The organism is Porphyromonas macacae DSM 20710 = JCM 13914 (assembly GCF_000379945.1).
In the GTDB taxonomy this organism is placed as follows: Bacteria; Bacteroidota; Bacteroidia; order Bacteroidales; family Porphyromonadaceae; genus Porphyromonas; species Porphyromonas macacae.
Genome location: NZ_KB904151.1, coordinates 1 through 57,671, shown reverse-complemented (window position 1 = coordinate 57,671; position 57,671 = coordinate 1). Strand labels below are relative to the sequence as shown.

The following is a 57,671-nucleotide window of genomic DNA, read 5'->3' as shown; positions in this document are numbered from 1 at the left end:
TGGCTACCCGTATAGCTTCGGAGCTGAATATCCCCACCATCGGCATCGGAGCCGGGGCAGGTACAGACGGTCAGGTGCTGGTATTGCAGGATATGCTGGGGATGAATACACTCTTCAAACCGAAGTTTTTACGGCAATATGCCAATCTGGCCGAAGAGATCGGCAATGCCGTATCGCACTATGTGAGTGATGTTAAGAACGTGTCTTTCCCCTCTGCCGAGGAGTCTTATTGAAAACATACGAATATCATTCTTAGAAACTCTTCGCCTTTTTTAATAGAAGAAACTTACAATAAAAAGGGGCCGGGAAGGCTGCCCGAAAAATTTCTTTACTATTGAACAAAGATAACCGGGAACTATGATCTCCATTCCTAACAATGCCACGGAGTTTGTACTGTGGGCAGATTATTTGGGTACTTTCGCCTTTGCCATCAGCGGCATACGTCTGGCTGCAGCCAAACGTTTCGATTGGTTCGGCGCCTATGTGGTAGGGTTTGTAACGGCTGTGGGAGGGGGGTCTCTACGGGATATGATGCTCAACCTTACACCGTTTTGGATGCTTCAACCCTCATATCTGATCATTACGGGGCTGGCACTGATTTTCACTATTGCTTTCAGCCGTGCACTTGTTCGTCTGGACAACACTTTATTCCTGTTCGACGCCATCGGCCTGGGACTGTTTACCGTAGTGGGAGTAGCAAAAGCTTTCGACAATGGTTTCGGGTGGTGGGTAGCCATTATCATGGGCACCATTACCGGTTCTTTCGGCGGTATGCTCCGGGATACGCTAATCAACGAAGTGCCGCTCATTTTCCGCAAAGATATTTATGCCATTGCCTGTGTGCTGGGGGGAGCCATCTATGTAGCGATGCTTCATTTGGGGCTGGCATCGCCGCACATCATTCAGTTGATTTCAGCGGCTTCCGTGGTCATCATTCGAATCGTATCGGCTCTTTATCATATCAGCATCCCCACATTCAAAGGAGATGTGATGCACAAACATTCTAAAGCTCCGAAATAATGTTGCGCCCGAAAGGATGCAACGCCACACGGGCAAGCTTAAGATGCTGATTGCCGAACGGGATACCGACAACAGTCGCAAAAAACAACAGGGCAAAAGCCAGATGAGTAAGCATAATCCATACTCCGCCTAAAAAGAACCACAATACATTCAACAGCGTATTGACGCATCCCTGCATACCCTCCGTACGGGGACCGATCTTCGTACCGAAAGGCCACAGAGCCACAAGGCCGAGCTTAAAAGATTGCAGACCGAACGGGATGCCTACAATGGTCAGCATCATCACAAATCCGGCAACGAAGTATTCGAATGCGATGAGGAGACCGCCAAAAACGACCCAGATAATATTGCCTAAAAAATTCATAATAAATAATTTTTATCGGATTCATAAAAATAACCATTTGATTGAATTATTTTGACAGAAATCCGGAGGAGATAAACACAATTATTTTATATTTGTAATATTGTTAACGGTTATGCCATACAGTCATAGTTAATGGAAACATCGCAAAAGAAAAAACCATGCTAAACAATGCCAATACTGAGTCTTCGATATTAATCATATACACCGGCGGTACCATAGGTATGGTTGAAAATCCGAAAACAGGCGTTTTGGAGCCTTTCGACTTCGGATACCTGAACCATAATATTCCGGAACTACAGCATATTGGCTGTAACATAACTATCGAGCAGTTCACTCCTCCCATAGACTCATCGGCCATCAAGCCCGACTTATGGGCAAAAGTGGCTCTGATCATACAGGACAACTACGATAGATACGACGGATTCGTGGTACTGCATGGTACAGACACGATGGCATATACGGCTTCGGCTCTGAGTTTCATGCTCAAATACCTGACCAAACCGGTTATCCTTACAGGCTCGCAGCTACCGATCAGCAAACTCCGAACCGACGGAAAAGAGAACCTCATTACGGCCATTGAAATTGCTGCGGCAACAATCAACGGACATCCACGCGTACCGGAAGTGTGCATCTTCTTCGAAAATCATCTGATGCGAGGCAACAGAACGAGTAAAATCAGTGCAGACCAGTTCAACGCCTTTGAAAGTTACAACTACCCCAAGCTGGCTTATGCAGGCATAGACATAAAATACAACGACTCCGTAATACGCTATCCGGCAAACTGGAATAAATCGCTGGAAGTAAAACCGAATATGGATGCAAACGTAGCCATCCTGAAAATATTCCCCGGCATCACACGCGAAGTGGTCGAAGCGATCTTATCCATTCCCACCCTCAAAGGCGTGGTATTGGAAACATTCGGGAGCGGTAATGCCTTCATGGACGAATGGTTCTTAAATGCACTGAGCAATGCCGTGAAAAGGGGCGTGGTAATCATAAACGTTACCCAATGTGTAACGGGCTATGTGGATATGATGCGCTATGAAACGGGGCACCAACTGATGAATACAGGCTTGTTGAGCGGATACGATACGACAACCGAATGCGCCTTGGTTAAACTGATGTATCTGTTGGGGCAGGGATATTCGAACGAAAAAGTGAAACAGCTCATGGAACAGTCTTTACGGGGAGAGATAAGCAGATAAACAACTTCTCCGACACTGACGAACCTCCCTCGCAAAATGAAAATAAAAAAGGAAAAGCCGGTTTATACGAAAAGTATAAGTCGGCTTGCTTATTTTTGCATAATAATTGAGATTGACAGGACGGCAACTTTTCAACCGAAAGAACCGGCCTTTTAAGATATAGGAGATTTCTACTTTGATCAGATTTATGAGTCTTTCCAGTGGTAGCAGCGGCAACTGTTATTATTTGGGAAATGATGAACAGGGGATACTGATAGATGCCGGCATACCGATACGCACCATAACCAAAACATTGAAAAAGGAGGGTATTGCTCCGGACGGCTCTCATATCAAAGGGGTTATTGTGACACACGACCATGCCGACCATATACGTACGGTGGGCGTCTTGGGCTGCGTGCACCACATGCAGATTTACGGAACGAAAAAAGTACTCGACGGAATAGAACGCAGCCGATTTGTAAACGACTCTCTTTTCGGGCATCGCAATGAAATCGTTTGCGGTAAAACGTTCAACTTGGGCGGTTTTGAAATAACACCTTTCCCCGTTCCGCATGATGCCAGTGAAAACGTAGGCTACCATATCACCGCCCCGGGCTTTCGTTTTACTCTGATCACAGACGCAGGACACGTAACCCCTGAAATCAAACACTATGCCTCGCTGGCAGAGCATCTGGTCATCGAGGCCAATCACGATGTGGAGATGCTTCGCGACGGCATATATCCGCAGTTTCTTAAAGACAGAGTAGCAGGACCGAACGGACACCTCAGTAACCAGACTACGGCAGAGCTTCTGGCGGGAATCTACCACCCGGGAATGAAAAATATCTGGCTGTGCCACCTGAGCAAGGACAACAACCATCCGGAGCTGTGCTGGAAAACCATCGAATACCGCCTCTTTTGCGAAGGCATACGCGTGGGAAAAGATATCAGTCTTACCGCTTTGCGACGCACAAGCAGCAGCCCTCTCTATTTACTGGAGCCATAAATTAGCTTTCGATAAAAAATAAAGGCTGAAAATCTAATATGACAAGATTTTCAGCCTTTGTTCCGAAATAACGGTACCTCATGCCCGGGAATCATAAATACCTTTGAGTATTTCCGGTGAATGCAATGAGCCGAAAGGAGGCAGGTGCAAACGGTAGTAAAGAATAAGAATATCCAATATACGCGCCCGTTGTATCCGGTTCAGTCTGAACAGTCTCATATTGTCAAACCGTATACGTGAAAAGAGCTTTACATACTCGGCTTCCTCCGGAGGCAATGCTTCGTTATGAAAAGGACAGCCGGGCAGGAAAACACCTTCCCGTAAATCGAACCAGTAATCAACGCTTTCTTTTTGTAAAAAATTCACTTCGGGCTCTACCCCCAACAGGGGCAGCAAATGGAACATAAAACAAAGATGAAAGTTAGCCACGGCACGGCTGTCGGTTTCACGTTCCAAAACATCGAAGGAGCTGCACAGATATTCATAAACAGCAATGTCTGCCTCTCCTATGGTAAGAATACGGTATAAAAGTTCGCTAAGAAAAATACCGATGGATGTCTTTATGCCGGATACTCCGATCCGAATATGTCCATTGAGTACTCTCAACTCTTTTATATAATGCAGCTCACGGCGGGGTTTCAGTTCGGATGTCAGCTCTACTTCTGACAACGGCTGCATCTGCACCCATTGCGACGGAGCACGTCTGCGCCCGCCTGCAGATACCGGCTTGGGCACCAGAAAATTCATTCTGCCGCTCTCTCTGGTATAACAGTGCACAATGCCATAACGGTCATTATATTGAGTCTGATGCAGTACGACAGCCCGGGTGGTCAGGAACATTTACAACAGTTCTTTTAACTCCTTCAAATGAGAAATGATGTGGGCCGGACGTGCCTGCTCCCCTTGCGGCATCTCTGCCCCCTTGGGATTATACCAGATAGAAGGTATGCCTGCACGATGAGCCCCCTCGATATCGGCCTCCCAGCTATCGCCGATCATCAGCGTTTCTTCGGGCAAAGCACCGGTATGCTCAAAAGCAAAATCAAAAATACCTTTATGAGGTTTATTGACACCGGCATCTTCGGAAAGAACGATATTGGAAATAAAAGGAGATAACCCGGATCTATCCATTTTTCTTTGTTGAACCTCACGAAAGCCGTTACTGAGGATACACAAAGAATAACGTTTATACAGATACTTAAGAACATCCACAGCTCCGGGACAAAGCCCTTTCTTGGATGAGCAGGTATTCAAAAACAGTTCGTTGATCGATAGGATTTCATCATCGGCCAACTTTCGAACTTTCCGAAACGGGTATCGAAACCGTTCCAGAGTCAATTCCTGCTTATCGAGCGTTCCCCTACGATATTCGCTCCATAAGAATTCATTATGGGGCATAAAAACATCAAAAAAGGCATCGAATGAAATAAAATACTGCCCCCAATCGAGGGCAGTATAAATTTCTTTTAAGCTTTCGCGGTTATTCTCAAAAGTAGCCCAGAGCGTATCGTCCAGGTCTATGAAAAGAGTTTTAATCACACTGCGAATGATTTATTATCAGTCAACTTGGATAATCAATATCCTGGAATTACTCCAGAAAGCTTCGGGATCTTTGATATTGAGCGTAACCATCTTGTCGTCACCGCGCACAAACTCATAGGCATCGGCAGGGTGCAATGTCAGAAGTTTGGCACGCTTGGCCATGGTCGGTATGGCATTCAACTCTCTCTTGTCCGTAGTTGTAAAATAGTTCATATTGGCATCCGAGGTAACGACTTTACCGTTTTTCAGCAAATTCATATCCTTCAGATCCTTTGCCGTACCGATACAGAAGCGCACCGTATTGAGTTCTCTGTCCTGTGCGGCAATTGCCTCCGCCTGTTTGGCCGTTGCTTCCTTAAGGGCATTTTTATCTGTATACAAATTGTTGATTACAGCATCCAAAGAGCCGATAGCCACATTCTTACGCTCCAGCTCTTCCGTAAGTTCCACTACAAGCTTCTTCTGTTCGTTGAGTTGTTTACTCAGAGCCACGATCGTCTGACGCAAACGATTGTTTTCCTTTCCTGTGCTCGCCGCTTTTTCTTCCAGTTTTTTCAGAGCATCGCTGCTCGCCTGTAATTTATCGGCAAGCAATTGCATATTGTCTCGAATACGATCCTTGTCGGTTTTCTTGAAATCACCGCTCATGGGGTTTACGTTGATCATACCTTTCACGGCAGAGATTTCCTGGAAATTCGTCAGTACGGTTGCTACCAAAGAGTCTGTTTCTCTCAGGTCTTCCTCATACTGCTCATTCACCAGTGCTATAGAGTCATATTGAACCTTAAGATCCTTATAAGACTTAGAATTCTTGCCACACGATGCCAAAGCCAATACCGAGGCAACGATTAATACTAATTTCTTTTTCATACTCTTCAATGTCTAAGTTTATTTATCAAATATAAGACTTCTTCCGATAATTAACACAAATTCACCTTTAGGAACTGTTTCTTCAAAATGTTTTAAAACTTCTTTCAACGTTCCTCTGACGGCCTCTTCATGCAGTTTACTTATTTCACGACAAGCTGCAATGGGGCAATCATCCCCGAAATGTTCGATAAGTTGAGTGAGCGTTTTAAAAATTCTAAAAGGAGACTCATACAAAATAACCGTACATTGCATACGTGCCAACTCCTCAAGACGTGTACGGCGACCTTTTTTTACGGGCAAAAAACCCTCGAAAAAGAAGCGGTCAGCCGGCAAACCGGACATTACAAGGGCGGGCACAAAAGCAGTGGCACCGGGCAGGCATTCTACTTCTACTCCCTGCTCCAAACAGGCACGAACCAGCATAAAACCGGGATCACTGATTCCCGGGGTACCGGCATCGCTGACCAAAGCAACCCACTCTCCGGCAGCTATCCGCCGTACAATGGCATCTGCCGTACGATGCTCGTTAAACTTATGGTGGCTCAGCATCGGTTTCTTTATCTCGTAATGGTTAAGCAATACGCTGCTGGTGCGCGTATCTTCGGCCAAAATCAAATCGCACTCGCGTAACACTCTGAGAGCACGAAGCGTAATATCCTCCAAATTACCCACCGGTGTGGGTACTACGGTCAATTTAGACATTTATTTGCTTTTCCTTCAACCTTATACCACAAGATCATTTTCTGCCGTAGTGCGTATAGTAGAACTTTTCCACTATACCCATAAACTCCGACATCGTGTCTTCATCTTCATCCCAAACAAAACGTTCGTCCACATACTCCAACACCTGAGGATATTCCGGCGTACCGTTTATAAAAGAGCTCAAATCATCAAGCAAAGCATTATCGTTATGAAACAAGACTTTCAAAAAACGGTAATAGTCCATTATCGAAACCAGCTGCTTCAAATTAAAGACGGGACTTTCTTCCTTCTTTTCGACGGGTGATTGCACACTCTCCATATGAGTGGAAACAGGAGGCTGTTCTCGAATGTCAACAGAAGGCATCGACTTTGTTTTTTCGGCCATACATTTGAGCATATTGCCCTGAAGACGTTGCAATTCGGCCAATGCGACGAGCATTCTTTTATGACTGTCGCCGTCGGCTCCGTCGTACAAAGAGAATAAACCCTCCAAATCCTTTATTTGGTTCTCTATCCGGCTTATGAGTTCTTTATCAATACTCATTCAAATATTGTTTTTGCTTTGATACGGATTGAACAAATATAGAGATTTACATTGACTAATCCGGAAACGGCATGCAGAAATCTCACATTTGAACATCCGGTATCGAACAAAGAAATTGATTTGCAATAAAAACAAAGTAATAAAGTCCTTCTTACTTTTAATTTTTCGATCATTCTCATAAAGCTCTTTGATACAGATACTTATAAAAATCAAAAATTCTTTGCCTGACGGATAAAAATCCGTAGCGCTACGGATTTTCAACGAAGTTAACTTGAATTTTTTTTCTTTGCCTGAAAAATTTTCAACCATCAGGCAGAGATTTTTTCAGTACACGTCACACTTATTATCTTTGTATTCATGTTCCACACTGTTCGGTGCTGTAAATTCTGTTTATGAAACAATTCTTTCAACTGCTTAAACGCTACCTGCCGCCTTATAAATGGTATATGGTATTAAGCATCATCTCCAATATCCTCAGCGCAATCCTCAATTTGCTGGCCTTCTCCCTGATCATGCCTATTCTGCGGATTCTTTTCCGCATTGATAAACGTGTGGTAGAATACATGCCGCTCTCGGGCTATTCGTTTTCCGTAGAAGGCATTAAAGGATGGATAAATGCACTGGTCAACGACTTCTCATGGTATGTAAGCACTCTCATAGACGAACGCGGGGCTTCGTTCACTTTAATTATGTTAGGGCTCTATCTGGTTATCATGACTTTGCTAAAAGTAGGTGCCACCTATCTGGCTCTTTACAGCATGATACCGATTCGCACAGGGGTTGTACGCGATATTCGCAATCAACTGAACCGGAAGATACTCTCTCTGCCTCTCTCCTTTTTCAGCGAAGAACGCAAAGGGGATATTCTGGCACGTATGTCCGGAGATGTGAACGAGGTGGAAAACTCGGTGATGAACTCTTTGGATATTCTGATTAAAGATCCGATACTCATCACCATCTATCTCATTGCCATGATTGCCATCAGTTGGCAGTTGACGGTTTTTGTTTTCATCCTTCTGCCCATTGCCGGTTTTATCATGGGGCGTGTGGGCAAAACACTCAAACGAAGCAGCCTCAATGCCCAAAACCAGTGGGGAGATCTGATGAGTCAGGTGGAAGAGACATTGGGAGGCCTGCGGGTTATCAAGGCTTTCAACGCCGAAGGGAAGATACGTCGCCGGTTTGAAAAAGCCAATGAGAAGTACAGAAAATCGGTCATCAACGTTACAGCCCGCTATGTACTTGCCCACCCGATGAGCGAATTTCTGGGTACGGCCACCATTGCTGTCGTTCTGTGGTACGGCGGTTCTCTGATCCTGAGTAACGAAAGCGGCATCGATGCCTCCACATTCATCTATTATCTCGTTATTTTTTACAGCATCATCAACCCGGCCAAAGATTTCAGCCGTTCGATCTATTCCATAGAAAAAGGCATGGCCTCCATGACGCGCATCGACAAAATTTTGATGGCGGAGCAGAGCATCGAGGAGCCGGCAACCCCCAAACCTGTCCATTTCGAAAATGCGATAGCCTTTCACAATGTATCTTTCAGATATGCCGATGAATGGGTGCTCAGAAATATCAATCTGACTGTCTGTAAAGGACAGACGGTAGCACTGGTAGGCCACTCCGGCAGCGGCAAGAGCACTTTGGTAGACCTCCTGCCCCGTTTTTACGATGTGCAGGAAGGCAAAATAACCATCGACGACATCGACATAAGAGATATAACCACACACGACCTGCGCTCCCTTATGGGAAACGTCAATCAGGAAGCTATTCTCTTTAACGACACCGTGTACAACAACATCGCTTTCGGAGTAAACAACACAACAGAAGAAGAAGTCAAAAATGCAGCCCGTATTGCCTACGCCGACGAATTTATAGATCAGTTGCCCGAAGGCTACGAAACGAACATTGGAGATCGCGGCGGGCGGTTGAGTGGCGGACAGAAACAACGCCTGAGCATAGCCCGTGCCATACTCAAGAATCCGCCCATTCTGATCCTTGACGAGGCTACCTCTGCTCTGGACACCACTTCGGAACGCTATGTACAAAATGCTTTGGACAATTTAATGACGAACCGAACGACCATCGTAGTGGCACACCGCCTCTCCACAATCATCAATGCGGATCTGATCTGCGTTTTGCATGAAGGAGAAATCGTGGAGCAGGGCAAGCATGAAGAGTTGCTTGCTCTCGGCGGACACTATGCCGCTCTTTACAATATGCAGTTCAATAACGCATCATCCTGAAAAAACAGCTCCGCTCCTTTCTCTGAAGGACGGAGTTTTTTATTAGTATGAAAACAAAACGAACCTTTTTACTTGTCCTCTTTTTTTCAAGTGTTGTGCTTCAAACCCTGCAAGCCCAACAAACAAAGATCGATCCGTCTACCTGTTATTACCTGAATACTCCGGCTGCCGTATGGACGGAAGAGTTTCCGCTCGGCAACGGACGCATAGGGCTGACATCGAACGGCGGCATCAGAAACTGGCGTATTACTCTGAATGAAAGCTCGATGTGGAGCGGCAGCACAGATGCCGCGGCTTTGAATCCCGAAGCTGCAAATCACCTGCCTGAAATCAGGCGATTGTTATTCGAAAATAAAAACGACAGTGCACAGCAATTGATGTACGACACTTTTGTCTGCGGCGGCTCCGGCTCGGCTCTCGGCAACGGAGCGAATGCTCCTTACGGTTCCTATCAAGCCGGAGGCACACTGCAAATGGATTGGAATATCCCCGCACAAGCTGAGGCACGGCATTATAGAAGAGAACTGAACTTGCGAACAGGCATCAGCACAGAAACATTCCGCATAGGTACGACAAAAATCACACGCCGTTTATTCTGCTCTTATACGAAAGATGTACACGTCATACACATAAAAGCCGAAGAAGGAATGTTACCGGATGTCTCTTTGACATTGAACAGAGAGGAACGCGCCGTCGTTTCCGCCTCAGGGAACCGGCTCCGGATGCAGGGAACATTGAACGACGGGTACGGCGGACAGGGATTGGCTTACGGCATAACAGCACAAATCGCACTGTCGAAATCGGGACAGCTCAAAACACTAAGAGACAAAATTAAGGTCAGCGGTGCATCCGAAATCGTTCTCTTCATCGCCCATCATACCGATTATTATAAAAAAGGTGCCGACCCTCTTCTCCTGTGCAATTCAACCCTTCATCGCATCTCGGCTCTCTCTTGGGAACATTTGAAACAAGAGCAGAAAAAAACATTTTCTTCCTACATGGACAGGGTCTGCCTAAACCTTGCACCGTATCAGATTGCATCGGAAAAGCCCATCGACATACGCCTGGGGAATTACGAAGAAAATCCTGCAAACGATATTAACCTGCCTGCATTGTATTTGCAAATGGGGCGTTATCTGCTTCTTTCTTCCACGCGCAAAGGGGCTCTCCCTCCGAATCTGCAAGGTTTATGGACAAACCGGATACAAGCACCCTGGAATGGCGACTATCATCTGAACATCAACCTGCAAATGAACTATTGGCCGGCAGAGCAGGGAAATATGTCCGAAACACTGAATCCGCTGACCGACTGGGTAGAAAAAATCGTTCCCTCCGGCAATGAAACGGCCAGAGCTTTTTACCGTTCGAGAGGATGGGTTACCCATATTTTAGGGAACGTATGGCAGTTTACGGCTCCGGGGGAGCATCCTTCATGGGGAGCGACGAATACCGGCGGAGCATGGCTTTGCCAACATTTATACAACCATTATCGCTATACGCAGGATACGGCTTATCTGCACCGCATCTATCCTGTCATGGAAGGCTCTGCTGTTTTCTTTGCCGATATGCTGGTCGAAGATCCGCGCAACGGTTATCTGGTTACTGCTCCGACCACATCTCCGGAAAACTCATTTGTCATGCCTGATGGCAAAACGGTTTCCATTGTGGCCGGCTCGACCATAGACAACCAAATCTTGCGCGAACTTTTCGACAATATCTACGAAGCACGACAGATATTGGGGAAAAAAGACGATCGGGGCAAAATCTTTTTGCAAAAACGGGATTCTCTCAAACCCACAACCATAGGAACAGACGGGCGCATTATGGAATGGATGGAAGAATACAGGGAAGCCGAGCCGCATCACAGACACGTATCTCATCTGTTCGGCCTGTATCCGGGTTCCGAAATATCGGTCGAGCACACACCGGAGCTGGCCAAGGCGGCAGAAAAAACGCTTTTGATGCGCGGCGGCAGCAGTACGAGCTGGTCTATGGCATGGAAAGTCAACTTCTGGGCTCGTTTAGGACGAGGCGATAAAGCGCTCGAATTATTAGGCCTGCTACTCAAACCCGTCACGGAAAACAGGAAGAACAGCGGTGGCGGTACGCTACCCAACCTGTTCTCTTCACACCCGCCCTTCCAAATCGATGGCAATTTCGGCGGTGCAGGGGGAATTATGCAAATGCTTTTGGACAGCGAATCCGGTGTCATCTCGCCTCTGCCTGCCCTGCCGACACTATGGAGCAAAGGATACGTGAAAGGACTTCGCACCGTAGGTAATGCCGAGTGTGATCTGCAATGGGATACGGCATCTCCCTATACGCTTACCTATATGAAGTTGCACGCTTTCAGCAATTATACCCATACGGTCAAGCTGCCGCCGAACAGCAGCAAGAGTTGTATCGTACGTTGCAGCAGCAATGAACCTTATTCCATAGAAAACGGATTATTGACCGTTCGGTGCAAAGCCGGCAGTGTCATAGAGATCGTATTTCGATAAAACAGGCATCGAAAGCGGGCGAACAGTCTAATTTTCACCGGCTTAAAACCTTCACCACAACCTTCTAATCTCCTTATTCGTTATCTTTGTAGGAAATTATGGGTAGAATAATAGCTATAGATTACGGGCGAAAACGCTGCGGCATAGCTGCCACCGACATCCTGCAGCTGGTGCCGGGCGGCTTGTGCACAGTGCCTGCACACCAGTTGGAAGCATGGCTCACAGACTATTTTGCACGGGAAGAAGTCGAGTGCGTTGTCATCGGACACCCCAGACAAACAAACGGCGAAGAGTCTGAATCCATGACCTACATCCGACCGTTTATCAATCGCTTCAAAAAGCGCTTCCCGCAAATACCGATAGAGCTTTACGACGAGCGTTTCACATCGAGCATGGCACAAAAAACGATCCTGGAGAGCGGTATCGGGAAGCAGCAACGCCGCGAAAACAAAGGTCTGGTGGATGAGATCAGTGCCGTAATCATCTTACAAAGCTATATGGATGCCCGTGATATGAACAGGAGATAACCCGAAGAAATTACACTTAGTTTGATCACATTTTCACATCATAAAAAATGCAATTACCCGTTTATTTATATGGACAGCCGGTGCTGAGAAAAGTATCCGAAGACATCGATGCAGCATACGAAGGATTGGAGAAACTCATTTCGGATATGTGGGAAACCATGTACCACTCCGACGGTATCGGTTTGGCTGCACCGCAAATAGGCCGCGCCATACGCCTTTTGGTTATCGATGCGGAGCCGATGGCGGAAAACTTTCCCGAATGCAAAGGATTCAAACGCTGCATGATCAATGCCCGCATCATAAGCAGCAGCGAGGAAACCTGCAGTGAATACGAGGGATGCCTGAGCTTACCGGGAATCGGGGAAAATGTAATCCGCCCACAGGAAGTAACTATCGAATATGTGGATGAGCATTTTACCTCGCATAGAGAGCATCTAACGGGCTTTGCGGCACGGGTGGTACAACATGAATACGATCATCTCGAGGGGTGTTTGTTCATCGACAAAATATCCCCTATAAGAAAACAGTTAATAAAAGGGAAGCTCAATAAAATATTGAAAGGCCAGGCATATACCACTTACCGTATAGCGCCGATGAAGAAATAACCGGAGCAACAGGCTAAAAAGATTACGGATGACAAAACGAACAGGATACCTGCATACGCTACTGCTGACTTTGGCACTTTTACTGCCTCAGCTGCTGCATGCACAGATTGATGTTTCGCGTGTAATGACAATAGGAAGAAATGCGCTGTACTTCAATGACTATGTGGTATCTATCGGTTACTTCAATCAGGTGATCGGTTCGCGCTCATGGATGGCAGAACCTTACTTCTACCGTGCAGTGGCCAAAGTAAGCCTGGAAGACTTCAGCGGAGCGGAGGCCGATGCCTCTTTATGTATCGAACGCAATGCCTTCATCCCGAAAGCATACCTTGTTCGTGGCGTAGCACGTCAAAATCAGAAGAAATACGACTTGGCAGCCGAAGACTATCGAACGGGACTAAGACAAACTCCGGACGATGAGGGTATGCGCTACAATCTGGCCATGACCGAACTGCTGCGGGATAAATTCGACGAAGCCCAAAAAGAATTGGAAACGATGCTCAAATTCTCCCCGGGCAGTCTGGATGCTTACTTGTTGCTAAGCGCCGTTGCCTTGCAACAAAAAGATACGGTACGCTCCGAAAGCTACATAGACACGATTCTGCGCAGAGATTCTTTCTTCGGTCCGGCTTATGCCGTCAGCTCGCAAATAGCATACGAGAAAAAGGAGTACAAGCAGAGCCTTAAGCGGATAAACAAAGCCATTGAACTAATAGACGAAGACCCGGCACTTTATGTAAACCGCGGAATCATACGTTACCAGCTCAATGATCTGCGAGGGGCAATGGATGATTACAGCCATGTGCTGGATATATCGTCCAACAACAAAATTGCTCTTTTCAACCGTGCTCTCTTACGTTCATATCTGGGAGATAAGAACAATGCGATTTCAGACCTCAATCACCTGATAAAATTAGAACCGTCGAATCATATCGCCCGCTTTAACCGTGGCCTCTTGCTGGCCGACATAGGCAAACACGGTGAGGCTATCAATGACTACAATGCCGTAATCAAGCAATATCCGGAGTTCATCAATGGTTGGCTGGCGCGCTCGCAAAGTCGAAAGCTGATGGGCAATGCCGTGGGAGCAGACCGGGACTACTGGCATGCCGTAGACCTGCAGGAAAAAGCAAAGAAGCAGAAAAAAACAGATAAACAGCCTGCAAAGGAAAACTCTGAGAGCAAAGAAACGCGCAAGGAGGACGATGAGACGATCGAGAAATACAATATGCTGGTAGTAGCCGAACCGGAGCAGGAGACCAAGGCCCAGTATAACAGTAAAGTGCGTGGAAAAGTACAGGACAGGAATGTTGAAGTGGAGCCGAGAAATATTTACGTCCTGACCTATTATCACCGTTTCGACTCCGAAGAAATAAATCCGAATGTTCCCTACTCGGCTTTGGTTGACCGTTTGAATAAACAGGGCATCCTGCCCTTCAGGCTGCTCTTAAGCAATCATGAAATCCCTCTGGATGAAGAGATGGTTAAAAGGCATCAGTCCGATATCGAAGAGGCCACAGGCACAGAAAAAATGAGTGCCGATAACCTGTTCAGACGGGGATTGGACTATCTTTTGCTTCAAAACCATGAACAGGCAATCAGCGATTTCACTTCTTCTCTGAACTTGAAACCCGATCAACCTCTGGTACTTTTCGCTCGTGCCACGGCATTATTAAAGAAACAGGAAGCGGAAAGAAACCGTATGGCAGCGGTAACGGGCGAAAACCTGTCCACTCAGGGAAAACTGATTTTGGGAGAAAGCAAAAAGAATGCTTTCGGCTATAACGAAGCAGAACACAAAGCCAACGAAGCCAGACTGAAAAAGCCTTTGACAGATTTGCATACGCCGGTACAGGACCTCGATCGAACAATACAGCTGGATGCCAACTTTTCCTACGCATATTATAACAGGGCATGGATATATGCCCAGCAGGGCGAAACAGCAAAAGCAATCGAAAACTATACGCAGGCTATTGCTTTGAGTCCCGGTTTGGCCGACGCTTATTTTAATCGCGGCTTGCTTTATCTTGCCGGCGGCAAATCCAAAGAAGGCCTGAAAGATCTGAGCAAAGCCGGTGAATTGGGGCTTTATCAGGCATATAACATACTTAAACGGATGAATAAATGATTTCCGTAAACAATGTAACGGTAGATTTCGGCACACGTCTGCTTTTCGATAATGTTTCTTTTGTTATTTCCAATAAAGATAAAATAGCTCTGGTCGGCCGTAACGGTGCCGGTAAGTCTACCCTGCTGAAACTGATAGCGAAGCTGGCCGAACCGACATCGGGCCATATAGCACGCGCCAAAGAATTACGCACAGGTTATCTGCCTCAGCATATGCAACTGGTGGACGAGCACACCGTTTACGCCGAATGCGAAACGGCATTCTCCCACATACGGAACATGCAGGCCGATCTGGATAATATGAGCTGCGAGCTTTCGGAAAGAACAGATTATGACAGTGAAAGTTATCTGGAACTGATCGAACGCTTCACCGCGCTGAACGAACGGATGAACGTACTCAATACGGGCAGCTATCATGCGGAAATCGAAAGAACCCTGATCGGGCTGGGATTCGAACGCAGCGACTTCGAACGGCCGACAGCCGAATTCAGCGGTGGCTGGCGTATGCGTATCGAACTGGCCAAACTACTGCTGCGACAGCCGGATATCCTGCTTCTGGACGAACCAACGAACCACCTCGACATCGAATCCATTCAATGGCTGGAAAGCTTCATTGCCCGCAGCCGGAGTGCAATGTTACTGGTATCCCACGATAAAGCTTTTATCGACAACACCACGAACAGAACCATAGAGATAGAGCTGGGACGGATCTATGATTACAAGACCAACTACAGCCATTACATCCAACTGCGGGAAGAAAGACTGGAACAACAGCGGCGTGCGTACGAAAATCAGCAAAAAGCGATCAAAGACACGGAAGAGTTCATCGAACGGTTTCGCTACAAAGCAACCAAAAGCGTACAGGTGCAAAGCCGCATAAAACAGCTTGAAAAGGTCGAACGAATCGAACTGGACGAGATAGACCGGCGCTCCATGCACTTCCGCTTTATTCCCGCCACACGCTCCGGTTCTTATACTGTAATAATCGAAGATCTGCAGAAAGCTTACGGAGACCACATCGTGTTCGACCACGCCAATATCACCATCAAACGGGGAGAAAAAGTAGCCTTTGCAGGTAAAAACGGTGCCGGTAAATCGACCATGGTCAAATGTATCATGGGAGAAATTACGGACTATACAGGTAAACTTGAGCTCGGACATCTGGTAGAAATCGGTTACTTTGCACAAAACGAAGCACAATTATTAAACCCTAATCTCACCGTTTACGAAACCATAGACCGGGAGGCACAGGGAGATATACGCCTCAAAATAAATGATCTGTTAGGTGCTTTTATGTTCGGCGGAGAGGAGTCGGAAAAGAAAGTCAGTGTGCTCAGCGGCGGAGAAAAAGGACGCCTTGCCATGATCAAACTGCTGCTGAGACCTGCAAACCTGCTCATTCTGGATGAGCCGACCAATCACCTGGACATCCGTTCGAAAGAAGTGCTTAAAGAAGCCATCAACAATTTTGAAGGCACAGTAATCCTCGTATCTCATGACCGGGAGTTTCTACAGGGTTTGGTCAGCAAAGTCTATGAATTTTCTCACGGTAAAGTCATCGAACATTTAGGCGGCATATACGACTGGATTAACAGGAAAAAAGAGGAAGAAACCGCAGACATAAACGAAAGGCTTTCCACCGTCTGTTCACAACCGCTCAGAGATAAAACCAAAGAAATAATCTCCGAGAGCATACCCTCTTACCGGCAGCAAAAAGAAGAAGCCAAAAAAAGCAGGGCGTTAAGAAAAGAATTTTCGGAAATCGAACATCGTATCGAAAAACTCGAAACCGAATTAAAAGAGTTGGAAACAGCGTTAAGCAATCCTGCAAACAGCACAAACAACGAACTCTTTACCCGCTACGACAAACTGAAAAGAGAGCAAAACGAGGCGATGAATCGTTGGGAAGAATTAGCCCTCCTGATCGAAGAATAAAGAAAAAAGCGAAGAACCGTCGGCTCTCCGCTTTCTCTTATTCACTTAAAATATCGCTTAAGAAAGCTGTGATTAATAATTTATTTTAACCTCAAACTTAAAGGGCCTGGTATTATTCTTCTCTTTAGAGGTCACAAAAACAATGTCTATACGTCCCTTACTGTCGAATTTATAGGTGATTTCTTTCGTAAAAATATGGTGCTTATGCCCACCGAATTCCGACGTGATTTCGGTTATCACTTTTTTAGGCAGATTCCGGCTTCGCATTCCCATCAAATACCTCAATTCGGGTACCAAGCCATAATTCTCTATTCTATTATTCTCAAGGTGCATAAAATCGAAGTGCTGGGTAATATCCGGGAAACAGGTATTCAATAAATCGGGGTAATATTCAATGTTTATAGAAACCTGATCTGCCAAATCGCCTCTCTCCTTGGTATATACCTTCACCAGATTATCGCCTTTCCACTCAAACACTTCAACATGATTCAGTTTGGGGCTTTTTGGATTTACGAAACTATGGCTTTTCAACTTTTTGCCTTCATAAGTAAAATTAACAGAAGTCAGAATTTGCTTTCCTTTAATCTGGAGCTTCGTCACCTGATTGTCAGCATTTAAGTCCATTTCGGATTTATAATCGATGTTTCCATCGATATTCACGAGAATACGATTTATATCATAGAGAATATCAAAATCTATTTCTTTATTCTCTTCAGAGTCTTCCCAATCAATTTCGGTCAGCCTGCCTTTTTTATCATATTCATATTCAAAACGGGTAAAATCGCTGTTTATACCACCGATAGATACAGGAGGATAAGAGATATTTATAGAACGCACTACATTAATGGTTTCTCCTCCGGGTTGGTTCCCATCGGAAGGCGTTGGCGTATCACTTTTACATGATGCCAAAAGTAACATCATTATAGTTACTATAGAAAAAACAATCTTCTTCATAAATCAGATTTTAATGTGATTAAAAATAAACTTATAATTGTAAATCTCCTCAAAGATAGCTATATTTTTTAAGAATAGTCAATAAAAAGAAACCCCGATACAGAGATACAGTATCGGGGTAAAGCATAAAACTATTAAATTTTAATAAGAGCTCTTATATAAAGAATTCTCTGCGTATAAGGCTATTGTAAAGGAACATCGACCTTGGCAGCAAAGATTCGTCTCGGGTCTCCAAACTGCGCAATAGCTTCAATCATAGTACCACGATTCATAAAAAGTCTTTTGTCAAAGACTCTCTTTCCATTGAGAGAAACGGTAACAGGTTTTGAAAAATCAACCCGATCGATATACAATGTCAAAACCCCGGCCACTTTACCTTCCTGAGGAGTAGCAGTCACTTCAAAGTGATTGTCCCGATGTTTAACATCGAATAAGATACGGGCATCCGTCTCAGGTTTCAATTGTCTGAAACTCAAATAATAAACGCCATCGGAGTAGCCGTCATCAATGTTATAGTATTCATAGGTAATGCGTGCGGGGTAAGTCCTGCGCCTGTACTTAATAAGCCATGGAGACATCTCATGGTACGGTATACCATGCCCGTAACCCAGATGTACTTTAACCAGATGTTCGAAATCTCCGGGATTTTCATTTCTGAGTTGCTGCATCTTTTCAAGCCATTCATACACATAATAGTTGCGGCCAAACATATAATCCAATTCACCGACATCCATCCGAAATGCCGTATTTCTCATATTGACAGCAGTACCCTCTACTTTTGTCGACGCAGCCATTGGACCTATGGCTGCAAAATAGTCCGGCATAAACAAGCCCAAACGAATACTTCCATAACCGCCCTCGGATATTCCCATCAGGTAAACCCTGTCCGGATCGATCTCTTCGCTCAGCACTGCCAATTGATAGGCACGCTTAAAAGCATTACGCTGCGGAGCAAAATGCCAGCGTCCTTTTCTGTCATCCGACATGCGTGGAACAAAATAGAAAGAAGGAGCATCTTTATATTCCCGGGAAAGGCGAAGAGCAGCAAACCATTCTTCTTCATTGATGGTAGATCCCCATGCGGATGGAGCATCCGGGTAAGAACCTCCACCATGCAGATTGATAAACATCGGATATCCGCCTCGGGGTTTTTCTCCTTTGGCAAATAACTTTATACGCATCTTTTCTTCTTGAGGAATCTGCCAAACAACTTCGTTAGAAGTCGTAGAAACAGTCCACTTTGCTTTAGACATTCTTTCCGCATTGGCTTTTTTCCACAGATTCCACATAGCATCTTCAGTAGATTTACGCTCGGTTGGCTGTATAATCTCCCGATATGTTTGTTCGGGAGCCGAAGCTGTCAAATCCTTATCTAACTGTGACCGAAAGTAGTCGATCAGGATAGCGTCAGACAAATAGTTTTCCTTCGGTACCCGTTGGATCTCCGGTTCCCTATCATCACTGCATGCCTGCCATAAAAAGGCAAGACAAAGAAATGAAACGAAATACAGGGGATAAGCAGCTTTCATATCTTCCTTTCTCTAAGGCTGTATTACATTACAACAGTTTACTTCTTCGGCTCATACTCTTCAAAATATGCAGCATCTTTTTCTTTCCAGCCCCATTTGTTGAGATATGCAGACACAGAGCCTTTCGGCACATAAAAGCAGAAGAAACGTTTTTCACCCTTCTTCCAGGTAAGCCCGTTGAACGGAAAGACCGGCTTCTTCGTTTCAGGGTTGATAGCAAACGCCGGAGGTGTCGAAGATGCAAATACGATCTTTTCCAACTCTGTGCAACTTCCAAAGGCTGCGTCCCCCAGTGAAATGATACTTTTGGGCAAATAAACCTCTTTCAACTGTTTACAGTAAAAGAAACAGCCGCTCGGAATATGTTTCACTTTCTCCGGTACCTTAATCTTCGCGATTGCCGTTGCATAAAAAGCATCCGGCTCTATAATTTCCAATGATTCGGGCAGTTCTATTTTCGACAACTTTCTTGACATCGAGAATGTACCGTTACCGATGCTCTTCAACGCAGTACCCGGAAAAACAATTTCTTCCAATTGAGACATATAACCGAACCAACCCAAACCGGTAGCCTCTAAATTCTGAGGAGCAATCAGTTTTTTTATGACTTTACTGTCTTTAAAGCCTTTATCATAAGTGTCTATGGACAATGTTGCTTTATGCAGATCAAGCTCTTCCAACTTAGGCAGTTTTTTTATCGCATTAATATCTGCCTGATTAAGAGTAGACTTTTTTATGGTCAAGATTTTAATGTTTTCGACTTTTTCATTTTTCAAAGCTTCTTCTACCATCCCGGTTTTCACTTCCGACAAAATGACCTCGCCATCACGCTTCTTCGGAGTTACATTATTCTTTCCGGTTTCACTGATGTAAGCATATCTGAACTTAATGGCAGACAGTTTCTTATTCTCATATTCGACAGCCAGAAATTGAAGTTTTACGTAGTCGCCCTTTGCCGTACGGATGATATACACATCTTTGGTGATAATAAACTTCGGGGGCATACCACCGCTCATATCAAATTCGTACCACCCTTTTATCAGGTGTTTATTGAACGAATCTTTCACTTGTTTGGGCGGCATCTTTCCATAAGAAGTTGTTTCCTGAACTTTATCTAAAACCCATTCACTCTTATCTGCAATAAATGGTTCTGCACTTTTAATACCTTCAAAGTCGTCATACTCCGTGCGATAAACGGCAGCTTTACCGGCACCGCTCTGTCCGCCGTTGGTACGTCCGTTAATATCCAGGAAAGCCAAATCCCAGTCGGTATCCGTTTTTACTTTTTCCGGAGCTATCGCAACCTGTTTCGTTTTCATAAAAGAGAAATAAACAAACTCAGATTTTTCTGCACCATCGGAAATTTTAATTTGTGCATTAACCGTACCCACTGGTTTTGTTTCGGCTTTAGGACCATCTTCCTTTTTTTCGCAGGAAACTAACGCCAACGTTGATAATAAATAAAGACCCAGCGTTAGAAATTTGAAACTCTTTTTCATAAAAATATTTGTATTAGTTTTATAAAGTCAGGGGCAAAATTATTCCAATCACCCACCAAACACAATACTCATTCATAGGGATATTAAGGCTTTTCCATACCCTATAATTATGATTTTCAAATAGCGTATCATCGCAAAATACCTAAATTTGAACTGCAGGAGTAATTTTTTCTTGAAAAGCCGGTATGACGAAGAAAATCCCTAAAACCAATGTGGCGCGCTTGTTGGATGCAGCCGGAATAAACTACGAGCTGGTAACTTATGAAGTGGACGAAAATGACCTCTCGGCCATCCATGTGGCCCAAAGTCTGAATGAAGATGTCAATCAGGTCTTCAAAACACTTGTATTATCGGGTGACAAAATCAAACATCTGGTGTGCGTAATCCCCGGAGCCGAAGAGGTCGATCTGAAAAAAGCAGCCAGGGCATCAGGCAATAAAAAGGTAGAACTGATTGCCCAAAAAGAGTTGCTCCCGCTTACGGGATATATCCGGGGCGGCTGTTGCCCGATAGGAATGAAAAAAAATTTCCCTACTTATTTTCACCAAACAATAAAGAATTTCGAGCACATCTATGTGAGTGCGGGAGTACGCGGCCTGCAACTGCGCATTGCTCCGCAAGATCTCATAGACTACATACCCGGCTCTTCTGTGGCGGATTTGATCTGAGTAGGATTTTCATCTGACAGCATTTCCATTTTGTAAAGGATATAATCACGGATTGCCCGGGCTTCATCAAGAGGTAAGCTGCGCACTGTAAAAAGACCTCCCATGGTATTAAGGCTCAAACGGACTCTTCCGCTACGTTTCTGCATAAAAGTCCGACACAAAAGAACACTCTCTATTTTCCTTATCGGCAAAAAAGTTTGTTTACGGGAATATTGCCCATGGTAAATAAGCACATGAGCCGGGGCTACAGCTATGGCACTCCGTTTGAAACGCAGATAAGCTCCCAATACACTCACTCCCGCCACAAAAGGCAATACCCCCCAGAGCAACAGCGGATAAACAAAAAAGACTAAAGTACCAGATGGGATGATCAGAATGAATATGCGTACCAACAGATGATACCAAAACAGCCCTTGACCGGAAACACTTTTTCCGGCACGGGTCACCCCTTCTGCCCCGAACCACTCGTTTTCTAAAGCAATCCGGTCTTTCCAGCCATAAATAACGATACGCTCTTTTCCCTTCTCTCCCTCCACAGAGTCCGATTGTTCTATCGATACGGTCTCCACACCGGTGATTCTCTCCAAAATATTTTGTTTGAATGTAAGCCCCACGATCTTGTCTTTACTTACAAAAGCAGACCGCCGGGTAAACATCCCGGCCTGATAATGAATCTTGTCCGAAGTTAAAGAAACACTCAATCCATACTTACGAATAACGACAACGGCTATCCAAATCAGAAGAGTAATCAGATACGAAACGACAAAAACAAAAAACAGCATAGACCACGTACTGTGCCCATACCACTTCGATACATTGTCCACAATAACGTCCTGATATCTCATGATTAAATCGGTGGACTCGTTGAACACATACACCAATACGGCAAAAATCACCCCTAAACCTTTCAAAGGATTTTGTGTGACAGCCCCCTGTATAAGTTCCCTTAATCCAAAAGAATAGCTTCGGACATTTGCATGTACATGCTGCTCTTCTGCCGATCCGGCATCCTTCGACCGAAAGTTGGAAGAGACCGGTATTGTAAAGCCGCCCTCTTCATTGATCGTTTTCAGTAACAATTCGAGGTCCGTTTTACTCAAAAGAAGCTCGACTTCGGCCTCCTTTTGGACTACACAGTCGAAACAGACAGCAACCATATCGACAAGACGGTAAAAAAAACCGCTCGTCGTACGAATAGTATGAATATGCTCCAACGGTATGGTTTTAACGGATTTCACCCAAGAAGCCCGTTTGAAAACCACACACTGATTTTCAATCTTAAAATAAGAGGTAAAATAACGGATGACCGAAAATAAAGCACCCAACACCAGAAGAGACAATCCTAAGAGTAAAAGTTGCATCATTTTTCGCCCGACACCGGCATCATTGAAAAAGACGAGAATAATTACAGGCCAGGCTTTCACAAAAACCCGGTTTATATCTTTTATAAGCATCACCCACAAGGCATCGCTTCCCATGCGGCTAAACTCCCGAAAGTTTCTCGGCCTTTTAGACTTCTTCATAATTGAAGATTAATTGATTTTATCCAAAATCATCTGCTTGAGTTGCTGCGCACGCTCTCTTTTCAGCCCTGCAACTTCCATGCCGTCAGAGCTTTGTGCCGCCGTTCTGATATTGAGGCTATAAAGACCGACTGTACGCAATATGAGATTTTGCGACACCACCACCTGCTGAATACGATTATAGGGAATGGTGATATGCCTGGTTCGGATTACACCTCGTTTATAAGTTATATCTTTTTCCCGAACGGCATACCCTCTTTCACGACAGGCTTTTTTCAAGAAAGTAAGGTTCACCAGAAAAGCCAAAGACATCAATATGGTAAGGACTATTACCCAGGGCAGAAATCGTGTTTGCTCCACAACATAATAGAGAAACCAGAAGAAACCGATGAGGGTAAACCACCCCAAAACAGTCTCGATAAGAAGCATATATATAAACTTCGATTCCAAGGGTTGATACTCCAAATCCTGAACTTTTGGTAATGTAACCGGATCTACTTCCAAATTACTGAACAGCTTTATATTTTCCACGGTTTTACTTCAATGTTTTCTACAAAAATAAAACGTTTCGGATGACTGCCAAATCAAAGTATTTTGAACGAAACAAACAGCCTTTCGAAAACTCAGAATTTTCTGCCTGATGGTTGAAAATTCTTCAGGCAAAGAATAAAAATCCAAGTTAACTTCGTTGAAAATCCGTAGCGCTACGGATTTTCAACGGTCAGGCAGAGAATTTCAATACTATATATGACGCACTCTAACAAGGCTCCGAAACCTCTTATATCATCAGGGTACGGGAACAATTAAGACCTCGTTTTCATCCATTGATATTTGCTAAAACATGGGAAGTTGATAAATAAATCCCAAGCTCAGCCTGTTGGTGGTATAATCCGGAGACAACGAACGCTTTTCATCGAATTTATAACTGCGCCCGACATAGGTGAGAAAGAAATGCAAATTGCTGCCGGACATGGGATAATACTCTATACCGGTCAGATAACCCAAAGCGGTGCGATACTTACCGGCATCGATCTTTCTTTTAACGATACTCTCCTTATAAACAGACGCTGTTTCATACATACCCTGCACAAACCAGTTCCAACGGGAAGCAAAACGAACATTGGCTTTGGACAAAAAACTCAAATACTCGGTATTTTTTACCGTATACCGGGTTACAGGCCATGAGGAATCGGCACTGACGGACGAAATCAAATCGGATAGAATGCCTTTACTGTCCAACCCCTCACGGGAATACATCAGATCAAAAAACAGACCGAACCGACTACCGATATTTACACTGTTTCCCAGGGCTATATAATAAATCTTATTTTGAGAAGTCTGAGAAGACAGCGAAGCAGACCAGCGTGTCTGCAACAGCCCTCCGTACATACAGCCATTCCAATTGACCGTATATAACAGCGGAAGCTTCGATGGACGCAAAGAAGGATCGTACTGCACCCGGTACGTTTCTGAAAAACGATCGTTCAGCGCATTGAGTACCTGGAAATGGAATTGATGCGCCGAAACAGGTTGATAAGTAAGGCTGATACCGGTAAGAAAACAACCGATATATTCCGACATATCGCTGAATTCATACACATCTATGGGATTGAGATCGTACTCAAAGCCACCGAAAGAAGCGAACTGACGCCCCACAAACAAAGAAAAACGCTTATCGAGTTTAATGCCTAAACCGGCAACATCGATAGATGCGGGCAGATTATCCACTCCGGGAATCTTTGAACCGTTAAGACGCTGACGCCAACGGAAAGAAAAGCGTTCGTTTATATCGCCTTTTGCCTCGATGCGTAACTGACGCATATTAAAACGGGCATGATTTTTACCTGCGCCGAGAGCCGGGCTATTCCCTTCTACATCAAAACCGCCCTGCATGTTCAAAAGCAGGTTAAACCGCCTGCTCCTGTTTTCAAGATGTGCAATGCTTTCAAAAAGACTTTTCTCAAAACTGCCCTCACTGCCTTTTTGCTGAGCAGAGAGGTTACTGCAAAAGGATAAAAAAAGGAACAGCGGGAACAGCGTTTTTCTCATAAAACGAAGCATTTTCAGGGTATTGAATTTATGGATTCACAAAAATAAGGAGAACTTTCCGATAATAAGAAATACGCATACATCAGAATAACAAGAAACACAACCAAATAAATAATACTAATTTGCATATCTTTGATATAATCAAACCATAAATCAAATATTTTAATATGAAACAGGGTTATACATGGCTGCTGACTGCAGCAATAGTGACAGGTACCGCTTTTTCATGTAATCAAACCAAAAAAGAAAATCGAATTTTGGATCAGACAAATTTTACGGCACCACCGGTAGCACAAACAAAGACCGACACTTTTATCAATTTCGGGAAACAGCGTACCGATGACTATTTCTGGATGAAAGACAAATCGGATGAAAAGGTTTTGAATTACATCAAGGCCGAAAATGCTTATACGGAAACGGTAATGGCAGGGACAAAAGATCTGCAAAAGAAATTGTATGACGAATTTCTGGGGCGGATAAAAGAAGATGACGAATCTTACCCGGTAAAAAGAAAAGGCTATTACTACTACAGCCGCAGAGAAAAAGGCAAACAATACAGAACGTACTGCCGTAGAAAGGAAACCATGGAAGCTCCGGAAGAAGTGATTTTCGATGTGAACAAAATGGCAGAAGGGAAAAATGCCTACATCTTCGGCTCTTACTCCATAAGCCCCGACAATCAAAAGGCAGCTTATCTCTTTAACGAAACGGGCTCTTTTGCCGATTTTGAAATGAAAATCAAAGACCTGCAAACAGGAGAAGATACGGGGTTCAGCGTAAAAGGAGCAGCCTCGATGGCTTGGGCTAACGATAATAAAACGATATTCTACAGCAAAATCGACAACCAAACGTTACGCTCTTATCAGATATACAGGCAAACACCGGGAGCCAACGATGCCAAGTTGATCTACGAAGAAAAAGACCCTAAATTTTCGGCTTATGTGCATGGCGAAATCACAAAGCAGTATGTCATGATTTCGATCAATAGCTCTACAACATCCGAAATACGTTTGCTCTCCGCCGATGATGCAAACGGCGATTTCAAGGTTTTCATGCCACGCGTACAGGATGTGGAATACTCGGTTATACCGCATGAAAATATGTTCTTCCTGACTTATAAGGATAAAGAGAACTTTAACGGTATGATTTACCGGCTTCCGAAAGAAGGCTATGAAAACCGGGATACCTGGAAAGTTTTCACAGCACACAATGAAGAAGTACGTTTGGACGGTATCGATGTATTGAAAAACTATGTCGTACTGAACTTGCGTAAAAACGGGCTGAATGAAACACACATTAAAGATTTGGACGGCAAAGAGGTAAAGAAAATATCTTTCCCCGAACCGGTATACACGGCTTATTCCACGGCAGCCGGAGATTTTGACATCAACCAGGTCCGGTATTCGTACACCTCGCTCAACAGACCGACCACACTATACGAATACGACATTGTAACCGATAAGACCGTCAAACTGAAAGAACAGGAGATTCCGTCAGGTTTCAATCCTGAAAACTACGTTGTGGAAAGACTTTGGGCTACAGCCAAGGACGGTACGAACGTGCCGATGGCTATTATCTATAAAAAAGGGCTCAAAAAAGATGGCTCTGCTCCGGCTCTTCTCTACTCTTACGGAAGTTACGGCTCCACCTCGGATGTATACTTCAACAGTGCCGTATTCAGCCTCGTAGACAGAGGTTTTGTGTTCGGCATTGCACAAATACGGGGAGGCAGCGATATGGGTGAGAAATGGTATGAAGACGGCAAACTGCTCAAGAAAAAGAATACATTTACGGACTTTATCGCCTGCAGTGAAAAACTGATTGCCGATAAATACACATCAGCCGGCAAACTGGCGGCTATGGGCGGTAGTGCAGGAGGCTTGCTGATGGGCGCCGTGGCCAATATGCGTCCGGATCTGTATCAAACGATTGTGGCGCAAGTTCCTTTTGTGGATGTAATCAACACGATGCTCGACGATACACTGCCCCTGACCACGGGTGAATATGAAGAATGGGGCAATCCGAACGAAGAGGAATACTATAACTATATGCTTTCTTATTCTCCATACGACAACATCGAGCGAAAAGAATATCCGAATATGCTGGTTACCGGAGGATTGAACGATTCTCAAGTGCTTTTCCACGAACCGACAAAATATGTGGCTAAACTGAGAGCAAATAAAACGGACAATAACATCCTGCTGCTGCATATGAATATGGAGTCGGGGCACGGCGGAGCTACAGGAAGCTACGACAGGCTTAAAGACACCGCTTTTGAATATGCTTTCATTCTTAACCGTGTGGGTATAAACGAATAAGCACTTTTTCAAATACGTTTGAAACCATCAAAATGGGTCCGGCTTTTACCGGGCTCATTTTTGATTGAATCGATGCTTTCCCGTTCGGTATAAAACTGTTAACGAACTAAAAAGAGACATCCCTGAAAAGTCGACCTTTCAGGGATGTCTCTTTTCGATTAAGGAGCAGTAAGCCCTTTATATCGTTTATTCACTTGCTATCTCAAACGATTCGATGCTCTTACCAATGCTTCATCCGCACCGATATTACGAATGGCCAGATACTGAAAAATCAAACAAATCAAAGGTATTCCCAGCCAAAACTTAAAACCGAATGAAGCCGAATAAGTGGAACAGAATTGCCAGGAAACCAATGCAAGATAGATAATAAATCCGATAGTAACCAGCATATTAAAGACAGTAAGTCTTATCTGAAGTATTCTCTTCTTATACAAGAAAATGGTAATAAAAGAAATCAACACAATGATTGCATCAATAACAAACAGCCCCCAAGCCGGGGTAACCATCTTTTTCGTTCCGATTTCCTGTATGCCGGAGACAAACAAACTGTAAGAAGTACCATCCGGCTGAATGAAGACTGCTAAAGGGTTCAAAAGCAAGAGTGTCATCAGAATACCGGCGAGCAAAAGCCATAAGGTTTGAATTCTCTGCCACATAAAGCTCTATTTATTTCTGTGTTTGCCCGGCATGTTATAGTAAATCATCCCATCTTCATATTCTTTTGTAGCCAGAAGAGTGGGTTTAGGCAATCTTTCGTAAAATCTTGAAATTTCTATCTGCTCACGATTTTCATTCACCTCTTCGGGATTTTCCGAATAAGAAGCAAACTCTTGCAGTTTTGTTTCCAAATCACGCTTAATCTCTTGTCCAATTTGATTAGCCCGCTTGGAAATAATCACAACTGTTTCATAAATATTTCCGGTGTCTGAACCTAACTTCACCATATCACGGGTAATCGTGTTGTGAGGAGCATTAATTTTTTTGTAATCCATTTTTAATATCGTAATTAGAATATTTTCGTTTATCTGTTATTGTCATGCATTCGCATCGGAAACATATTGCCTGGAAATCTCTTCATAAATCTTCTTAGCCTGTTTCAGATACTTTCCTTCGGGAAAGAGGTTTATATAATTATAGTATTGATCGACAACCTCCCGGAAACGAGTCTGCATTTTGGAAAGAATACTGTTCGTCGCCTCCTGGTATTTAGCCTGTAAAATCAAGAACTCCAAATCATCTCTATACTTGGAATAAGGGTATTCCTTAACAGCAGCTTTTGCTGTAACGACAGCGGAGCGGTAATTATTTCCCATATATGGGCCTAAATTATAATATAACTTAGCAGCCAAATATTCTTTATAAGCCAACTTATCCTGCAAATCGAACAACATTTTCTCAACGTCTTTAGCATATTTGCCTTCCGGATAAAACTCCAAATATGTTCTAAGCTCTTTTAATGCGTCTAAAGTAGAAGACTGATCGAGTCTGGCGTCCGGAGAGAGCATGTAATAACTCTTAGCCGCATTATAACGAGATTCCTCAGCCAGCATATCTTTAGGATAACGTTTTGCATATTGAGCAAAAGAAATTGAAGCATCCGTATAACGTTTATCTTTAAAGTAAGAATCGGCAAGCAGATACAAAGCCTGAGCTCCTTCTTCAGAACTGCTTAAGCTAGGAACAATATCTTCCAGCAAAACGATTGCCCTTCCGTACTTTTTCTCATTATAGCACTTCTTTGCATAGGAGTATCTTCTATTCAGGTCGGTAGATTTCTGTACCTCATAATACTCACCGCACGAAGTAAAAAATATTAAAGTCATCAATGATGCTATGACCCACGAATATTTATTATGCCACATATTTCTTTTTCAGCATTCTTATTTGAAAGGTATAATACCCTTTATACTAATAACGTACAAAGTTAGCAAATTATGCGAATGAAAAACCCTGTTATTTATATACTGCCAAAAGCAAAAAAAGATCCTCTCATTTCTGAAAGGATCTCTTCGTAGCCCATAGGAGAGTCGAACTCCTCTTTTGAGAATGAAAATCTCACGTCCTAACCGATAGACGAATGGGCCAACAAGCTGTATCAAACAGCAGAAATTTCAATTTTAATCTTAATGAAAGAGAAGGTTTCCCCCTTCTTTCAGATTGCAGATTTACGCCTGGCCTAAACGATTAAGGCTCTTAGCCAACTTTGATTTCAAGTTAGCAGCCTTATTTTTATGAATAATATTCTTCTTAGCCAAACGATCGAGCATTGAAGCCACCTTCGGTAACATTACCTCAGCTTCGGCACGGTCTGTCAAAGCACGGAAGTTACGAACCGCATTACGGGTTGTGCGAGCGTAATAGCGATTGTGCAGACGGCGTGCATTAATCTGACGAATTCTCTTGATAGATGACTTATGATTTGCCATTTTTATTTACTTATTTTTTTAACTTTCGTAGCCCATAGGAGAGTCGAACTCCTCTTTTGAGAATGAAAATCTCACGTCCTAACCGATAGACGAATGGGCCAATGTAGCTTTAAATTTATCCCTTTCAGAAAAAAGGTTATTTACTTAAGCGATTGCAAAGATAACACTTTTCATTATTCTACCAAATATTCAATAATAATTTTCTAAAAACAGAATAATGATTACCTCGAACGAAAACTTCTCAAAGCCTGGTTTACAGAACAGTAAACAAACTCAAACCCGGTATCGATAATCTTTTCGGCAGAGACTCTTTTTCCTTCCAGTATCAAAGAAGACATTTCTCCCAATACGAAACGCACGGCTTTCTCGGGTATAGCGATACGCACATGATTGCCTCCAAAAACATAAGCCATCGCATAATTAAATTGATCATTCGTTAAAGGAGCCGGAGACACCGCATTATATACACCTTTAATGTCTTCTCTCTCCACGGCCGATAAATAGATGCCGCAAAGATCGTCGATGTGTATCCAGTTAAAATACTGTAATCCGGAACCCACAGGAGTGTTGAATCCGTACTTAAAAGGCTTGCTCATTTTCCGGAGTACACCGCCCCGGTTAGACAACACCAAACCATTACGAAAAATCACTTTTCGCACTCCAAGCCTGCTTTCAAAGCGGTCCGCTTCGCGCTCCCACAACCTGCAGGTTTCAGCCAAAAAACCGGCCCCCAAAGGAGCATCTTCGGTCAATATAGCCGGCCCCTCTTCCATATCATAATAGCCGATGGCGGAAGCAGAAATATATGTTTTCACATAGTGCGACATTTTCTCCAACTGATTACAGAGCAATCTGGCACCAAGTACACGACTTCTCATAATTTCCCGCTTACGTGAAGGCGTCCAAGGTTTATCCCCAATATTAACACCGGCAAGATGAATGATGGCATCTGCCGTCCGCAGCGGTCTTTCATCGAGCAAGCCTTTATTGACATTCCATCGGTATATCCCGCCATTCGGATACACACCCGTTCCTTCAGCATGACTGTGAGAAAGCCACATGACCCGATGACCTCTGGCCTGCAGATGTTCGGTCAACCGTCTGCCGATTAATCCGCTTCCTCCGGTAATTAATATATTATGCATAATTCTCCAAGTTAAATCTGTACTGTCATACGATTGCTTAAGATACTCATATTTTTCCAATCGCTGTTTTCCGGACAGAGGAATAAAAGAAAAGCCCATCTGATAATTATTGAGACGGATTTTTACCGGTTCTTTTTATCAGATGGGCATAAAATTATACTTTCCTAAAACAATATCGACACAAAAACGAATAACCAGTGGGCAAATATACCTGCCACAAGCCCGCCTATGGTATGTGCACCGATTGCCTGAGTAATCAGCTTACGATATCCGAGAGAATCCAACATGGCGGTATGTGTACTCAAAAATCCGCTCCAGCACATTCCCATCGCTGTAAAAACGGCTACGGCATTGCCATCCAAAATTCCCTGAGAAACAAAATTAGGAACCAAACCCAAAGCAGCACCGACGGCACCCAATGTGGTAATAGGAAATGCAATCAAACGAGAATCCTGAAACCCGAACAACCACTGGAAAACGAAATCGATTTTATCTGCCATGGCAGGCAACAGACCTACACCCTCATAGGCTTGCCCGCTGAATACGCCATCATCCCCGGGACCGTTAGTTATCATCATAACAGCCGTGGAAATAATCAGTACCCCCGGAATAATTGCCAAACCCAAATCGACACCGGTCTTACCCCCATCAAGCAAAGAGTTCAACATCCGTAAGAAGACATTTTCCTTATGCTCCGCTTCGTGCTCGACTTCCAAACCATACAAATCAACTTTTTCATCAAGCTCGGGATATTTTTTGCGCGTGAAATACTGCATCAACCGAGTCGATATGATACTGCCTGCAATGGCTCCGACAAATCCGATCAGGGCTCCCATACCAAACCCCTGACCGGCCATAAATATAATAACCACAAGCCCCATACCGAAGGCTGTACCAAAATTTGTTAACGAAACCAACTGGTATTTCTTAAAATAACGGCAGAATTTGCGATCCTTTGCCAGAGAAATAATAGCAGGATTATCAGACAAAAAAGTCAGAATACCGCCCAAAGCTGAAACACCGGGCAGGTTATAGATAGGTTTCATCATAGGCCTCAATACTTTCTCCAGCATATCCACCACGTGAAACTCAACGAGAAGAGCGCCCAAAGCGCCGCTCAACACGGTTATACCCATAATATAAAACACCGTATCCATCAACAAACGATACGATGTCTGCATAATCGTATTCAGCATATTCGGCAATCCCATCTGATTGCCTATATACCCAAACACAGCAAAAAAGATTACAATAAAGGAGACAGCTTCAACGAGCTGACGAAGGAAACTTTTCTGTTTTTTTGTCTTTGAAACCATGGTATAAATTTTATCCCTGCCTTAAAAAGCAGATTTGATATTATTAGCACAAAAACCTCTTTTTCATGAAGAATAAAGAGGCTTAAACAAATCGGTACAAAGTAACAACGAATTTACCAATTTACAACCATCTCAAGAAAAAAATCTTTATTAGAAATAAGGTAAGCATTCATCCCCGAAAAAGGACGTTCCGGGCTGTTTCCAAATAAATTATCCGGCAATAAAAGCCGTTTCTAATAACAATTGAACAGTAAGGTTAAAGAGGGGAAGAGTTGGGTGCCGTAAATACCGGGGCGAGAAATCGGAGGAATCAAGACATCGGGGTCTATACCGTCTTTCCACATTTGAGAAATTTCGGGTATTCTTCCGGCATATAAAAAACGACGTTTGAAATAGGGACTTTTATTCAGATATTCTTTTATAATACCTCGGCTGTTCGTGCTGTGCATCATCAGGATATTCCCATTGTCATTGCTAACCACAAGAGCCACATGCCCCACCGTTTTAGACCGGGCGTTGCGACCTGTAAAAAACAACAAATCGCCGGGCACAGGTGTCGATACTTTCGTGGCAATCTTACTTAAAGCTTTGGAAGAATGAGGAATATCTATGCCGAACTCCCCGAAAAGAAGGCTCACATAACCCGAACAATCCAGCCTGCGTCCGTTAGGCCCTCTTGAACCGTATCTTCGCCCCAAAAAATCTTCTCCATAACTGATAACACCCTGAATAAAATCCATAACCAAAGGTGTAGGATACAACTGATCAGGAGATCGTCGGCTGTCTCTGACCATCTTTTCATATTCGACAGAGCTATTGGCCATAGCCTCTGCACGAGTTCCACAGGAAGACAGACTGATCAGTAAAAACAGAATGAAAGCTATCGGATAACGTTTCGAGTACATTACATTTTATTTGTTCAGAACAAATATAAACATAATTTATATTAATGCCGGGTCTGTCTGTTTCGATCGAACCGTTCCAGACGTTTGCCGATATGGCGGTCGATACGGGGAGAAAGAACGATCAAAACGACAGCAATAATAATAAGAATCATGCCGAGAATATCGCCGGTACTCAATGTTTCACCAAGAAACAGCACCCCGATAAGCACAGCAGTGAGAGGTTCCACTGCTCCCAATACCGCTCCCAATGTGGCGCCGATACTTTTCAAGGCCTCTACCAGGGTAATATTGGACAATAAAGTACAAAACAGAGACAAAACCAATAAATTACCCCATACCTTTACCCCCGAAGGAATTATCATCGTTTGATTGCACAACGAAAATACCAGAAAATAAATACCGCTAAACAGCAACGCATAAAAAGTCAAACGCTGATTGTCCATGTCGCGTAAGCGAGGCCTGTTATTCACCAGTACCATATAAAGGGCATAAGCCAATCCTGATAAAACCACAATAAATATACCGAAAGGCTCGGCCATCATCCCCGAAGCCCCGAACACGCCTGTCGACAACAATACTCCCGTAATGGCCATAACCATGGCTGCCAAAGTAACAGGAGAAATATACTGCCTATAAAACAGGAACATGATCAGAGTCGTAAAAACAGGATATGAAAAGTGCAGCACCGTAGCCAAACCGCTATTCATATAATTATAGCCCATAAACAGCAGCATGGCTGATGAGAAGTAGCATACAGCGAGTACAGCCAGCTCGAAGAGTTCGTACCGGTCGATCCTCAAAGAGCCTCCACGCAACCTTACAATAATTCCCATGGCAACTGCAGCCAATAGCAGGCGATAAGTCAGCAGAGAAGATACGGATATCCCGCTGCTCATCAAAGGCAAAGAAAAAAGAGGCAAAAAACCGAATGAGCCGGATGCCACGATACCCATTAAAAAACCTCGTATCTGTCTCATAAGAATAAATTTTTCTTTTATATTTCAAAAGTGGCAAGCCATTGTTGCGAGCTTGCCACTTCGTCCTCTTTTTTCAAGGATCAGAGTTATAAAATTATATAATCGAATTCTTCTTGGTAAATTCTATAATTTCATCCACATAGCCGAAAGCCAAACCGGTAACCGTATCGGCACAACCGTAGTAAACAGCCAGCCGTTTTGTATCCGGATCTACCAAAGCTGCACACGGGAAGGTTACATTGGGCACATCCCCCATACATTCATAATCTTTTTGAGGGGAAATCAAATACGGACCGCTACGATACTTCACTTTCCATGGCTCATGGATATCTAAAAGAGCCGAACCGAAGCTATAAACAAAACCGTTGCATGAAGCCAAAACTCCGTGATAAATCAACAGCCATCCTTCGCTCGTCTCGATAGGAATAGGTCCGGCACCGATCTTGGTACACTGCCATGCACTGTCTTCAAAAGGAGCCGGACTCATCACATGTCTGTGACGACCCCAAAACTCCATATCGGGCGACTCGCTGTAAAAAATATCGCCGAAGGGCGTGTGTCCGTTATCGCTCGGGCGGCTCAGCATGGCAAAACGACCATTTATCTTGCGAGGGAAAAGAACCCCGTTCCTGTTAAACGGCAAAAAAGCATTTTCCAATTGATGAAAAGTCTTGAAGTCATGCGTATAAGCCACCCCGATCGTAGGACCGTGATATCCGTTGCACCATGTTACATAATAACGGTCTTCAATATAAGTCACACGAGGATCGTAGCCGTAAACCCACTCTCCGATCTCTTTATCTTCACACTCGAAACGCAAGGGGTCGGGATTGATCTTCCAATCAATAGCATCGTCGCTAAACCCGACATGCAGCCTCATCCTGCGATTTGTGTCGTCACAGCGAAAAACTCCTGCATAACCTTTACCGAAAGGCACCACCGCACTGTTAAAAATACTATTGGAGGTCGGTAATAAATTACGTGGGATAATAGGGTTGGCATCATAACGCCACATAATATCTTTTACCCCCGCAGGTTTTTCCTGCCAGGGCATACCGGGCAAGGCTTCACCCATAATTTTCAGTGAACTCATAAATATAAATCAGTTAAATACTTGGTTGTTCTATTTTTATTAAACGTTATCACTTTACCGTTTCTTGTGCTTCTTTATGGGTAAAAGGTACAAAATAAGTCAGAATCAATGCCGGTATCGTGGCTATCATCACAACGATAAAGAAGTCTCTGTACCCAAGCATCAAGCTCAGCTTGCCGCTAATCATACCGGGCAGCATGACACCGAGATTCATGATACTGGTGGCAAAAGCATAATGTGCCATTTGATATTTACCGGGGGCTATCTGTTGCATCATAAATAATGTAAGCCCTACAAACCCGAAACCATAGGTAAAGTATTCGAATACCACACCCGAACCTATCCACCAGAGAGATGTGGGGCGAAACAGAGCCAATAACAAGTAGACAACAAAAGGTACATTGAAAATCAAAGCCAAAGAAAAAAGCACTTTACGAAGCCCGAAACGGGAAATATAATAACCTCCCAAAATAGAGCCGACAATAAAAGCCAAGGCTCCGCCTGTACCGTAAATCAAGCCATACTGCTCGTTCGTAAGACCGATTCCTCCCTGCTCCACCGGCGCCTTCAGGAATAAAGGCGCTACTTTGGTAGCCAGGCCCTCGGCAAAACGGTATAGAATAATAAAAATCAAATAATACCAGATATACTTTTTCTGAAAAAAGGTTTTTATTACCAGCCAAAGTTCGGCCATTCCTGTGGAAAAAGTTTTCTTTTCCTGATGCTCATTACGTTTGCCCGAAGGCATTACGGCCATGTGATACAGGGCTATAACAGCCATGAGAACGGCACAAATCACCATAATGACCATCCAGGACTTTATGATGCCGATCTGCCGGCTCATAATTCCGGCTAAATAAATAAGCCCGCCATTAGCCAAAATTTTCGCAAGATTATAAAATGCACCCTGCCAACCGACAAATTTACTCTGCTGGTCGGTGCTCAACTCTGCCATGTACAATCCGTCGCCGGCAATATCATGCATGGATCCGCTGAACGCCATTACAGCCAAAAGTGCAATAACCAAACTGTAAAAATCCGGCAAAGGCATGGAAAAAGCCACCAAACCGAAAACCACAGAACAAATCAACTCCGTGACCACCACATACATTTTCTTTGAGCCCACCAGTTCCATCACCACACTGAAGAAAGGCTTCAATGACCATGGCAAAACCAACAGAGATGTCCAGAATGTAATCTTATCATTAGGCATTCCGAAGTCATCAAGCATGATCAGAGCCACAATAGAAATGGTCACATAAGGCAACCCCATGGCAAAGTAAGTCGACGGTACCCAACGAATAGGCGAAATCGACTTACCCGCTACTTTACTCTTTACAAAAGACATAATTCGAGCTAATCTCTGCTTTCGGCGGCTACCATTGTATTCATCATCAGAGAAGCTATCGTCATGGGTCCCACACCACCCGGAACGGGAGTGATATAAGAACATTTCGGGGCTACCTCATCGAAAAGGACGTCTCCGGTCAGCTTAAATCCGCTTTTGGTCGATTTATCCTCGACAAGCGTAGTACCCACATCGATAACCACGGCTCCGGGCTTAACCATATCGGCCGTCACAAAATGAGGTTTGCCTAAAGCTGCCACTATAATATCGGCCTCACGACAAATTTCCTTGATATTTGCCGTACGGCTGTGACAAACGGTTACGGTACAATCTCCGGGAGTGCCTTTGTATAAAAGCAATTGCGATATGGGTTTTCCTACGATATTGCTTCGTCCCAGTACAACTGCATGCTTGCCTTTCGTCTGGATGCCGTATCTTCTTAAAAGTTCGATAATACCTTTGGGCGTAGCCGATACAAAACCCGGCAAGCCGATGCTCAGGCGTCCCACATTCACCGGATGAAAACCATCCACATCCTTAGCCGGGTCCACAGCTTCGATAATGGTCTGCTCATTGATATGTTTAGGCAGAGGTAATTGTATAATAAAACCGTCCAGACCCGGGTCTTCATTCATCTTCTTTATACAAGCCAGCAATTCTTCTTCGGTCACATCTTCGTCATAGCGAATCAACGAACTCTTAAAACCGATCTCCTCACAAGCCTTCATCTTAGAGGCTACATAAGCCTCGCTACCGCCATCATGTCCCACCAAAACGGCAGACAAATGCGGTCTTCTTTTTCCTTCGGCCAAACGCTCCTCCACTTTCTTTTTCAATTCTTCGCGGATAGCCTTAGAGGTGGCTTTTCCGTCTAACACTTGAAACTCTCCCTGTACGATATTCATAGATATAAAATTTTAATATGTAAAGATACCTTATTATCTGCAAACCTGCCCTCAGGCTATTAGATATGCTTTGCTATATAAAAAACGCGGATGCCTAATAGTTCGGCTATCCGCGCTTTTAATTATCTCTATTAAAGAATGACGGTAGAAATTAACGTCTGAACTTGGGCATCTTGGGCATTCCTTTCAACTTGCCCATCTTCATTCCCTGCAGCTGCTTCATCATTTTGGCGGTTTGTGAAAACTGCGTTATCAGACGATTGACTTCGGGTACCGATGTTCCGCTACCCTCGGCTATACGCTTACGTCTTTGCCCGTTAATGATAGCAGGATGTTTACGTTCTTCCGGAGTCATCGAGTAGATAATGGCCTCGATGCTCTTAAAGGCATTATCGTCCACATCCAGATCCTTGATTGCTTTACCTACACCGGGAATCATCGAAGCCAGATCTTTGAAGTTACCCATTTTCTTGATCTGATGAATCTGTGCCAAAAAGTCATTGAAATCAAATTGATTTTTAGCAATACGCTGCTCCAAACGGCGGGCTTCCTCCTCATCATACTGCTGTTGGGCACGCTCTACCAATGAAACTATATCACCCATCCCCAGTATACGGTCTGCCATACGGTCCGGGTGGAATACATCCAGCGCATCCATTTTCTCTCCCGTACCGACAAACTTGATCGGTTTATCTACCACCGTACGAATGGAGAGGGCTGCACCACCACGAGTATCGCCGTCCAGTTTGGTAAGCACGACTCCATCGAAATTCAAGCGTTCGTTGAATTCCTTGGCTGTATTCACGGCATCCTGACCCGTCATGGAGTCCACCACAAACAGCGTTTCCTGAGGCTTGACAGCCGATTTGATAGCGGCGATTTCCTGCATCATCTGTTCGTCTATGGCCAAACGACCGGCCGTATCCACAATTACCACATTGCAGTGCAGGCGTTTCGCTTCATCGATAGCATGACGGGCTATCTGTACCGGGTCCTTGCTCTCCGGCTCGCTGTAAACAGGCACTTCCAGTTGTGTGCCCAGCACTTTCAGCTGCTCGATAGCAGCAGGGCGATAAACGTCGCAAGCCACCAACATCGGACTTTTACCTCGTTTCGACTTGAGCATATTAGCCAGTTTACCGGAAAAAGTAGTCTTACCCGACCCCTGCAAACCGGACATCAGAATGACGGCAGGATTACCCTCTACATTGATTTCCACAGCCTTACCGCCCATCAATTCAGCCAGTTCATCATGTACGATCTTCACCATCATTTCCCCGGGACGCACGGCATTCAGCACATTTTGACCCAGAGCTTTGGCTTTCACTTCTTCGGTGAAAGATTTGGCCACATTGTAGTTTACGTCGGCATCCAGCAGGGCGCGACGCACATCTTTAAGAGTTTCGGCTACGTTGATTTCCGAAATCTTGCCTTCACCCTTGAGGAGCTTGAAAGACCGCTCCAGTCTATCGCTTAAATTCTCAAACATCTGTTTATATCTTTAATCGTTCCGCATCATGAAAACGATAAAACCGGTTAAACTAATCTATTGGTTGCAGTATCGGGGAAAACCACTTTCGGCTCAAATGTTTTGGCTTCCTCTTCGGTCATCCAGGCATACGCCATAATAATAATGACGTCACCCGGTTGTACGATCCGTGCTGCAGCACCATTCAAACAAATAACACCAGACCCCCGTTCTCCGGGAATAACGTAGGTTTCCAACCTAGACCCATTATTGTTGTCTACAATCTGCACCCGCTCGCCACGCAAAATACCGGCGGCATCCATCAGCTCTTCGTCTATTGTGATACTGCCGATATAAGAGAGGTTGGCCTCCGTAATGGTAACACGGTGTATCTTCGATTTTAATATCTGTACGTACATCTTCTTTATTAAATCAAGCATCTGCAAAAGGAATGCAAAACACTAAAAACACAACACACTATATTAATATATGGTATTTGTCTAAAGACTTTTGCTTTTCCGACGGCAAAGATAACGAATGCAGGCAATCTGACCAATTACCTCATCCAAATAGCATTCAAACCCACCCAATTCTTTGTATCACAGGAGGATAAGAAAAACATCCTTTTTTACTGCTGCCACTGTAAACACACCCATCAAAGTTATCTGAAGAGAAAGGAAACAATTATGTGCAGAGTTGAAACCGGATCCCTTAAAAAACGTATGCCCGATATCATCCGGCAAACACCGAACGACATTGAGCACACCATATTATTAAAATTCTCTTTTGCCGGTTTTTCTTCCCCAAAGGGTTATGGGATCAAATTGTATTTACGGAAAACCTTGGCAAGCTTATCGATACCATAATCCAGCTGCTTATAAGTATGCGTAGCCATCAAAGAGAAACGTATCAGTGTGCTTCCCGGCGCTACGGCCGGTGCCACCACAGGATTTACGAATAAACCCTCTTCAAAAAGATCGTGCGTAATCTGGAATGTCAGATCGTTATCACGAATAAAAAGAGGTATGATAGGTGTCGAAGTGTTGCCGATCTCGAAACCTAAATTACGCAAAACATTCAAACAGTATTCGGTCTTCTTACCCAAACTTTCAAGTCTTTCAGGCTCGTTCAGCATAATGGTTAGGGCCGCATCGGCTGCTGCGGTGCTGGCAGGGGTACAACTGGCACTGAAAATATAGCTGCGTGCATGGTGGCGGAGGTAGTTTATCGTCTCTTTATCCGCGGCAACAAAGCCTCCCAGTGAAGCCAGCGATTTACTGAACGTACCCATAATCAGATCTACCTGATCGGTAAGTCCGAAGTGATTGCAAACCCCTCGTCCATGGTCTCCCATAATACCGATACCATGCGCTTCATCCACCATGATAGAAGCATTGTAATAATCCGCCAAAGCAACTATTTCGGGTAAGTTGCAAAGATCGCCTTCCATACTGAATACGCCATCCACCACAATCAGTTTGATCTTATTCTGATCGCACTGCTGCAGCCTGCGCTCCAAGGCCTGCATATCGTTATGCTTGAATTTGAGCTTATTACTCACAGACAAGCGCATCCCATCGATGATAGAGGCATGATTGAGTTCATCCCAAATAATATAATCTTCGCGCCCTGTCAGACAGGAAACCACACCTAAGTTGACTTGGAAACCGGTAGAAAAAACAATTGCCTCCTCTTTCCCGACAAATTTTGCCAAACGCTCCTCAAGCTGCATGTGGGTATCCAATGTACCGTTCAAAAAGCGGCTGCCACCGCAACCGGTGCCATATTTTTTGGTAGCTTGAACTGCAGCTTCAATTACTTTTGGGTGATTGGTAAGACCGAGATAGGCATTCGAGCCGAACATCAAAACCTTACGACCACTAATAACCACCTCCGTGTCCTGTTCACTCTCGATGCATCTGAAATAAGGATAAATACCTGCATCTTGAGCTTCTTGTGGCGCAGTATAGCGCGCCAACTTTTTTTGCAATTGCTTCATCAATCAATCGTTATTTGAAACTCATTATTGCACAAACTCGTTGCAATTGAGGGTGTAAATTTACACATTTTGGGCATAAATGAGCAATTTTGTTCTTTCTCAAAGAAAAAAACTCTTCATTCAGTCCGTTTTTTCACACAACGAAAAATACCGCCTAAAAATCCTTCCCGACTAAGATAAAACAATATCGAAAAAGATACGGTATCTGCAATCTCACAGAAATTTCTTCCGTCACTCTCTCAAAAACATTTTCCCGGCACAGCATACATACGGCAGAGAAAACATTCGGTTTAATTCTAAACAAAAAGAACTAAACAGGAATATAAGTTTCCAGCAACTTGCATTTCGGGGCCGGTGTCAAGGCTATATGCTTCGTTGTGGCCGGAAGAAGTACGCTTTGCCCCTGATGAAGTTCCACGGGATCAGCTCCCTCCATGGCAAGTTCGAGGGTTCCTTCCATACAGATATAAATAACAAAACTGTCCAGACCGGAGTGGTCCCGGGCGATGGTCTTATCCAAATCCAACAAATTGGTATGGAAATACGGGCATTCGACCAGTTCTACAGCTGTATTTATTTCCGGTTCGTAATGGGTACGATAGTCCTCATGCACGGTATAATCAATAGCTTCAGCTGCTTCGTCGGTATGTAATTGACGCGTATTTCCTGCGGCATCGCGACGGTTATAATCGTAGATACGATAAGTAATATCGCTCGTCTGCTGAATTTCGGCAATGAAACACCCGGCACCGATGGCATGCACACGCCCTGCCGGCAAGAAAAAAACATCACCGGCCTTGACTTCGTATTTGGCCAGCGTATCCGTAAAAGTGTCGTCGGCTATCCGCTTTTTGTAGTCTTCCGGCGAACTCTGACGGGCAAAACCGCTATAAAGATGTGCATTTCCCTTAGCTTTGATCACATACCACATTTCGGTTTTCCCGAAAGAGTTGTGGCGCTCTTTGGCCAAGGTATCATCTGGATGTACCTGAATACTCAAATCATCCCGTGCATCGATAAACTTAATCAGCAAAGGGAAACGTTCTCCGAACTTCTCTCGAACCGGTTTACCGACCAGCCGGTCGCCATATTCTGCAATAAGTTCATCCAAAGACTTACCGGCCAAAGCTCCGTTTTCCACAATGCTGAAATAACCCGGCACATGGGATACTTCCCAGCTTTCACCGATCTTCTCGGCATTGGGTTCCAACCCCTTAAAAGGTCGAATTTCCGCCCCACCCCAGATTACGCTTTTCAGTAACGGACGGAATGTAAGGGGATACAAAGGTGTATTCATTGTTAATTCTATGTTAATGGTTTCGGTCTCTTTTTCTATTCTCCTCTTCAAATTCGTTTTCTCTCCGGCGACGCAATTTATTTCTCCTGACAATAACCAGAGCCAGCATAACCAGTACAATCAGGGATAACCCCAAAGAGATGGCATAGCTTGTCATCCTGTCGGTGCCGTCTGACGTATAACGTTCACGGGGATAACCCAGCACAGCCATGGTGATGATATAAACAAGAAGAGCAGCAAGAAATATATAGTTCTTTCGTGTCATCGCACTTTTTTGTACATTGAACATTTGATTATCTATATAGTTTCAAAGATAATAAGAATTTGAAGGAATCATTATGGCTAAATATGTAGGCGCACATGTCAGCAGTTCGGGAGGAGTAGAAAATGCTCCGGAAAATGCCCGGGCTATCGGGGCAAAAGCCTTTGCCCTCTTTACACGCAATCAGAGACAGTGGACCCCGCCACCGTTAAAACAGGAAAGCATCGACTTGTTCAAAGCCCGTATAGCGGAATTCGGATATGCTCCTGCGCACATCTTACCGCATGACAGTTATCTGATCAATATGGGAAACCCCGATCCCGATGCACGGGAAAAAAGCTTCATGGCGTTTCTTGACGAAATGCAGCGGTGCGAACAGCTGGGTTTGACTTTGCTCAACTTTCACCCGGGCAGCCATCTGAAACAGATTAGCGATGAAGAATGTCTGAATCTCATAGCAGATGGAATCAATCGTGCACTGAACGAAACCTCAGGGGTAACGGCCGTAATCGAAAACACTGCAGGGCAAGGCAGCAATCTGGGATATAAGTTCGAACATTTGGCTTACCTGATAGATAAGGTAGAGGATAAAAGCCGTATAGGCGTGTGTATCGACACTGCACATACACTGGCAGCAGGATACGACATACGGACGGAGCCTGCATACAGACAGACGTGGGCGGAGTTCGACCGCATCGTGGGCTACAAGTACCTGCGCGGTATCCATCTGAACGACTCGAAGAAAGAGTTGAGTTCGCGCGTAGACCGGCACGACAGCGTGGGTAAAGGCGTAATGGGTATGGAGCTGTTCAGCCTGATCATGAATGACCCGCATCTGGATGATATTCCCATCATTCTGGAAACACCGGACGAGTCGCTCTGGGCTGAAGAAATCGCTTTGCTCTATGCCTTACAGAAGTAAACCGGGATGTAAAACGGCACTGAAAGATACCTGCCATTTCTCAAATACAACCCCATTACAAACGTTTTTATTACCAGGTAGAGATTATACAAAAAGCTTCATCCAAAATCCTGCAATGTTTGCTTAAGATGCAGTATGCTCAAATACTGAAAGAGATACACCGGCAGAAAGAAAATCAACGTTTACAAATAGGGGTGTGTTAAAACATGGAATTGGGAGAAATCTCCTTTCATATCCATAGTTACCGCCCTTTCTAACCCAATAAAACAATCGCTATCATTGAGTTTTTAGCTCTTTGATAGCGATTGTTCTTTACAAATGATAGTTGATTTAGGGAGAATGGAGTTTTGACACAGCTCCTTTGGGTAAGTCAGAATGCGTAAAGTACAAGGCGCTAAGACTGAAGCTCAAGGGACCGTACTGAAAAATACGTAACCGAAACCGAATGTCGCAAGCAACACAGTACTTTAAGCATTCTGACCCACCGTCTTCAAAAAAGCAATACCGTCTAAACCGTTAATGCTTGTTTAAGACAGGAAATACAAATGCTCAAAACTCATCAGGACCGAAGTTGCTAAATCCATAGCCTTCTTGTTGAGGACAAAGGAATTTCAACCATACCTGCCTGTTTCCTTCCGCCTTTTTCAGTATTGCCGGTGGCAATTCGCCATGAAGCTTATTACCTCTTAAGATCAAAAAGACTCCCCTGTCTACTAAAGGTTCTAACTCTTTGGGAATCACCCCTGTAATATTATTGTCATTTAATTGAAGTGAGGTCAGTGAAGTCAGTTTTGCAAGATTTGGAGATAAGTCGCTTCGTATATCATTCTTTGCCAAGTTAATTCTGGAGATAGACTTTAATTCATAAAATGAAGCCGGTATAGTGCCTTTGAGGCCATTGTCCTGCAGATTTATACTGACAATTCATTCCAGTCATCGTAGATAATGCCATACCATTCATCAGGAGATTTATTTGATAGCCAGTTAGTATTGTTTTTCCAGTGTTTGCCATCCATGGCATAATAGAATTCTTCAAGTATTTTCTTGAGATCTTCTTCCCTTGTGTCAGGAGCTTGCTTAACTCTAAGTATCTGATTTTTAGTCTCCCCATATTCATCCACAAAGCCGATCGGGATGTCCCAAATCATCTCTTTCTTCCTGAATGTTCTGGCTGTTTTTACTATTATGGTACTTTCCTTAAAAGAGACGTGGACAGAAATTTCATCATTTTTTCTTATTGTACCTTCCAGCGCTTCCATAGACCTGTTCATCTTAAACCTTATCTTCTTTTCTCCGCCTTCCATCGGGAAAGTGATTTCAGACACAGACAGCTCGATGTACGGAACGCCAAGTTGCGTTATCGATATCTCAAAATCTTTTCCTTCTGCCATTAGCACAATCTTCCCACTACGTTCTTCCTTACTTGGATTATCCGTTGAGGTAATAAAGAGTATATTGTCTTTGCTTAAAGAAGCCTCAACCCAGGATACTTTCTCTTTAATCGTGATTTCTTTTGCATTGGTTTTTATCGGGATCGAGTACTTGCTTCCGGCTCTGTTGCTCAGTTCCAACTCTTTTTCGTCAGTATCGATATGCACATCTCCGGCCTTTTTTTTAATGAGTAAAGGAACTGAAATGCCACCTCTGATGATGAATATCTCTTTTTCCCACTCATAAGGAGTAGGATTGGAAGCAGCGGTAATTGTTAAGTCATTACCATCCTTTACAATTTCAATACCACCGGGCAGTTCACTCCAGGTAATCTCTCCTTCAGCATTGCCAAGTACATTTACGATTTTAGAACCGCCGTCTTTTGCATAAGTGAGTTTTGTCTCAGATAAAGTCATTGAGATCGGATCTTCTTTCACACTCGTACACGAGATCATAGTAAGAAGAATAACAAATAATCCGAACACATTCACTGTTTGGGTATTAGAATTACAACGCATACAAATCATAATATCTGATATTTTTATTTCTATTTGGTTTTTCTAATAAATATGGTTCGAAATCTATTTTATCAAAAAATCTAAATGCTTTTTTGTGTTGCCGATAATTAAACGATTTTAATAAATTAGTAATGTTTTTCGGCAATTCATATATTCTATCATCAAAGTTAAAGAACTTTCTTATACAGACAAAGGTTTTTAATGCCATTTTCCATCCCATAGCATTGTCAAGCGAAGGTTTTCGTAATTTTTCTCCATTTTTTGTCACCCGTTTTCTTGAAAAACGTCTCTTACTAAAATAAAGAAGATATTATTTGTAATGAGCCAGAAAAATCAAGAAAACAAAAAAAAGTATTTCGAGCGTTATCTTGCCGAAAGACAGGAGGAGTTCGAACAGAACTATAACCACGAAAAGGCGTGGGGGAAGTTAGAAAAGAGAATAAAACGGCGACAAACGATGCGTATCGGCCTGTACAGCATCTCCACAGCTGCTGCCGTTATCGTTTTTGCAATCGGACTGAATACCGTTTTTCTATCCAAACCCACGGAAAAGATTTCGAAAATGGCGTCTGCCGTAAAAACGGAACGGCCATTGCAACAGGAAGTAACGCTGACACTCGGTAATGGGCAGCAGGTTAACTTGTCCGCCACAAATGGGAACATAGAAAACGGAGAAGAAATTATCATCAGCAACAAAGCCAATCAATCCTTAACATACAAAAATACAAAGCAGGAAGAGGGAGTTCCTCCCCAAAACAACACTCTGCACGTACCGAGAGGGAGCGAATATCTGCTGGAACTTTCCGACGGCACCAAAATTTGGATGAATTCGGACAGCAAGTTGTGCTACCCTTCTTATTTTGCCAAAGATATACGGGAAGTCTATTTGGAAGGCGAAGCCTTCTTCGATGTAGCCGAAGACAACAAGCGGAAGTTTATCGTACATGCAGGTGTGCATCATGTGGAAGTTTTGGGTACCAGCTTCAATGTTTCCGCATATCCCGGCCAAGCTGAACATACAACCCTTTCCGAAGGCAAATTAAAAGTAGTCACTTCAAAATCATCCGTAATCCTGCATCCCAATCAGCAGGCAACGATAACCAAAGAAACCCAAAGCATAACGAAACGGGAAGTAGAGGCCTCCCGGTTTTCTTCCTGGATCAAAGGTACTTATGAGTTTAAGAACACATCACTTGAGGAGATTACGGCGCAAATGTCCCGCTGGTATGATGTGGAATTTATTTTCAACAAAGAATCATTGAAGAAAAAGCGATTTACCGGCGTTATTTTCAAACAGGAAGATTTAGATCTTTCGATCGAAGTGTTCCGGAAAGTTTCCAATATCCGGTTTATCAGATCCGGAAATACCATTTATATAGGTTAACCCAATTCGATACGGCAAAAACTATTCACTTATAAATAAACAGCAATGACGAAATTTACCCATGTATCAACCGGTCATAGAGGAGCCATCGTTCGTTCCTTTATGACATTGATTGTAGCTTTCTGTTCGATTGGATTGCTTATGGCACAATCGGACAGGAAAGTTTCAATAGACGTGAACGACGTTCCTATCCGCACAGCGTTGGAACAATTGCAAAAAGAAGCAAAAACACACTTTGTCTACGATGAAGAAATCATCGATGCTCAAAAAAGAGTAACGCTCTCTTATGTACAAACACCTTTGAGTGTCGTATTGGATGATTTTTGCAGACAAACTTCGTTGAAATACGAAATAAAAAGGGATTTGATCCTCCTCTTTACAGGCAAGACCGGCACCCCGAAAAGTACTTTTACCATGACCGGAACAGTCAGAGACGAAACAGGAGAAACCATTATCGGTGCAACCGTATCCATTGCAGGCACACAGAAAGGTGTTTGGACAAACGAAAACGGCCAGTACAGCCTGGAGGTATCGCCCGGAGACATGATCTCATTTACCTATGTCGGCATGGCCGATCAGGTAATCAAAGCCGACAGGAACAAGAAAACGGTCGATGTGCAGATGCAATCCAGCGCAACGTTGCTGAAAGAAGTGGTGGTAACGGGATACCAGACTCTGTCCAAAGAACGCGCCACCGGTTCCTATGCCGTAATTTCCGACAAACACACCAAAGGTAAACTGGAAACGAACGTGCTCTCCCGCATAGAAGGGTTGGTGGCAGGTATCAATAAAAGCGCCGGCAAAGACAAGGACATCGTTATTCGCGGTATCACCACGATACACGGAGAGCAAAACCCGCTGTATATCGTGGACGGTATGCCATATCAGGGGAATTTGGATGCAATCAACCCTACGGATGTTCAGAACATAACCGTACTGAAAGATGCTTCTGCCAGTTCTATTTATGGTGCCAGAGCTGCCAATGGCGTTATCGTCATCACAACAAAACGCGGCCAGGAAGGTAAAACCCGTGTCAGCTATAACGGTTCTGCAAAATTTATCCCCAAACCCGACTTGAGCTATTTGAATTTGATGAATAACTCGGAGCTGGTGGACATGCAGATAGAAGGGTTTAATTTTTACCATGCCAAGTTCGATGACTTAAATGAACGCTATTCATTAAATCCGGTGATCGCTCTTCTTTATAAACACGAGAAAAAGGAGCTTTCCGATGACGAACTCAAAAAAGCCCTTGCTGTATATCGCGGATTGGATAACCGCAGTCAAATAGAAAAAGAGTTTGCACGCACCGGTTTTGTGCACCAGCATAATCTTTCCGTCTCCGGAGGTACGCAGGCAAACCGTTATATAGCCACTCTGAACTATCTGGGTGATTATGGTAATGAAAAATTCCGGGAGAGAAGCCGTATCGGTTTCAGTCTGAAAGATGATATCAAATTCTTCGAATGGCTATCCGCCGACTTCGGTGTTGCCGGAAGTTTCTACCGAAACTCGGGAGACAACGGCGTAAATAGTTACATGGACCTGATTTCCGGTTATCCCGGCTATTATATGCTGCGTGATGAAGCAGGCAACCCTATTCCGTTACGGCAACTGAAGTCCGAATATGAAATAGAACGGTTAAAATCCATCGGACTCAAGGACCAGACCTTTTCTCCCATAAGAAATCGCTCCGAAGAATTTTTCCGGGATGCCGAAAACTATTTGCGCATTCAAGCCGGCTTGAAAGTAAATCTGGCTGAAGGGTTAAATCTTGACCTCAAATATCAGACAGAAAACACCCATATCAAAAATCGTCAGATTTATACTGTAAACTCTTTCAAGGTCAGGAATATGATCAACGATGCCGCTCAGTACAACCCTCAAACAAAAAATCTGACATTAAATGTTCCTGACGGAGGACAGTTGGACGAAACACGTTCGGATTTTTACTCTTACACCTTACGTTCGCAACTTAACTTCAACCGCACATACGGTAAACACGAAATTGCAGCATTGGCCGGTGCCGAAAGGCGCCTTGTTCGCAGCACAGGTACCAGAAGCTACTATATGGGTTACGATGACAACAGTTTGGGTATCAAACCTATCAATCCGCTGATTTTGGATCCGCTGAGAGGCACCGAATCCTTGTCGGGTGCATTTACCTGGGTCTATGATACCTATAATTACTTAAAACATCTGGAAGACCGTTTCGTATCATTCTATGCAAACGCCTCTTATACATTCGACAACCGCTATGCTCTTACCGGCAGCATACGTATAGATCAGTCGAACCTCTTCGGTACCGACCCCAAATATCAATACAGGCCTTTGTGGTCCTTAGGAGGCAGCTGGCGTATAGCCAATGAGGAGTTTATGAAAGAGGTGTCATGGATCAACCGCTTGAATATGCGTCTGACTTCGGGCGTGGGAGGTAATGTACCGAAAACGGTAGGTCCGTACCTGAATATTATCAACACCGGATACAATCCTTTGGTCGGCGAGTTCGGATCAAGAATATCTTATCCGCCCAATGCCGAGCTCCGCTGGGAAAAAACGGTTTCCACCAATATCGGTATCGACTTCGATTTGTTCAACTCCCGTCTGGGCGGAAGTATCGACTATTATCACAAGAATACTTCGGATTTGCTGGGTGAACGTAATGCAGACCCCACGTTAGGCTGGCCTACCCTGATGGTCAATTACGGATCCATGGTAAACAAAGGTATCGAGCTTTCTCTGCAAGGCATGCCTTTCAAAACCCGGAACTTCAGCTGGAATATCAGCGGGATGTTCAGCTACAATAAGAATGAATTGACAAATCTGAAAGGCACAAAGGAGAGTGTATTCGATTATACGGCAAGAAATGTACAAACCGTAGGACGCCCCATAAACAGCCTTTTCAGTTATCGCTATGCCGGTCTGGACCCTAAAGACGGCAGTGTGCTGGTATATAACCGTAAAGGAGAAAAAGTTAAAAACGTCGGCTCGGTGGAAGATTTGGTTTATTCGGGCACCAGAGACCCCAAGTACACAGCTTCCTTGAAAAACTCTTTCGGTATCGGCGATTTCGACTTCTCTTTCATGTTCGTTTATTACGGCGGACACGTAATACGCGATGTCGTTTCGGATTACCTGACCGGTGCACCCGGCACAAATATTGACCGGAAGGCTCTCAATCACTGGAGAAAACCGGGCGACGAAAAGATTGCCGGAGTAGCCCCCGCACTTAACACAAATATTTACTATACGGAAATGCAAACCTGGTATTCGGCCGATGTACATGTTAAAAAAGCGGATTATATCAAACTCCGAGATATTTCTTTGACTTATAATCTGCCTAAAAAACTGTTGAACAAACTGTCTATCGGCAATGCTTCCTTAACCTGCCAGATAAGCAATATCTGGTGGTGGGCTGCAAACGGAGACATAGACCCCGAAGCTTACACTACGATCGGCTATGGCAGAGGCTGGCGCACATTACCCAATCCGGCCACATATACGCTGGGATTATCACTTAACTTTTAAATCCGGAAAAAATGAGAACAATATATAAAGTATTATTTTCCTGTCTTGGAATACTTGCACTCACCTCTTGCGACAAATTCCTCGATGTCAGACCCAAAGGAGTGGTGATTCCCGAAAAGTGCGAACACTACGAAACGCTGTTGAATTTTCCACAACTGCTGAAATCTTCGGATTCTTATCCGAATTATATCACCGATGATGTTTTCTTGCCGCAGAAAGATGTGGTTACAAGAGGCATTGAAAACCTCGCTTTGCCTCTGAAGCGTCTCTACTCCTTCGATTCGGAAGTATATGGCGATGGCGAAAAAGACGGTTTATGGAATTTTTCCTACAATCGTATTTATACTTATAATGTTATCGTTCAAGAGGTCTTGGGGTCCACAGATGCCACCGAAGAGCACAAAAATCAGGTAAGAGCAGAAGCTCTGATGGGACGGGCTTTCGAATACCTCACGCTGGTAAATGCCTATGGCAATCACTATGATCCGGCTACGGCAGCGAAAGACCCCGGAGTACCTCTGTTATTGGATCAGGATATCAATAAAAAAGATCTGAAGAGAGCTTCTGTTCAAGAAGTATACGATCAGATAAAAGCAGATCTGAATGAGGCTGCCAAATATTTGCCGGAAAGACCGGTTGCCAATGCTTTCCGGGCTTCCAAACCCGTAGGTTTCGGGCTGCTGGCACGTATGTATCTCTATATGGGAGATTATCAAAAAGCATTGGATAATGCCCGCAAATCGCTCGAGCACAATTCAAACCTTCTGGATCTTAAACCTTATAAAGTGGTGGATCCGAGAAAATATATCGGCCGGATCGATGTGCCTCAAAATGCCGATAATCCGGAGAATACCTATATCCGACTGGCTCCTTATGTGTTCGGTCTGTCCAGTAGCGTATACGGCTCCGAAGAGTTGATAAACCTGTACGATAAAGAAAAAGACAAGCGCTTCCTTCTCTACTTTACCAGACGTATCGGCAGCACCACCACCGAATATGACCTTTGGGCGCCGTTTATTTATGCAAATATGGCTGTGGCAACCCCGGAGATTTACCTGATTGCAGCGGAATGCGAAGCTCGCCTGGGAAATAAAGACAAAGCGATATCTTACCTTAATACGCTAAGGGATCACCGTATCATCGATAATAAACCGCTGAAAGCTACAGACGAAGAGGATGCCCTGCGTCAAGTATTGGACGAAAGGCGGAGGGAAATGGTGTTTCAGGGGTGTACCCGACTGATCGACCTGAAACGTCTCAATCGTGAACCTCGATTTGCAAAAACCATCGTCCATGATGTCGACGGAACCAAACATACGCTGTTGCCCAACGACCCCAAATATATCCTTCCCATACCTCCCACTGTATTACGCTTTAACCCCAATATGATTCCTAACAAACGATAGAAAAATGAAACGGATAATAACTTTTACATTGGCAGCACTCAGTTTACTGGCCTGCAAAACAGAGAAAAAACAAGAAAAAACGGCAGCTTCCACTGTGCACATCAAGGGCCGATTCATCGATATCGGCAAAGATTTTGTGCGGATGAGCTACAACGGAGCAGCGGCCGTTTTGGGCGAAAGCCGGGATATAATACTGAAAATAGACTCTGCGGGTAATGCCGACACGACATTCGTACTGAACGAACCGGCTTATTTTAATATCGCACGTAACACGCTGTACCTCACCCCGGGTGATGATCTGACGATGAAAATCACCCCTTTGAATACAGAAGCCGAATTCGAGGGACAGGGAGCCGAAGCCAACATTTACATGAAAGAGCGGTTATTCCCCAAAGGCGGCTCTTTCCTGAAAGGCGGAGATAATGTTAAAAGCGACCTCTCCTCTACAATGATGTTCGTGGACAGTCTGGCCGAAGTACGTATGGGTGAACTGAAGGCTTTAACCGGTGTTTCGGATGAGTTTAAGCAACAGGAAGCTGCTCGCATCAAAGCCGATGTAATTAACAGCTACATGCACTACGCCAACTATTCCAACTTCTTCAACGATGTAAAGAACAAAGAAGAAATGCAGGCTAAATGGGAAGAATATGCGACCTCGATAAGTGCATACATTACACCCAAACTTCAGGAAATTCTGGATGAGAAGTTTTTGGATGTGGCCGTAGTACGCGATGTAATTTCACGCCATCAGGATTCCATGCTCAATGAAAAATGGTTCAAAAATATCACGCTACCGACCCGTACACAGGAACTTTTTGCCAGTGCAACGATGATCGGCAAACTCCGAGAAGGTGTTTCAGAAGAAGTTATCAATGAAGCCAAAAGCTTCCTGCAAACGATCCGAAACAAAGATTTTGCCGCAGAAATCGAAGAAAAAATAGCCCAAAACTCCAAACTTCTCCGCGGACAACCTGCCATAGATTTGGAAATAACCGATGTTGCGGGGAATGTAAAAAAACTGTCCGACTTCAAAGGCAAACATATTTACATAGACCTCTGGGCTACCTGGTGCGGCCCCTGCCTGCAGGAAGCTCCGGCATTCGAAAAGCTCAGCAAGCAATACGCCGGTAAGGATATCGTCTTTATTCCCATTTCCACCGATACCACCCGGGAACCCTGGCTGGCATTCCTCACAGAGCATAAAAAGGAACTGACACAGTATCATTCTACAGATTTAGCACTGAAAAACGATTGGATGTTACTGGGTATTCCCCGGTTCATTCTCATCGATAAGGATTTCAACATTATCGATGCCTTTGCTCCCCGTCCTTCCGAGGAAAAAGTCATCACGTTAATCGACGGCCTGCTGGCAAAATAGGCATAGCATGTCGGCCGAGGCTCTCCATAAAGCCTCTTGATACGAAAAAACGGGGCTGTGTCAAAATGCGTTTTCGGCACAGTCCCGTTTAAGTGTGTAAAAATGCGTAAAGTACAGGGTGCCAGGCCTGAGGCTCAAGGGAGTGTGCTGAAGAATGTGAACGAAGCCGAATGTCGCAAGGAGCGCGGGAATTTGCGATCATGACACACCGTCGTTTTCATTTCTCTTCAATCCCAAATGCTAACTTACCTCCCGGCAAAGGGGATGCTTATAAATATCGTCGAGGCCGATAAAAGACTTTCCGTTAATAGTTAGCGCAGGTACAATGACAGTGCTGTCGCAAGCCTTATTGATACATCTCGCCACAAACTCCGTACAATACATTTTGCGGTCATCAAAAGTATCGAAAGCCAAATCGAAAGGCACTTTTTCACGAAAATAAAGCTCTGCCTGAGCAATGATCCGCAGCTTTGTCTCCACAGGTAATTCCAGACGGTAAAAAGCATAGGTGTCCAATCCTTTCAGAAAAGTTTCCAAAGACTCTTTCTTCACGCTCCCTTGGCCCGTGAGTTCGCTGGCCTCGGTATGGTAAACATACAGATGCTCTCCCTCACGGGAAATAATACCGATATGAGAAAAACGTTTTTCCTGCGAAGCGTGTTTTCTGAAATGATTCGAAAAAAAACCGCTACCCAGCCGGCAAACCAAATCGCCTTCCGAAAGATTGGTAAATAGTTTTTCGGGTTTTATCTGCCTGACATTTTTCTTGCTGCCGGCCTCTTTCGCATTACAGGCACAAAACGCAAGAATGATAAAAACGGCCGGTATGAACAGATGGATTCGTGCTATTTTTTGAACTCCTGGTGCACCAACCATTTCCCGTCTATCTTAACCAAGTCTATGGTCGATTCCTTGCCATTCTGATCCTTATAAGTTACCCATGCTTTATTCTCCACAATAGAATCTTTGACAAATTCAAACTTAAAATTAGGGTCTAAAGGCATTGTGCCCAAAGAAGAGCCGAGATCAAGAAGTTTTCCGGCAGATTCGGTGGCATATTTTTTGGCCTCTTCTATTTTTCCTTTAGCCACGTTTTCAGTAAATTTTTGAGCTGTTTTCTTCGGGCCACTGCTACAAGAAACCAAAAGGAACATCGCAAACGGAATAAAAAGTAATTTCTTCATGGATTTAATGCTTAAATGAATAATACTAAAGGCTCGTTCATGATTAAACAGCCATTTATCTGTCAAATATAAAAATTATTGTGCGAATGCTGCATGCAGCAGAAGATGTGTCACTTCCACAGCAGCGGTACGGGCAACAGGATATTTGGGAGAGACCTGTATCATTTATCAATCCTCCTACAAGTCAATACGCGGTACGGGCAACAGGATATTTGGGAGAGGGACGTTTTTAGCGGACATAGGCACCGGGACGGTTGTCCGACAGTCGACCCATTCCGGCACATGGGGTTTGCAAAAGAAATCTTTTATCCGAATCGGGTATACGATAATCAGGCTACTTGATTGCCTCGAAAAACATCGTTTTCTATGTATCTGCAGACAGCCAAAAATTCTCTGCCTGTTCGTTCAAAATTTTTGTTAAGGAAAATAAAAAACCAAGTTAACTTGGTTGAAAATCCTTTGCCTGAAGAATTTCCAACCATCAGGCAGAGAATTCTCATGCCCTGTAAGTCTCTGCCTAATAGGCTTTTACAAAAGACTTCAAAATTACCCGAAAACAAAAAAATAGCCTGCCTTAGAAGATAGCGTAAACACAAATGCCGTCTTCGGTGAGAGAGGCTATCGAACCGAATATAAGCAACAATCATTATCCCTTCATACTTCTTTTTGAAAAAATCAGCCTTCACCGTGTCACATTGTCCCGAACAGAGAGTATGACAATTTGTCGGTTTCGGCAATACATATACGTTTTGGCATACCCTTTGCACGGATTTTATCGAAAACAAGCAAAAAACTTGAATTAAAAAACAGGAATAAACAATTAAAACAAATAAATATTATGGGAAAGATTATTGGAATAGACTTAGGTACGACCAACTCATGCGTGGCAGTACTGGAAGGTAACGAGCCTATCGTTATCGCAAACAGCGAAGGTAAGCGCACCACCCCCTCTGTGGTAGCATTCGTAGAGGGCGGCGAGCGTAAAGTGGGAGATCCGGCCAAACGGCAGGCTATCACCAACCCCACAAAAACCATCTACTCGATCAAACGTTTCATGGGTGAAACATTCGACCAGATTTCTAAAGAGGCTGAACGCACCCCCTTCAAAGTGGTTCGTGGTGACAACAATACACCGCGCGTAGACATCGACGGACGTCTTTATACGCCGCAGGAGATTTCGGCCATGATCCTGCAAAAGATGAAAAAAACAGCCGAAGACTATCTGGGACAGGAGGTAACCGAAGCGGTGATCACCGTACCGGCATACTTCAACGACTCTCAGAGACAGGCTACTAAAGAAGCCGGAGAAATCGCCGGTCTTAAAGTGCGCCGTATCGTAAACGAACCCACGGCGGCATCGTTGGCCTACGGCTTGGACAAGTCCAATAAGGATATGAAGATTGCGGTATTCGACCTTGGTGGCGGTACGTTCGATATTTCTATTCTGGAATTGGGCGACGGAGTATTCGAAGTGAAATCGACCAACGGCGATACGCACCTGGGTGGCGATGACTTCGACCACGTTATCATCGACTGGCTGGCAGAGGAGTTCCTCGCAGACGAAGGTATCGACCTGCGTAAGGATCCGATGGCGATGCAACGTCTGAAAGAGGCTGCGGAAAAAGCTAAAATCGAGCTTTCAAGCACCACCTCTACCGAAATCAATCTGCCTTATATCATGCCGGTAAACGGCATACCCAAGCACTTGGTAAAAACGCTTTCACGTGCCAAGTTCGAGCAACTGGCAGACCGTCTGATTCAGGCTTGTGTGGCTCCGTGCGAAACAGCCCTCAAAGATGCCGGTTTGAGCAAAAACGACATCGACGAAGTAATCCTCGTAGGTGGTTCGACACGTATCCCTGCGGTTCAGGAAATCGTAGAGCGTATTTTCGGCAAAACGCCGTCCAAGGGAGTCAACCCCGATGAAGTGGTGGCTATCGGTGCGGCTATTCAGGGTGGCGTGCTCACGGGTGAAATCAAAGACGTGTTGCTCCTCGACGTTACCCCGCTTTCTCTGGGTATCGAAACGATGGGTGGCGTGATGACTCGCCTGATCGATGCCAACACCACCATCCCGACCAAGAAGAGCGAAGTGTTTACCACGGCAGTGGACAACCAGCCTTCGGTAGAGATACACGTACTGCAGGGCGAGCGTTCTTTGGCAAAAGACAACAAGAGCATAGGACGTTTCAATCTGGACGGTATTGCTCCGGCTCCGCGTCAGGTACCTCAGATCGAGGTCACTTTCGACATCGACGCCAACGGTATTTTGAATGTAACGGCTGTGGACAAAGCCACCGGTAAGCAACAGGCTATCCGTATCGAGGCAAGCAGCGGTTTGAGCGAAGACGAAATCAAACGAATGAAAGCCGAGGCCGAAGCCAATGCCGATGCTGACAAAAAAGAGAAAGAGCGTATCGACAAGCTGAATCAGGCCGACAGCATGATCTTCCAAACCGAGAAGCAGCTCAAAGAGTTGGGCGACAAGCTTCCGGTCGACAAGAAAGCCCCGATTGAAGCAGCTCTGGAAAAACTGAAAACGGCCCACAAAGGGCAGGATATTGCCGGTATCGATGCCGCAATGGCCGAATTGAATCAGGTATTCCATGCAGCCAGTGAAGAGATGTATAAGAACGCAGGCGCTCAGGGTGCCCAACCCGGCCCTGATGCTTCAGGCTTCCAGGGAGGAGCAAGCGACAGCGGCAGCACAGCCCAGGACGTCACCGACGCCGACTTCGAAGAGGTCAAATAGCCTCGTTCATCGAAAAACGATTAAAGGGGCTGTGTCAAAATTCATTTTTGGGGCAGCCTCCTTTTTTTATTCCTCATCCAACGACAAAGCCCCAACTTTCACAAGCTAGGGCTTCGTTCGTTCACTAAGTTTGAGTAACTTAGCAAATATCAATTACTTAATGAATACAAAGTTACACTTTCGTCCTTACATATCCGACCCCATCCTGCTATTTCCTGCAGAACTTGGTCAAGATATTGATGCCAATGACCCTGTGCGCCTGGTCAACAGCATTGTAGATTCGCTGAATTTAGAATCAATCCAAGGTC

At 44.3% G+C, this 57,671-nt stretch carries 51 protein-coding genes and 2 tRNA genes (1 of these 53 running past the window's edge); 18 read left to right on the top strand and 35 right to left on the bottom strand.

Translation table 11 applies throughout. The features are described 5' to 3' along the window. Positions 1 to 233: the end of a 3-methyl-2-oxobutanoate hydroxymethyltransferase gene (gene panB / locus A3GI_RS0108680; RefSeq protein WP_018361066.1), read on the top strand. The gene continues 592 nt to the left of window position 1, outside the view; the window shows 233 of its 825 coding nt (coding positions 593-825); the start codon falls outside the window, past its left edge; the stop codon is at positions 231 to 233. A gap of 124 nt (positions 234 to 357) precedes the next feature. After that, a complete protein-coding gene (locus tag A3GI_RS0108675; protein WP_018361065.1) occupies positions 358 to 1,020 on the top strand; it encodes a trimeric intracellular cation channel family protein in 663 nt (220 codons plus the stop codon). On the opposite strand, the gene A3GI_RS0108670 is transcribed toward A3GI_RS0108675, so the two are convergent. Further along, positions 1,004 to 1,384, bottom strand: a complete 381-nt coding sequence (locus A3GI_RS0108670) for a YccF domain-containing protein (protein ID WP_018361064.1) — start codon at positions 1,382 to 1,384, stop codon at positions 1,004 to 1,006. The genes A3GI_RS0108675 and A3GI_RS0108670 overlap by 17 nt on opposite strands. A gap of 158 nt (positions 1,385 to 1,542) precedes the next feature. Here A3GI_RS0108670 and A3GI_RS0108665 point away from each other — a divergent pair, with 158 nt between their 5' ends. Both A3GI_RS0108665 and A3GI_RS0108660 read left to right on the top strand, forming a co-directional pair. Beyond that, a complete protein-coding gene (locus A3GI_RS0108665) occupies positions 1,543 to 2,589 on the top strand; it encodes an asparaginase (RefSeq protein ID WP_018361063.1) in 1,047 nt (348 codons plus the stop codon). A gap of 187 nt (positions 2,590 to 2,776) precedes the next feature. Then, positions 2,777 to 3,574, top strand: coding sequence for an MBL fold metallo-hydrolase (locus tag A3GI_RS0108660; protein ID WP_081612823.1), 798 nt, complete (start codon positions 2,777 to 2,779; stop codon positions 3,572 to 3,574). 78 nt (positions 3,575 to 3,652) lie between these two features. On the opposite strand, the gene recO is transcribed toward A3GI_RS0108660, so the two are convergent. Genes recO through A3GI_RS0108635 form a run of 5 tightly spaced genes read right to left on the bottom strand, consistent with a single transcriptional unit; the run spans position 3,653 to position 7,232 of the window. After that, a complete protein-coding gene (gene recO / locus A3GI_RS0108655; protein ID WP_018361060.1) occupies positions 3,653 to 4,414 on the bottom strand; it encodes a DNA repair protein RecO in 762 nt (253 codons plus the stop codon). Continuing rightward, a complete protein-coding gene (locus tag A3GI_RS0108650) occupies positions 4,415 to 5,113 on the bottom strand; it encodes a YjjG family noncanonical pyrimidine nucleotidase (protein ID WP_018361059.1) in 699 nt (232 codons plus the stop codon). A gap of 18 nt (positions 5,114 to 5,131) precedes the next feature. After that, on the bottom strand, positions 5,132 to 5,986 hold the full coding sequence (locus A3GI_RS0108645) for a Cbp1 family collagen-binding glycoprotein adhesin (protein WP_018361058.1): 855 nt from the start codon (positions 5,984 to 5,986) through the stop codon (positions 5,132 to 5,134). Positions 5,987 to 6,004: 18 nt separating this feature from the next. After that, complete coding sequence (gene rsmI, locus A3GI_RS0108640; protein WP_018361057.1) at positions 6,005 to 6,688, bottom strand: 16S rRNA (cytidine(1402)-2'-O)-methyltransferase; 684 nt, start codon at positions 6,686 to 6,688, stop codon at positions 6,005 to 6,007. A 34-nt stretch (positions 6,689 to 6,722) separates the two neighbouring features. Then, the gene (locus tag A3GI_RS0108635) at positions 6,723 to 7,232 is read right to left on the bottom strand and encodes a hypothetical protein (RefSeq protein WP_018361056.1); all 510 of its coding nucleotides are present in this window, start codon (positions 7,230 to 7,232) and stop codon (positions 6,723 to 6,725) included. Between the two features lie 392 nt (positions 7,233 to 7,624). Between A3GI_RS0108635 and A3GI_RS0108625 the strand changes: the two genes are divergently transcribed. From A3GI_RS0108625 to A3GI_RS0108600, 6 genes are all read left to right on the top strand, one after another. Continuing rightward, entirely contained in the window at positions 7,625 to 9,484 is a 1,860-nt protein-coding gene (locus tag A3GI_RS0108625) for an ABC transporter ATP-binding protein (RefSeq protein ID WP_018361054.1), read from the top strand. 47 nt (positions 9,485 to 9,531) lie between these two features. Beyond that, a complete protein-coding gene (locus tag A3GI_RS0108620; protein WP_018361053.1) occupies positions 9,532 to 11,985 on the top strand; it encodes a glycoside hydrolase family 95 protein in 2,454 nt (817 codons plus the stop codon). Between the two features lie 98 nt (positions 11,986 to 12,083). Next, entirely contained in the window at positions 12,084 to 12,512 is a 429-nt protein-coding gene (ruvX, locus tag A3GI_RS0108615) for a Holliday junction resolvase RuvX (RefSeq protein WP_018361052.1), read from the top strand. Positions 12,513 to 12,559: 47 nt separating this feature from the next. Further along, positions 12,560 to 13,117 (top strand): peptide deformylase, encoded by a 558-nt coding sequence (gene def, locus A3GI_RS0108610; RefSeq protein ID WP_018361051.1) that lies wholly within the window; start codon positions 12,560 to 12,562, stop codon positions 13,115 to 13,117. A 28-nt stretch (positions 13,118 to 13,145) separates the two neighbouring features. Next, positions 13,146 to 15,245: a tetratricopeptide repeat protein gene (locus A3GI_RS0108605; RefSeq protein ID WP_018361050.1), complete on the top strand. Its 2,100-nt coding sequence runs from the start codon at positions 13,146 to 13,148 to the stop codon at positions 15,243 to 15,245. Next, positions 15,242 to 17,179: an ABC-F family ATP-binding cassette domain-containing protein gene (locus A3GI_RS0108600; RefSeq protein WP_018361049.1), complete on the top strand. Its 1,938-nt coding sequence runs from the start codon at positions 15,242 to 15,244 to the stop codon at positions 17,177 to 17,179. The genes A3GI_RS0108605 and A3GI_RS0108600 overlap by 4 nt, the downstream gene beginning before the upstream one ends. A gap of 72 nt (positions 17,180 to 17,251) precedes the next feature. On the opposite strand, the gene A3GI_RS0108595 is transcribed toward A3GI_RS0108600, so the two are convergent. From A3GI_RS0108595 to A3GI_RS0108585, 3 genes are all read right to left on the bottom strand, one after another. Then, the gene (locus tag A3GI_RS0108595; protein WP_018361048.1) at positions 17,252 to 18,100 is read right to left on the bottom strand and encodes a hypothetical protein; all 849 of its coding nucleotides are present in this window, start codon (positions 18,098 to 18,100) and stop codon (positions 17,252 to 17,254) included. Between the two features lie 215 nt (positions 18,101 to 18,315). Continuing rightward, positions 18,316 to 19,662, bottom strand: a complete 1,347-nt coding sequence (locus tag A3GI_RS0108590) for a hypothetical protein (protein WP_018361047.1) — start codon at positions 19,660 to 19,662, stop codon at positions 18,316 to 18,318. 38 nt (positions 19,663 to 19,700) lie between these two features. Then, positions 19,701 to 21,161: a leucine-rich repeat protein gene (locus A3GI_RS0108585; protein WP_018361046.1), complete on the bottom strand. Its 1,461-nt coding sequence runs from the start codon at positions 21,159 to 21,161 to the stop codon at positions 19,701 to 19,703. A gap of 185 nt (positions 21,162 to 21,346) precedes the next feature. On the opposite strand from A3GI_RS0108585, the gene ybaK reads away from it, so the two are divergent. After that, positions 21,347 to 21,829, top strand: a complete 483-nt coding sequence (gene ybaK / locus A3GI_RS0108580) for a Cys-tRNA(Pro) deacylase (protein WP_018361045.1) — start codon at positions 21,347 to 21,349, stop codon at positions 21,827 to 21,829. On the opposite strand, the gene A3GI_RS0108575 is transcribed toward ybaK, so the two are convergent. The 3 genes from A3GI_RS0108575 to A3GI_RS0108565 form a co-directional block, all read right to left on the bottom strand. Continuing rightward, a complete protein-coding gene (locus A3GI_RS0108575; RefSeq protein WP_081612821.1) occupies positions 21,793 to 23,352 on the bottom strand; it encodes a PH domain-containing protein in 1,560 nt (519 codons plus the stop codon). The genes ybaK and A3GI_RS0108575 overlap by 37 nt on opposite strands. 9 nt (positions 23,353 to 23,361) lie before the next feature. Next, the gene (locus tag A3GI_RS0108570) at positions 23,362 to 23,883 is read right to left on the bottom strand and encodes a PH domain-containing protein (protein WP_018361043.1); all 522 of its coding nucleotides are present in this window, start codon (positions 23,881 to 23,883) and stop codon (positions 23,362 to 23,364) included. 303 nt (positions 23,884 to 24,186) lie between these two features. After that, positions 24,187 to 25,401, bottom strand: a complete 1,215-nt coding sequence (locus A3GI_RS0108565) for a porin (RefSeq protein WP_018361042.1) — start codon at positions 25,399 to 25,401, stop codon at positions 24,187 to 24,189. A gap of 167 nt (positions 25,402 to 25,568) precedes the next feature. Between A3GI_RS0108565 and A3GI_RS0108560 the strand changes: the two genes are divergently transcribed. Next, a complete protein-coding gene (locus tag A3GI_RS0108560) occupies positions 25,569 to 27,719 on the top strand; it encodes a S9 family peptidase (RefSeq protein ID WP_018361041.1) in 2,151 nt (716 codons plus the stop codon). Between the two features lie 197 nt (positions 27,720 to 27,916). On the opposite strand, the gene A3GI_RS0108555 is transcribed toward A3GI_RS0108560, so the two are convergent. The 18 genes from A3GI_RS0108555 to A3GI_RS0108460 all read right to left on the bottom strand — a co-directional run bounded on the left by A3GI_RS0108555 (position 27,917) and on the right by A3GI_RS0108460 (position 42,863). Further along, positions 27,917 to 28,375 carry a DUF4293 domain-containing protein gene (locus tag A3GI_RS0108555; RefSeq protein ID WP_018361040.1) on the bottom strand — a complete coding sequence of 153 codons (459 nt, stop codon included), beginning with the start codon at positions 28,373 to 28,375 and terminating at the stop codon, positions 27,917 to 27,919. A gap of 6 nt (positions 28,376 to 28,381) precedes the next feature. Continuing rightward, complete coding sequence (locus tag A3GI_RS0108550) at positions 28,382 to 28,711, bottom strand: DNA-directed RNA polymerase subunit omega (protein WP_018361039.1); 330 nt, start codon at positions 28,709 to 28,711, stop codon at positions 28,382 to 28,384. Between the two features lie 42 nt (positions 28,712 to 28,753). Further along, positions 28,754 to 29,581: an outer membrane protein assembly factor BamD gene (locus A3GI_RS0108545; RefSeq protein ID WP_018361038.1), complete on the bottom strand. Its 828-nt coding sequence runs from the start codon at positions 29,579 to 29,581 to the stop codon at positions 28,754 to 28,756. A gap of 150 nt (positions 29,582 to 29,731) precedes the next feature. Next, positions 29,732 to 29,803, bottom strand: a tRNA-Glu gene (locus A3GI_RS0108540). Positions 29,804 to 29,884: 81 nt separating this feature from the next. Next, on the bottom strand, positions 29,885 to 30,145 hold the full coding sequence (rpsT, locus tag A3GI_RS0108535) for a 30S ribosomal protein S20 (RefSeq protein WP_018361037.1): 261 nt from the start codon (positions 30,143 to 30,145) through the stop codon (positions 29,885 to 29,887). Between the two features lie 28 nt (positions 30,146 to 30,173). Then, positions 30,174 to 30,245 (bottom strand) — tRNA-Glu (locus A3GI_RS0108530). A gap of 121 nt (positions 30,246 to 30,366) precedes the next feature. After that, on the bottom strand, positions 30,367 to 31,389 hold the full coding sequence (locus A3GI_RS0108525) for a TIGR01777 family oxidoreductase (RefSeq protein ID WP_018361036.1): 1,023 nt from the start codon (positions 31,387 to 31,389) through the stop codon (positions 30,367 to 30,369). Between the two features lie 65 nt (positions 31,390 to 31,454). Beyond that, positions 31,455 to 32,606: a CD0519/CD1768 family membrane protein gene (locus tag A3GI_RS0108520; RefSeq protein ID WP_018361035.1), complete on the bottom strand. Its 1,152-nt coding sequence runs from the start codon at positions 32,604 to 32,606 to the stop codon at positions 31,455 to 31,457. Between the two features lie 233 nt (positions 32,607 to 32,839). Then, positions 32,840 to 33,511, bottom strand: coding sequence for a C40 family peptidase (locus tag A3GI_RS11275; protein ID WP_018361034.1), 672 nt, complete (start codon positions 33,509 to 33,511; stop codon positions 32,840 to 32,842). 41 nt (positions 33,512 to 33,552) lie between these two features. After that, complete coding sequence (locus A3GI_RS10950) at positions 33,553 to 34,488, bottom strand: DMT family transporter (RefSeq protein WP_025079486.1); 936 nt, start codon at positions 34,486 to 34,488, stop codon at positions 33,553 to 33,555. A gap of 94 nt (positions 34,489 to 34,582) precedes the next feature. Continuing rightward, entirely contained in the window at positions 34,583 to 35,581 is a 999-nt protein-coding gene (locus tag A3GI_RS0108500) for a glycoside hydrolase family 130 protein (RefSeq protein ID WP_018361032.1), read from the bottom strand. A 49-nt stretch (positions 35,582 to 35,630) separates the two neighbouring features. After that, positions 35,631 to 36,929 (bottom strand): MFS transporter, encoded by a 1,299-nt coding sequence (locus A3GI_RS0108495; RefSeq protein WP_018361031.1) that lies wholly within the window; start codon positions 36,927 to 36,929, stop codon positions 35,631 to 35,633. An 8-nt stretch (positions 36,930 to 36,937) separates the two neighbouring features. Then, positions 36,938 to 37,834 carry a bifunctional methylenetetrahydrofolate dehydrogenase/methenyltetrahydrofolate cyclohydrolase FolD gene (folD, locus tag A3GI_RS0108490; protein ID WP_018361030.1) on the bottom strand — a complete coding sequence of 299 codons (897 nt, stop codon included), beginning with the start codon at positions 37,832 to 37,834 and terminating at the stop codon, positions 36,938 to 36,940. Between the two features lie 151 nt (positions 37,835 to 37,985). After that, positions 37,986 to 39,323, bottom strand: coding sequence for a signal recognition particle protein (gene ffh, locus A3GI_RS0108485; protein ID WP_018361029.1), 1,338 nt, complete (start codon positions 39,321 to 39,323; stop codon positions 37,986 to 37,988). A 47-nt stretch (positions 39,324 to 39,370) separates the two neighbouring features. After that, positions 39,371 to 39,721 carry an aspartate 1-decarboxylase gene (gene panD / locus A3GI_RS0108480; RefSeq protein WP_018361028.1) on the bottom strand — a complete coding sequence of 117 codons (351 nt, stop codon included), beginning with the start codon at positions 39,719 to 39,721 and terminating at the stop codon, positions 39,371 to 39,373. Positions 39,722 to 40,113: 392 nt separating this feature from the next. Next, positions 40,114 to 41,301: a serine palmitoyltransferase gene (gene spt, locus A3GI_RS0108470; protein ID WP_018361026.1), complete on the bottom strand. Its 1,188-nt coding sequence runs from the start codon at positions 41,299 to 41,301 to the stop codon at positions 40,114 to 40,116. 310 nt (positions 41,302 to 41,611) lie between these two features. Next, on the bottom strand, positions 41,612 to 42,598 hold the full coding sequence (locus A3GI_RS0108465) for a type I phosphomannose isomerase catalytic subunit (RefSeq protein WP_018361025.1): 987 nt from the start codon (positions 42,596 to 42,598) through the stop codon (positions 41,612 to 41,614). Positions 42,599 to 42,611: 13 nt separating this feature from the next. Next, a complete protein-coding gene (locus tag A3GI_RS0108460) occupies positions 42,612 to 42,863 on the bottom strand; it encodes a hypothetical protein (protein ID WP_018361024.1) in 252 nt (83 codons plus the stop codon). A gap of 73 nt (positions 42,864 to 42,936) precedes the next feature. On the opposite strand from A3GI_RS0108460, the gene nfo reads away from it, so the two are divergent. Next, positions 42,937 to 43,782: a deoxyribonuclease IV gene (gene nfo / locus A3GI_RS0108455; protein ID WP_018361023.1), complete on the top strand. Its 846-nt coding sequence runs from the start codon at positions 42,937 to 42,939 to the stop codon at positions 43,780 to 43,782. A 549-nt stretch (positions 43,783 to 44,331) separates the two neighbouring features. Here the strand turns inward: nfo and A3GI_RS11665 are convergent. From A3GI_RS11665 to A3GI_RS0108440, 3 genes are all read right to left on the bottom strand, one after another. After that, a complete protein-coding gene (locus A3GI_RS11665; protein ID WP_238319973.1) occupies positions 44,332 to 44,664 on the bottom strand; it encodes a hypothetical protein in 333 nt (110 codons plus the stop codon). A 29-nt stretch (positions 44,665 to 44,693) separates the two neighbouring features. Beyond that, positions 44,694 to 45,650: a BACON domain-containing protein gene (locus tag A3GI_RS0108445; protein ID WP_162151364.1), complete on the bottom strand. Its 957-nt coding sequence runs from the start codon at positions 45,648 to 45,650 to the stop codon at positions 44,694 to 44,696. A 70-nt stretch (positions 45,651 to 45,720) separates the two neighbouring features. Then, the gene (locus tag A3GI_RS0108440; protein WP_026216028.1) at positions 45,721 to 45,999 is read right to left on the bottom strand and encodes a hypothetical protein; all 279 of its coding nucleotides are present in this window, start codon (positions 45,997 to 45,999) and stop codon (positions 45,721 to 45,723) included. A 51-nt stretch (positions 46,000 to 46,050) separates the two neighbouring features. Between A3GI_RS0108440 and A3GI_RS0108435 the strand changes: the two genes are divergently transcribed. From A3GI_RS0108435 to A3GI_RS0108420, 4 genes are read left to right on the top strand one after another with little or no spacing between them, the layout of a single operon-like run. Then, the gene (locus A3GI_RS0108435; RefSeq protein WP_018361019.1) at positions 46,051 to 47,115 is read left to right on the top strand and encodes a FecR family protein; all 1,065 of its coding nucleotides are present in this window, start codon (positions 46,051 to 46,053) and stop codon (positions 47,113 to 47,115) included. Between the two features lie 45 nt (positions 47,116 to 47,160). Then, positions 47,161 to 50,643, top strand: a complete 3,483-nt coding sequence (locus A3GI_RS0108430; RefSeq protein WP_018361018.1) for a SusC/RagA family TonB-linked outer membrane protein — start codon at positions 47,161 to 47,163, stop codon at positions 50,641 to 50,643. 11 nt (positions 50,644 to 50,654) lie between these two features. After that, entirely contained in the window at positions 50,655 to 52,049 is a 1,395-nt protein-coding gene (locus tag A3GI_RS0108425; RefSeq protein WP_018361017.1) for a RagB/SusD family nutrient uptake outer membrane protein, read from the top strand. Between the two features lie 4 nt (positions 52,050 to 52,053). Further along, positions 52,054 to 53,427, top strand: a complete 1,374-nt coding sequence (locus A3GI_RS0108420) for a TlpA family protein disulfide reductase (RefSeq protein ID WP_018361016.1) — start codon at positions 52,054 to 52,056, stop codon at positions 53,425 to 53,427. A 240-nt stretch (positions 53,428 to 53,667) separates the two neighbouring features. On the opposite strand, the gene A3GI_RS10940 is transcribed toward A3GI_RS0108420, so the two are convergent. Then, positions 53,668 to 54,303: a YiiX/YebB-like N1pC/P60 family cysteine hydrolase gene (locus A3GI_RS10940; RefSeq protein WP_018361015.1), complete on the bottom strand. Its 636-nt coding sequence runs from the start codon at positions 54,301 to 54,303 to the stop codon at positions 53,668 to 53,670. Further along, complete coding sequence (locus tag A3GI_RS0108410; protein WP_018361014.1) at positions 54,273 to 54,611, bottom strand: nuclear transport factor 2 family protein; 339 nt, start codon at positions 54,609 to 54,611, stop codon at positions 54,273 to 54,275. Before A3GI_RS0108410 ends, A3GI_RS10940 begins: the two co-directional genes overlap by 31 nt. A gap of 838 nt (positions 54,612 to 55,449) precedes the next feature. Between A3GI_RS0108410 and dnaK the strand changes: the two genes are divergently transcribed. Then, positions 55,450 to 57,363, top strand: a complete 1,914-nt coding sequence (gene dnaK, locus A3GI_RS0108400) for a molecular chaperone DnaK (RefSeq protein ID WP_018361011.1) — start codon at positions 55,450 to 55,452, stop codon at positions 57,361 to 57,363. Positions 57,364 to 57,671 lie beyond the last annotated feature (308 nt).

What these genes read in the sequence shown, in the direction of transcription:
- A3GI_RS0108550 (WP_018361039.1), bottom strand. Translation starts at nt 28,711, where the DNA reads ATGGATTACAAAAAAATTAATGCTCCTCACAACACGATTACCCGTGAT.
- A3GI_RS0108645 (WP_018361058.1), bottom strand. Translation starts at nt 5,986, where the DNA reads ATGAAAAAGAAATTAGTATTAATCGTTGCCTCGGTATTGGCTTTGGCA.
- A3GI_RS11275 (WP_018361034.1), bottom strand. Translation starts at nt 33,511, where the DNA reads ATGTACTCGAAACGTTATCCGATAGCTTTCATTCTGTTTTTACTGATC.
- A3GI_RS0108625 (WP_018361054.1), top strand. Translation starts at nt 7,625, where the DNA reads ATGAAACAATTCTTTCAACTGCTTAAACGCTACCTGCCGCCTTATAAA.
- A3GI_RS0108590 (WP_018361047.1), bottom strand. Translation starts at nt 19,662, where the DNA reads ATGAAAGCTGCTTATCCCCTGTATTTCGTTTCATTTCTTTGTCTTGCC.
- A3GI_RS0108605 (WP_018361050.1), top strand. Translation starts at nt 13,146, where the DNA reads ATGACAAAACGAACAGGATACCTGCATACGCTACTGCTGACTTTGGCA.
- A3GI_RS0108465 (WP_018361025.1), bottom strand. Translation starts at nt 42,598, where the DNA reads ATGAATACACCTTTGTATCCCCTTACATTCCGTCCGTTACTGAAAAGC.
- A3GI_RS0108560 (WP_018361041.1), top strand. Translation starts at nt 25,569, where the DNA reads ATGAAACAGGGTTATACATGGCTGCTGACTGCAGCAATAGTGACAGGT.
- A3GI_RS0108420 (WP_018361016.1), top strand. Translation starts at nt 52,054, where the DNA reads ATGAAACGGATAATAACTTTTACATTGGCAGCACTCAGTTTACTGGCC.
- A3GI_RS0108565 (WP_018361042.1), bottom strand. Translation starts at nt 25,401, where the DNA reads ATGAGAAAAACGCTGTTCCCGCTGTTCCTTTTTTTATCCTTTTGCAGT.
- ffh (WP_018361029.1), bottom strand. Translation starts at nt 39,323, where the DNA reads ATGTTTGAGAATTTAAGCGATAGACTGGAGCGGTCTTTCAAGCTCCTC.
- A3GI_RS0108525 (WP_018361036.1), bottom strand. Translation starts at nt 31,389, where the DNA reads ATGGGCTTTTCTTTTATTCCTCTGTCCGGAAAACAGCGATTGGAAAAA.
- A3GI_RS0108555 (WP_018361040.1), bottom strand. Translation starts at nt 28,375, where the DNA reads ATGTGGCAGAGAATTCAAACCTTATGGCTTTTGCTCGCCGGTATTCTG.
- A3GI_RS0108660 (WP_081612823.1), top strand. Translation starts at nt 2,777, where the DNA reads ATGAGTCTTTCCAGTGGTAGCAGCGGCAACTGTTATTATTTGGGAAAT.
- nfo (WP_018361023.1), top strand. Translation starts at nt 42,937, where the DNA reads ATGGCTAAATATGTAGGCGCACATGTCAGCAGTTCGGGAGGAGTAGAA.
- recO (WP_018361060.1), bottom strand. Translation starts at nt 4,414, where the DNA reads ATGTTCCTGACCACCCGGGCTGTCGTACTGCATCAGACTCAATATAAT.
- A3GI_RS0108545 (WP_018361038.1), bottom strand. Translation starts at nt 29,581, where the DNA reads ATGTGGCATAATAAATATTCGTGGGTCATAGCATCATTGATGACTTTA.
- A3GI_RS0108435 (WP_018361019.1), top strand. Translation starts at nt 46,051, where the DNA reads ATGAGCCAGAAAAATCAAGAAAACAAAAAAAAGTATTTCGAGCGTTAT.
- A3GI_RS0108460 (WP_018361024.1), bottom strand. Translation starts at nt 42,863, where the DNA reads ATGACACGAAAGAACTATATATTTCTTGCTGCTCTTCTTGTTTATATC.
- A3GI_RS10950 (WP_025079486.1), bottom strand. Translation starts at nt 34,488, where the DNA reads ATGAGACAGATACGAGGTTTTTTAATGGGTATCGTGGCATCCGGCTCA.
- A3GI_RS0108665 (WP_018361063.1), top strand. Translation starts at nt 1,543, where the DNA reads ATGCTAAACAATGCCAATACTGAGTCTTCGATATTAATCATATACACC.
- def (WP_018361051.1), top strand. Translation starts at nt 12,560, where the DNA reads ATGCAATTACCCGTTTATTTATATGGACAGCCGGTGCTGAGAAAAGTA.
- A3GI_RS0108675 (WP_018361065.1), top strand. Translation starts at nt 358, where the DNA reads ATGATCTCCATTCCTAACAATGCCACGGAGTTTGTACTGTGGGCAGAT.
- A3GI_RS0108425 (WP_018361017.1), top strand. Translation starts at nt 50,655, where the DNA reads ATGAGAACAATATATAAAGTATTATTTTCCTGTCTTGGAATACTTGCA.
- dnaK (WP_018361011.1), top strand. Translation starts at nt 55,450, where the DNA reads ATGGGAAAGATTATTGGAATAGACTTAGGTACGACCAACTCATGCGTG.
- A3GI_RS0108635 (WP_018361056.1), bottom strand. Translation starts at nt 7,232, where the DNA reads ATGAGTATTGATAAAGAACTCATAAGCCGGATAGAGAACCAAATAAAG.
- ybaK (WP_018361045.1), top strand. Translation starts at nt 21,347, where the DNA reads ATGACGAAGAAAATCCCTAAAACCAATGTGGCGCGCTTGTTGGATGCA.
- A3GI_RS0108585 (WP_018361046.1), bottom strand. Translation starts at nt 21,161, where the DNA reads ATGAAAAAGAGTTTCAAATTTCTAACGCTGGGTCTTTATTTATTATCA.
- A3GI_RS0108430 (WP_018361018.1), top strand. Translation starts at nt 47,161, where the DNA reads ATGACGAAATTTACCCATGTATCAACCGGTCATAGAGGAGCCATCGTT.
- spt (WP_018361026.1), bottom strand. Translation starts at nt 41,301, where the DNA reads ATGAAGCAATTGCAAAAAAAGTTGGCGCGCTATACTGCGCCACAAGAA.
- A3GI_RS0108520 (WP_018361035.1), bottom strand. Translation starts at nt 32,606, where the DNA reads ATGGTTTCAAAGACAAAAAAACAGAAAAGTTTCCTTCGTCAGCTCGTT.
- folD (WP_018361030.1), bottom strand. Translation starts at nt 37,834, where the DNA reads ATGAATATCGTACAGGGAGAGTTTCAAGTGTTAGACGGAAAAGCCACC.
- A3GI_RS0108600 (WP_018361049.1), top strand. Translation starts at nt 15,242, where the DNA reads ATGATTTCCGTAAACAATGTAACGGTAGATTTCGGCACACGTCTGCTT.
- A3GI_RS0108410 (WP_018361014.1), bottom strand. Translation starts at nt 54,611, where the DNA reads ATGAAGAAATTACTTTTTATTCCGTTTGCGATGTTCCTTTTGGTTTCT.
- A3GI_RS0108595 (WP_018361048.1), bottom strand. Translation starts at nt 18,100, where the DNA reads ATGATGTTACTTTTGGCATCATGTAAAAGTGATACGCCAACGCCTTCC.
- A3GI_RS0108620 (WP_018361053.1), top strand. Translation starts at nt 9,532, where the DNA reads ATGAAAACAAAACGAACCTTTTTACTTGTCCTCTTTTTTTCAAGTGTT.
- panD (WP_018361028.1), bottom strand. Translation starts at nt 39,721, where the DNA reads ATGTACGTACAGATATTAAAATCGAAGATACACCGTGTTACCATTACG.
- A3GI_RS0108670 (WP_018361064.1), bottom strand. Translation starts at nt 1,384, where the DNA reads ATGAATTTTTTAGGCAATATTATCTGGGTCGTTTTTGGCGGTCTCCTC.
- rpsT (WP_018361037.1), bottom strand. Translation starts at nt 30,145, where the DNA reads ATGGCAAATCATAAGTCATCTATCAAGAGAATTCGTCAGATTAATGCA.
- A3GI_RS0108495 (WP_018361031.1), bottom strand. Translation starts at nt 36,929, where the DNA reads ATGTCTTTTGTAAAGAGTAAAGTAGCGGGTAAGTCGATTTCGCCTATT.
- A3GI_RS10940 (WP_018361015.1), bottom strand. Translation starts at nt 54,303, where the DNA reads ATGGTTGGTGCACCAGGAGTTCAAAAAATAGCACGAATCCATCTGTTC.
- rsmI (WP_018361057.1), bottom strand. Translation starts at nt 6,688, where the DNA reads ATGTCTAAATTGACCGTAGTACCCACACCGGTGGGTAATTTGGAGGAT.
- A3GI_RS0108500 (WP_018361032.1), bottom strand. Translation starts at nt 35,581, where the DNA reads ATGAGTTCACTGAAAATTATGGGTGAAGCCTTGCCCGGTATGCCCTGG.
- ruvX (WP_018361052.1), top strand. Translation starts at nt 12,084, where the DNA reads ATGGGTAGAATAATAGCTATAGATTACGGGCGAAAACGCTGCGGCATA.
- A3GI_RS0108575 (WP_081612821.1), bottom strand. Translation starts at nt 23,352, where the DNA reads ATGAAGAAGTCTAAAAGGCCGAGAAACTTTCGGGAGTTTAGCCGCATG.